The organism is Allobosea sp. CCNWLY174 (assembly GCF_037120455.1).
Lineage (GTDB): Bacteria > Pseudomonadota > Alphaproteobacteria > Rhizobiales > Beijerinckiaceae > Allobosea > Allobosea lupini.
Genome location: NZ_JBBBBQ010000014.1, coordinates 1 through 56,409, shown reverse-complemented (window position 1 = coordinate 56,409; position 56,409 = coordinate 1). Strand labels below are relative to the sequence as shown.

General features: G+C 67.8%; 51 protein-coding genes (1 of these 51 only partly in view). 22 read left to right on the top strand and 29 right to left on the bottom strand.

The window, feature by feature from the left end:
• From V7S63_RS27040 to V7S63_RS26960, 17 genes are all read right to left on the bottom strand, one after another.
• A protein-coding gene (locus V7S63_RS27040; RefSeq protein ID WP_336532592.1) for a catechol 2,3-dioxygenase crosses the window boundary here: on the bottom strand, positions 1–195 show its beginning. Its footprint begins 762 nt before the window's first position; only the first 195 of its 957 coding nucleotides appear in the window; the start codon lies at positions 193–195; the stop codon falls past the left edge of the window.
• Positions 192–1,301 (bottom strand): 5-methyltetrahydropteroyltriglutamate--homocysteine S-methyltransferase, encoded by a 1,110-nt coding sequence (locus tag V7S63_RS27035; protein ID WP_336532591.1) that lies wholly within the window; start codon positions 1,299–1,301, stop codon positions 192–194. Before V7S63_RS27035 ends, V7S63_RS27040 begins: the two co-directional genes overlap by 4 nt.
• A 31-nt stretch (positions 1,302–1,332) precedes the next feature.
• Positions 1,333–2,040, bottom strand: coding sequence for an ABC transporter ATP-binding protein (locus tag V7S63_RS27030; RefSeq protein ID WP_336532590.1), 708 nt, complete (start codon positions 2,038–2,040; stop codon positions 1,333–1,335).
• Positions 2,033–2,785 carry an ABC transporter ATP-binding protein gene (locus V7S63_RS27025; RefSeq protein WP_091836664.1) on the bottom strand — a complete coding sequence of 251 codons (753 nt, stop codon included), beginning with the start codon at positions 2,783–2,785 and terminating at the stop codon, positions 2,033–2,035. Before V7S63_RS27025 ends, V7S63_RS27030 begins: the two co-directional genes overlap by 8 nt.
• Positions 2,782–3,789, bottom strand: coding sequence for a branched-chain amino acid ABC transporter permease (locus V7S63_RS27020; RefSeq protein WP_336532589.1), 1,008 nt, complete (start codon positions 3,787–3,789; stop codon positions 2,782–2,784). Before V7S63_RS27020 ends, V7S63_RS27025 begins: the two co-directional genes overlap by 4 nt.
• Complete coding sequence (locus tag V7S63_RS27015) at positions 3,786–4,643, bottom strand: branched-chain amino acid ABC transporter permease (RefSeq protein ID WP_336532588.1); 858 nt, start codon at positions 4,641–4,643, stop codon at positions 3,786–3,788. The genes V7S63_RS27020 and V7S63_RS27015 overlap by 4 nt, the downstream gene beginning before the upstream one ends.
• Before the next feature lie 21 nt (positions 4,644–4,664).
• Positions 4,665–5,837, bottom strand: a complete 1,173-nt coding sequence (locus V7S63_RS27010; RefSeq protein ID WP_336532587.1) for an ABC transporter substrate-binding protein — start codon at positions 5,835–5,837, stop codon at positions 4,665–4,667.
• Between the two features lie 51 nt (positions 5,838–5,888).
• Entirely contained in the window at positions 5,889–6,578 is a 690-nt protein-coding gene (locus tag V7S63_RS27005) for a 4-carboxy-4-hydroxy-2-oxoadipate aldolase/oxaloacetate decarboxylase (RefSeq protein ID WP_336532586.1), read from the bottom strand.
• Complete coding sequence (locus V7S63_RS27000) at positions 6,575–7,297, bottom strand: PIG-L deacetylase family protein (RefSeq protein ID WP_091836674.1); 723 nt, start codon at positions 7,295–7,297, stop codon at positions 6,575–6,577. Before V7S63_RS27000 ends, V7S63_RS27005 begins: the two co-directional genes overlap by 4 nt.
• The gene (locus V7S63_RS26995; RefSeq protein ID WP_336532585.1) at positions 7,294–8,394 is read right to left on the bottom strand and encodes a 4-oxalomesaconate tautomerase; all 1,101 of its coding nucleotides are present in this window, start codon (positions 8,392–8,394) and stop codon (positions 7,294–7,296) included. Before V7S63_RS26995 ends, V7S63_RS27000 begins: the two co-directional genes overlap by 4 nt.
• Positions 8,395–8,397: 3 nt before the next feature.
• Complete coding sequence (locus V7S63_RS26990; RefSeq protein ID WP_336532584.1) at positions 8,398–9,384, bottom strand: Bug family tripartite tricarboxylate transporter substrate binding protein; 987 nt, start codon at positions 9,382–9,384, stop codon at positions 8,398–8,400.
• Positions 9,381–10,214, bottom strand: coding sequence for a DUF1932 domain-containing protein (locus V7S63_RS26985; RefSeq protein ID WP_336532583.1), 834 nt, complete (start codon positions 10,212–10,214; stop codon positions 9,381–9,383). Before V7S63_RS26985 ends, V7S63_RS26990 begins: the two co-directional genes overlap by 4 nt.
• Before the next feature lie 86 nt (positions 10,215–10,300).
• Complete coding sequence (locus tag V7S63_RS26980; protein ID WP_336532582.1) at positions 10,301–11,221, bottom strand: LysR family transcriptional regulator; 921 nt, start codon at positions 11,219–11,221, stop codon at positions 10,301–10,303.
• A complete protein-coding gene (locus V7S63_RS26975) occupies positions 11,218–11,844 on the bottom strand; it encodes a response regulator transcription factor (RefSeq protein WP_336532581.1) in 627 nt (208 codons plus the stop codon). Before V7S63_RS26975 ends, V7S63_RS26980 begins: the two co-directional genes overlap by 4 nt.
• A complete protein-coding gene (locus V7S63_RS26970) occupies positions 11,837–12,913 on the bottom strand; it encodes a sensor histidine kinase (protein ID WP_336532580.1) in 1,077 nt (358 codons plus the stop codon). The genes V7S63_RS26975 and V7S63_RS26970 overlap by 8 nt, the downstream gene beginning before the upstream one ends.
• 79 nt (positions 12,914–12,992) lie before the next feature.
• Positions 12,993–14,324 carry an ABC transporter ATP-binding protein gene (locus tag V7S63_RS26965; RefSeq protein ID WP_336532579.1) on the bottom strand — a complete coding sequence of 444 codons (1,332 nt, stop codon included), beginning with the start codon at positions 14,322–14,324 and terminating at the stop codon, positions 12,993–12,995.
• Between the two features lie 24 nt (positions 14,325–14,348).
• Positions 14,349–16,100 carry an ABC transporter permease gene (locus tag V7S63_RS26960; protein WP_336532578.1) on the bottom strand — a complete coding sequence of 584 codons (1,752 nt, stop codon included), beginning with the start codon at positions 16,098–16,100 and terminating at the stop codon, positions 14,349–14,351.
• A 579-nt stretch (positions 16,101–16,679) separates the two neighbouring features.
• Here V7S63_RS26960 and V7S63_RS26955 point away from each other — a divergent pair.
• The 5 genes from V7S63_RS26955 (at position 16,680) to V7S63_RS26935 (ending at position 21,721) form a co-directional block, all read left to right on the top strand.
• On the top strand, positions 16,680–16,835 hold the full coding sequence (locus V7S63_RS26955; RefSeq protein WP_336532577.1) for a hypothetical protein: 156 nt from the start codon (positions 16,680–16,682) through the stop codon (positions 16,833–16,835).
• Positions 16,836–16,968: 133 nt separating this feature from the next.
• Positions 16,969–18,756 (top strand): peptide ABC transporter substrate-binding protein, encoded by a 1,788-nt coding sequence (locus V7S63_RS26950; RefSeq protein ID WP_336532576.1) that lies wholly within the window; start codon positions 16,969–16,971, stop codon positions 18,754–18,756.
• Between the two features lie 146 nt (positions 18,757–18,902).
• Entirely contained in the window at positions 18,903–19,862 is a 960-nt protein-coding gene (locus tag V7S63_RS26945; protein ID WP_091836719.1) for an ABC transporter permease, read from the top strand.
• Positions 19,828–20,772 carry an ABC transporter permease gene (locus tag V7S63_RS26940; RefSeq protein ID WP_091836721.1) on the top strand — a complete coding sequence of 315 codons (945 nt, stop codon included), beginning with the start codon at positions 19,828–19,830 and terminating at the stop codon, positions 20,770–20,772. The genes V7S63_RS26945 and V7S63_RS26940 overlap by 35 nt, the downstream gene beginning before the upstream one ends.
• 232 nt (positions 20,773–21,004) lie before the next feature.
• Positions 21,005–21,721, top strand: a complete 717-nt coding sequence (locus tag V7S63_RS26935; protein ID WP_100963740.1) for a response regulator — start codon at positions 21,005–21,007, stop codon at positions 21,719–21,721.
• Here V7S63_RS26935 and rpiB read toward each other — a convergent pair.
• The 3 genes from rpiB to V7S63_RS26920 form a co-directional block, all read right to left on the bottom strand.
• Positions 21,718–22,167 carry a ribose 5-phosphate isomerase B gene (gene rpiB / locus V7S63_RS26930; protein ID WP_100963742.1) on the bottom strand — a complete coding sequence of 150 codons (450 nt, stop codon included), beginning with the start codon at positions 22,165–22,167 and terminating at the stop codon, positions 21,718–21,720. The genes V7S63_RS26935 and rpiB overlap by 4 nt on opposite strands.
• Positions 22,168–22,313: 146 nt before the next feature.
• The gene (locus V7S63_RS26925; RefSeq protein ID WP_336532575.1) at positions 22,314–24,992 is read right to left on the bottom strand and encodes an ATP-binding protein; all 2,679 of its coding nucleotides are present in this window, start codon (positions 24,990–24,992) and stop codon (positions 22,314–22,316) included.
• Positions 24,989–25,894 (bottom strand): ABC transporter substrate-binding protein, encoded by a 906-nt coding sequence (locus V7S63_RS26920; protein ID WP_336532574.1) that lies wholly within the window; start codon positions 25,892–25,894, stop codon positions 24,989–24,991. Before V7S63_RS26920 ends, V7S63_RS26925 begins: the two co-directional genes overlap by 4 nt.
• Positions 25,895–26,228: 334 nt before the next feature.
• Between V7S63_RS26920 and hemC the strand changes: the two genes are divergently transcribed.
• Positions 26,229–27,173, top strand: coding sequence for a hydroxymethylbilane synthase (gene hemC, locus V7S63_RS26915; protein WP_091836732.1), 945 nt, complete (start codon positions 26,229–26,231; stop codon positions 27,171–27,173).
• Between the two features lie 34 nt (positions 27,174–27,207).
• Here hemC and V7S63_RS26910 read toward each other — a convergent pair whose 3' ends face one another.
• Complete coding sequence (locus V7S63_RS26910; RefSeq protein WP_336532573.1) at positions 27,208–28,512, bottom strand: aspartate aminotransferase family protein; 1,305 nt, start codon at positions 28,510–28,512, stop codon at positions 27,208–27,210.
• A 161-nt stretch (positions 28,513–28,673) separates the two neighbouring features.
• On the opposite strand from V7S63_RS26910, the gene V7S63_RS26905 reads away from it, so the two are divergent.
• Positions 28,674–29,486, top strand: coding sequence for a GntR family transcriptional regulator (locus tag V7S63_RS26905; protein ID WP_336532572.1), 813 nt, complete (start codon positions 28,674–28,676; stop codon positions 29,484–29,486).
• A 23-nt stretch (positions 29,487–29,509) separates the two neighbouring features.
• Here the strand turns inward: V7S63_RS26905 and V7S63_RS26900 are convergent, their stop codons facing one another.
• Complete coding sequence (locus tag V7S63_RS26900) at positions 29,510–31,060, bottom strand: aldehyde dehydrogenase (protein ID WP_336532571.1); 1,551 nt, start codon at positions 31,058–31,060, stop codon at positions 29,510–29,512.
• A 176-nt stretch (positions 31,061–31,236) separates the two neighbouring features.
• On the opposite strand from V7S63_RS26900, the gene V7S63_RS26895 reads away from it, so the two are divergent.
• From V7S63_RS26895 to V7S63_RS26870, 6 genes are all read left to right on the top strand, one after another.
• Entirely contained in the window at positions 31,237–32,274 is a 1,038-nt protein-coding gene (locus V7S63_RS26895; RefSeq protein WP_336532570.1) for an ABC transporter substrate-binding protein, read from the top strand.
• 27 nt (positions 32,275–32,301) lie between these two features.
• Positions 32,302–33,480 carry an ABC transporter permease gene (locus V7S63_RS26890; RefSeq protein ID WP_336532569.1) on the top strand — a complete coding sequence of 393 codons (1,179 nt, stop codon included), beginning with the start codon at positions 32,302–32,304 and terminating at the stop codon, positions 33,478–33,480.
• A 3-nt stretch (positions 33,481–33,483) separates the two neighbouring features.
• A complete protein-coding gene (locus V7S63_RS26885) occupies positions 33,484–34,329 on the top strand; it encodes an ABC transporter permease (RefSeq protein ID WP_336532568.1) in 846 nt (281 codons plus the stop codon).
• An 8-nt stretch (positions 34,330–34,337) separates the two neighbouring features.
• Complete coding sequence (locus tag V7S63_RS26880; RefSeq protein ID WP_336532567.1) at positions 34,338–35,426, top strand: ABC transporter ATP-binding protein; 1,089 nt, start codon at positions 34,338–34,340, stop codon at positions 35,424–35,426.
• Positions 35,427–35,519: 93 nt separating this feature from the next.
• Complete coding sequence (locus V7S63_RS26875) at positions 35,520–36,698, top strand: FAD-dependent oxidoreductase (RefSeq protein ID WP_336532566.1); 1,179 nt, start codon at positions 35,520–35,522, stop codon at positions 36,696–36,698.
• A gap of 8 nt (positions 36,699–36,706) precedes the next feature.
• The gene (locus tag V7S63_RS26870; RefSeq protein WP_336532565.1) at positions 36,707–37,444 is read left to right on the top strand and encodes a maleate cis-trans isomerase family protein; all 738 of its coding nucleotides are present in this window, start codon (positions 36,707–36,709) and stop codon (positions 37,442–37,444) included.
• A 12-nt stretch (positions 37,445–37,456) separates the two neighbouring features.
• Here the strand turns inward: V7S63_RS26870 and V7S63_RS26865 are convergent, their stop codons facing one another.
• From V7S63_RS26865 to acnA, 4 genes are read right to left on the bottom strand one after another with little or no spacing between them, the layout of a single operon-like run.
• Positions 37,457–37,855, bottom strand: coding sequence for a RidA family protein (locus V7S63_RS26865; RefSeq protein ID WP_336532564.1), 399 nt, complete (start codon positions 37,853–37,855; stop codon positions 37,457–37,459).
• A gap of 53 nt (positions 37,856–37,908) precedes the next feature.
• A complete protein-coding gene (locus V7S63_RS26860) occupies positions 37,909–38,640 on the bottom strand; it encodes an isochorismatase family protein (RefSeq protein WP_291680439.1) in 732 nt (243 codons plus the stop codon).
• Positions 38,641–38,660: 20 nt separating this feature from the next.
• A complete protein-coding gene (locus V7S63_RS26855) occupies positions 38,661–40,022 on the bottom strand; it encodes a dihydroorotase (protein WP_336532563.1) in 1,362 nt (453 codons plus the stop codon).
• The gene (acnA, locus tag V7S63_RS26850) at positions 40,019–42,727 is read right to left on the bottom strand and encodes an aconitate hydratase AcnA (protein WP_336532562.1); all 2,709 of its coding nucleotides are present in this window, start codon (positions 42,725–42,727) and stop codon (positions 40,019–40,021) included. Before acnA ends, V7S63_RS26855 begins: the two co-directional genes overlap by 4 nt.
• A 239-nt stretch (positions 42,728–42,966) precedes the next feature.
• Here acnA and V7S63_RS26845 point away from each other — a divergent pair, with 239 nt between their 5' ends.
• Genes V7S63_RS26845 through V7S63_RS26830 form a run of 4 tightly spaced genes read left to right on the top strand, consistent with a single transcriptional unit; the run spans position 42,967 to position 46,954 of the window.
• Positions 42,967–43,665: a GntR family transcriptional regulator gene (locus V7S63_RS26845; protein ID WP_100963773.1), complete on the top strand. Its 699-nt coding sequence runs from the start codon at positions 42,967–42,969 to the stop codon at positions 43,663–43,665.
• Positions 43,662–44,612, top strand: coding sequence for an isocitrate lyase/PEP mutase family protein (locus V7S63_RS26840; RefSeq protein ID WP_091836760.1), 951 nt, complete (start codon positions 43,662–43,664; stop codon positions 44,610–44,612). Before V7S63_RS26845 ends, V7S63_RS26840 begins: the two co-directional genes overlap by 4 nt.
• Before the next feature lie 13 nt (positions 44,613–44,625).
• Positions 44,626–46,011, top strand: a complete 1,386-nt coding sequence (locus V7S63_RS26835) for an FAD-dependent oxidoreductase (protein ID WP_336532561.1) — start codon at positions 44,626–44,628, stop codon at positions 46,009–46,011.
• A gap of 16 nt (positions 46,012–46,027) precedes the next feature.
• Positions 46,028–46,954, top strand: coding sequence for a LysR family transcriptional regulator (locus V7S63_RS26830; protein ID WP_336532560.1), 927 nt, complete (start codon positions 46,028–46,030; stop codon positions 46,952–46,954).
• Between the two features lie 7 nt (positions 46,955–46,961).
• Here V7S63_RS26830 and V7S63_RS26825 read toward each other — a convergent pair whose 3' ends face one another.
• From V7S63_RS26825 to V7S63_RS26815, 3 genes are read right to left on the bottom strand one after another with little or no spacing between them, the layout of a single operon-like run.
• A complete protein-coding gene (locus V7S63_RS26825; protein ID WP_336532559.1) occupies positions 46,962–47,681 on the bottom strand; it encodes an SDR family NAD(P)-dependent oxidoreductase in 720 nt (239 codons plus the stop codon).
• Entirely contained in the window at positions 47,674–48,735 is a 1,062-nt protein-coding gene (locus V7S63_RS26820; protein WP_336532558.1) for an LLM class flavin-dependent oxidoreductase, read from the bottom strand. Before V7S63_RS26820 ends, V7S63_RS26825 begins: the two co-directional genes overlap by 8 nt.
• Positions 48,732–49,358, bottom strand: a complete 627-nt coding sequence (locus tag V7S63_RS26815; RefSeq protein WP_336532557.1) for an NADPH-dependent FMN reductase — start codon at positions 49,356–49,358, stop codon at positions 48,732–48,734. Before V7S63_RS26815 ends, V7S63_RS26820 begins: the two co-directional genes overlap by 4 nt.
• 425 nt (positions 49,359–49,783) lie before the next feature.
• On the opposite strand from V7S63_RS26815, the gene V7S63_RS26810 reads away from it, so the two are divergent.
• The 5 genes from V7S63_RS26810 to V7S63_RS26790 all read left to right on the top strand — a co-directional run.
• On the top strand, positions 49,784–50,767 hold the full coding sequence (locus V7S63_RS26810) for a Bug family tripartite tricarboxylate transporter substrate binding protein (protein WP_336532556.1): 984 nt from the start codon (positions 49,784–49,786) through the stop codon (positions 50,765–50,767).
• A complete protein-coding gene (locus tag V7S63_RS26805) occupies positions 50,764–51,249 on the top strand; it encodes a tripartite tricarboxylate transporter TctB family protein (protein WP_336532555.1) in 486 nt (161 codons plus the stop codon). Before V7S63_RS26810 ends, V7S63_RS26805 begins: the two co-directional genes overlap by 4 nt.
• A complete protein-coding gene (locus tag V7S63_RS26800; RefSeq protein WP_336532554.1) occupies positions 51,249–52,748 on the top strand; it encodes a tripartite tricarboxylate transporter permease in 1,500 nt (499 codons plus the stop codon). Before V7S63_RS26805 ends, V7S63_RS26800 begins: the two co-directional genes overlap by 1 nt.
• Positions 52,738–53,178 (top strand): nuclear transport factor 2 family protein, encoded by a 441-nt coding sequence (locus V7S63_RS26795; RefSeq protein ID WP_336532553.1) that lies wholly within the window; start codon positions 52,738–52,740, stop codon positions 53,176–53,178. Before V7S63_RS26800 ends, V7S63_RS26795 begins: the two co-directional genes overlap by 11 nt.
• Before the next feature lie 217 nt (positions 53,179–53,395).
• Positions 53,396–56,409 (top strand): beta strand repeat-containing protein (locus V7S63_RS26790; RefSeq protein ID WP_336532552.1); only part of this gene is annotated, 3,014 nt, incomplete at its 3' end.

Sequence of the window (56,409 nt, the reverse complement as noted above, 5' to 3'; positions counted from 1 at the left end):
CGTCTTCGCCGCGGTGAGCTTCAGCGTGTGGAACTCGTAATCGTCCCAGGCACGCAGGTAGACGCTGTCGCCCTCGCGCCCGCTCTCCGTCAGCCCGAAGATCTCGACGAAGAAGTCGAGGCTCTCCTGCGGCTTGTTGGTGAAGAGCTCGACATGGCCGAGATGGGCGATGTCGAAGCAGGGCTCGCTGCTCATCCCCAGACTTCCTTGGCAACTTCCAGGATGCGCGAGAGCTTGGCCCATTGCTCGTCCTCGGCCAGGACATTGCCTTCCTCGGTCGAGGCGAAGCCGCATTGCGGCGACAGGCAGAGCTGCTCGAGCGGCGCGTATTTGGACGCCGCCTCGATCCGGCGCTTGAGATTGTCCTTGCTTTCAATCTCGCCGAACTTCGAGGTCACCAGGCCGAGCACGACCTGCTTGTCCCCCTTGGGCAGGAAGCGCAGCGGCTCGAAGCCACCCGAGCGGTCATCGTCCCACTCCATGAAATAGCCGTCGACATTGATCTCGTTGAAGACCATCTCGGCGACCGGCTCGTAGCCGCCCGAGGCGATGAAGGTCGACTTGAAATTGCCGCGGCAGGTATGGGTGGTGATCTGCATGTCGGCGGGCTTCGCCTTCAGCGCCGCGTTGAGAACGTCGCGATAGATGAAGACCAGCTGCTCCGGGTCGTCGCCGCGCTCGGCCAGCATCTTGCGCTGCTCCGGATCGCAGAAATAGGACAGGCTGGTATCGTCGAGCTGCAGATAGCGGCAGCCGGCATCGTAGAAGGCCTTGATCGCCTTGGCGTAGACCTTGCCGAGATCCTCGTAATAGTCCTCGATCCGCAGATAGGCACTCGGATCGATCGCCTTCCGGCCGCCGCGATAGTGCAGCATGGACGGGCTCGGGATCGTCATCTTCGGCACCCGGCTGGTCGTCGAGGCCAGGAACTTGAAATGGGCCAGATGCGGATGATCGTCCGGGAAGTCGAGCTTGCCGGTGACGCGGACGGCATGGCCCTTGGTGGTGACGCCCTTGAACTGGATGCCTGAATCGGTCTCGAAGCTGGTGACGCCGGAGAGGCCGTCGAGGAAGTCGAAATGCCAGAAGGCGCGGCGGAACTCGCCATCGGTCACAGCCTGCAGGCCGACCTCCTCCTGCTTGCGCACGAGCTTCCTGATTTCCTCGTCCTCGATCGCGGTCAATTCGGCCTGATCGATCTCACCGGCCGCAAGCTTGGCGCGGGCGTCCTTGACCGGCGCGCTGCGCAGCAGGCTGCCGACCATGTCGCCCCGGAACGGCGGCTTCTGTCTCTGGCTCATGGCGTTTCCTTTCACTGGTTCTGTCGTTGGTTCAGGCGGCTGCGAGGCCGAGATGGCGCTCCAGCCGTGACGGGTCGACGAGGAGCTCGGCGCTCCCCGCGGCGAGGACGACGCGGCCGCGCTCGAGCACGATCGCCTCGTCGGTGAGCTCGAGGATCTTGCGGGCGTGCTGCTCGATCACGATCGCCGAGAGCCCCTCATCGCGGACGAGCCGCTTCAGTGCGCGCAGCAATTCCTCGACGATGATCGGCGCCAGCCCCTCGGTCGGCTCGTCCAGGAGCAGCAGCTTCGGATTGAGCATCAATGCCCGGCCGATCGCCAGCATCTGCTGCTCGCCGCCGGAGAGCTGGTTGCCGAGATTTGCCTTGCGCTCGGCGAGGCGCGGGAACATCGAAAAGACGCGCTCGGTCGTCCAGGCGCCCGGCGTCGCGACGGCAGTCAGGTTCTCCAGCACGGTCAGCGACTTGAAGATGTTGCGCTCCTGCGGCACCCAGCCGATGCCGGCATGGGCACGCTGCTCGGGCGTCGCCGTGGTGAGATCGCGCCCTGCAAGCACAATCCGACCGCCGCGGCGGCGGGTGACGCCGATGATGCTGTTGACCAGGGTGGTCTTGCCGACGCCATTGCGGCCGAGCAGCGCCAGCGAGCGCCCCTCGGCGAGCGAAAGATCGATGTCGAACAGCACCTGGGCCTCGCCATAGCCGGCACTGAGGCGTTCGACTTCGAGGAGCTCAGCCATGGCTATGCTCCCCGAGATAGGCGGCGCGAACGGCCGGATCATTGGCGATCTCGCTCGGCGTGCCGTCGGCGAGCAGGCGGCCATTGACCAGCACCGTGATGCGCGTCGCGAAGCGGAAGACGAGGTCCATGTCGTGCTCGATCAGCAGGACCGAGACGTCCTCCGGCAGTCCGGCGACCATCGCCATCAGCTCGCGCCGCTCGGCCTCGGGCACGCCCGCCGCCGGTTCGTCGAGCAGCAGCACGCTCGGCCTCGCCGCGAAGGCAGCAGCGATCTCGATCTGCCTTTGCTTGCCATAGGGCAAGGTCGCGATCCGCTCGTCCATGATGTCGTCGAGCCTGAAGCGGGCGAGGATCTCGGCCGTCTCGGCGACGAGTTCCTTGTCCCTGTCGAGAGCACGCAGGGGCTGCCGGCCGCGGCCGAGCCGCTCCGAGGTCACCAGCGCGATCATCTCGACAGGCGTCATCGTTCCGAAGAGCTGGTTGATCTGGAAGGTGCGCGCCAGCCCGCGCCCGACCCGCGCCTCGCGGGGCAGCGTGGTGATGTCCTCGCCCATCAGCTCGACCCGGCCGGAACTCGGGCGCAGCACCCCGGTCAACTGGTTGACGAAGGTGGTCTTGCCGGCGCCGTTCGGACCGATCAGCGCGTGGCGCGCGCCCTTTGCCAGCGTGAAGTCGACATGGTCGGTCGCGGTGATGCCACCGAAGCTCTTGCAGAGATCGAAGGTCTGGAGCGCCACGCTCATGTCGACGCCCTCCGGCCGAGGCGCGCGACACGGCCGACAACCGCCTTGATCCCGCCATGGATCAGTTCGCGGCCGCCGAGGACGAAGAGGACAAGGAACAGCCCGATCCAGAACATCCAGTATTGCGGCGTGAAGCTCGCGATCACGTCCTGCAGCAGCTTGAAGGCAACCGCGCCGATCAGCCCGCCATAGAGATAGCCGGCGCCGCCGATGATCAGCACCAGCATCAGGTCGGCCGAGCGATGGAAGGCGAGCACGTCGAGCGAGACGAATTGCGTGGTCTGGGCGAGCAGCGCCCCCGCCGCCCCGGCATAGGCGGCCGCGAGCGTATAGACCGCGACGAGCCGCCAGTGCAGCGGCACGCCTGAGGCGGAAGCGCGCAGCGGGTTGTCGCGGATCGCCCGCAGCGAAAGGCCGAAGGGCGAGCCGACGATGCGGCGCGCCAGCACGAACAGCACGAACAGCACGGTGAGCGAATAGAGATAGGCGACGCTGCCGAAGATATCGAACTCGAACAGGCCGAGCACCGGCCCCATCATGATGCCCTGCAACCCGTCTGCGCCGCCTGTGAGCCAGCCGAGCGAGTTGGCCAGTTCCCCCAGGATCAGCGCGACGCCGAGCGTCACCATCAGGCGTGTCAGGTCGCTGCCGCGCAGGATCAGCGGGCTGCTGATCAGCCCGAGCAGCCCGGCTGCGCCCATGCCGACCGCGAGCCCCGCCAGCGGATCGGCGCTGGCATGCTTGGCGAAGAGCCCGGCCGCATAGGCGCCGAAGCCGAAGAAGGCGGCATGCCCCAGCGAGACGATGCCGGCATAGCCAAGGATCAGGTCGAGCGAGAGCGCGAACAGCCCGAGGATCGCGATCTCGTTGAGGATCAGGAGCTGGCGTGGCAGCAGGAAGAAAGCCGCCAGCGCCAGGACCCAGAACACGATCTCGGCCGGATGCCAGCGCCGTGCGCCATAGAGCGAGCGCCGGACGCGCGCCTCGATGCTGTCGGCCTTCATGCCCGGCTCCTCGCGAAGAGCCCGTGCGGCCTTGTGATCAGCAGGACGACCATCAGCGCGTAGATGATGAAGGCGCCGAGCTGCGGCACGAGATACTTGCCGCCGACATCGGCGACCCCCAGCAGCATCGCCGCGAAGAACGGGCCGGAGATGGTCGAGGTCCCGCCGACGGTCACGACGATCAGGAAGTAGATCATGAACTTCAGCGGGAAGGTCGGGTCGAGCCCCATCAGCTCGATCCCGAGCGCGCCGCCGAGACCAGCAAGGCCGGAACCGAAGGCGAAGGTCAGCGCGAACAGCCGGTTGACGGGGATGCCAAGCCCGCGTGCCACCCTGGCGTCGTCGACGGCGGCGCGCAGCCGGCTGCCGAAGCGTGTGCGGGTGAAGCCCCATTGCATGGCGAAGGCGAGCGCGCCGCAGAGCAGGATGATGAAGAGCCGGTAGCGGCCGACGCCGATGCCGGCGAGATCGAAGCGCCCGCTCAGCCAGGCCGGCAACTGCACGAATTGCTGGCTCGAGCCCATCAGGTAGTCGGCACCGGCGACGGCCATGAACACCAGCCCGATCGAGAACATCACCTGGTCGAGATGGCTCTTGGCGTACATCGGCCGGTAGACCAGCCGCTCCAACAGCAAGCCCGCGAGCGCAGCGGCGAGGAAGGCCGCCGGCAGCGCCCACAGGAACGGCAGGCCGAGCCGCTGCATCGCCAGCACGGTGACATAGCCGCCGAACATGGCAAAGGCGCCGTGGGCGAGGTTGACGAAGTTCATCAACCCCATGGTCACGGACAGCCCGCAGGCCAGCACGAACAGGATCATGCCGTAGGCGACGCCGTCGAACAGGATGGTGAGCACGTCGGGTCCGCCCTGCCAGGCTTACTTCTTCGCCTTGGTCGGATCCTTGACGTTGGGGATCGTCTCGAACTCCTGATTGTAGAGCTCGCCGTTCACGCGCTCGACCTTGCGGATGTAGACGTTCTGGATGATGTCGCGGGTCTCGGGATCGATCGAGATCGGCCCGCGCGGGCTCGTCCAGCTCATCCCCTTCATCGCGTCGACCAGCGCCTGCCCGCCCTCGCCCTTGGTCTTCTTCAGTCCCTCATAGAGCGCGTGCATGCCGTCATAGCCGCCGACCGCCATGAAGTTCGGGCGCAGGCCCGGATTGGCCTTCTTGAAGCCCTCGACAAAGGCCTTGTTCTCGGGGCTGTCATGCGAGGCGGAATAGTGCTGGGCGGTGATGACGCCGAGCGCGACATCGCCCATGCCGTTGAGAATGTCGTCATCGGTCAGATCGCCGGTGCCGATCAGCTTGATGCCGCTCTTGTCGAGGCCGCGCTCGACGAACTGCTTCATGAACTGGGCACCGACGCCGGATGGCACGAAGACCAGCAGCGCTTCGGGCTTGGCGTCGGCGACGCGCTGCAGGAAGGGCGAGAAATCGGGGTTCTGCAGGGGCACGCGGATGTTCTCGACCTGGCCGCCGCCGGCCTTGAACGCCTCCGAGAACGAGCTCTCGACGTCATGGCCCGGGCCGAAGTCGGAGACGATGGTGATGACGCGCTTGGTGCCCTGCTTGGCGATCCAGGTCCCGAACGGCGCGGCGATCTGCGGCACGACCTGGCTGGTGCGCACGATGAAGGGCGAGCGCTCGGTGATGATCGCGGTCGCCGCCGCCATCACCACCATCGGCGTCTTCGCCTGCGTCGCCAGCGGCGCGGTCGCGAGCGCCAGCGGCGTCAGGCCGAAGCCGGCTATCGCGGTGACCTTGTCGTTGACGATCAGCTCCTGCGCGATGCGGCGGGTGACGTCGGCCGTGCCGGTGTCGTCCTTGACGATGAGCTCGACCTTTTTGCCGGCGACGGTCGCGCCCTTCTCCTGGATATAGAGATTGGCCGCCGCGGCAATCTGCCGCCCGGTCGAGGCGAAGGGTCCGGTCATCGGCAGGATCAGGCCGATCTTGACCGCGTCCTGCGCCAGAGCCGCGCCGCTGACCGAGGTGGCCAGAGCCAGGCCGAGCATTCCTTTAAGAACCGTCCTGCGAATGGTCATGTCGTTCCTCCCGAGTGTTTGGCCAATCCCCTTGCCGGGGCTTTCGTTGGATTATTCGCCGTCATCGTCGCGATAGACGAGGCCCGCTTTGGCGAGGCCGTCGCGCATAGCGTACATGTCCAGGCCGAGTTCGCCAGCAGCCAGGCGTCTACGCTTTTCGTCTTCATTGGCCTCGCGCTTGCGGCCGGCGGCGGCAACCGCCTCGGCATCGCGCCTGGGCACGATAACAACCCCGTCGTCATCTGCGACGATTACGTCGCCGGGATGGATCAGCGCCCCGGCGCAGACCACCGGAACGTTGACGCTCCCCAGCGTCGCCTTGACCGTCCCCTTGGCCGAAATCGCTCGCGACCAGACCGGAAAGCCCATCTCGGTCAGCATCCGAACATCGCGGACGCCGGCATCGATGACGAGGCCGACGCCGCCCCGCGCCTTCAGCGATGTCGCCAGCAGGTCGCCAAACATCCCGTCGGTATTGTCGGTCGTGCAGGCGACGACGAGCACGTCGCCCGGCTGCACCTGCTCGATCGCGACATGGATCATCCAGTTGTCGCCCGGCTGGGCCAGCACCGTCACCGCCCCACCAGCGATCTGCGCGCCGGCATAGATCGGCCGCATATAGGGCTTCAGCAGCCCGCTCCGGCCCATCGCCTCATGGGTGGTGGAGACGCCGAGCGCGGCGAGATCGGCGATCGCCGCGGCGGGCGCACGCTTGCTGGTGCGGATGACGACGGGATTCATGCCAGCGTCTCCAGCGCTTCCGGGAAGAGGCGCTGATAGGCCTCGCCATAGGTCATCGCCTTGCCGGAGTTGCGCCCGCCCTGCATGCCGCGGTTGAGCGCGACGCGGGTGTAGTACTCCCAGAGGTGCTTCTGCGCCGCGAGGATCTCGAACGCCTTGCGTTTCTGCTCCCAGACCTCGTCGATGTTGAGGATGACGTTCGGCTTGAAATTGCACTGCTCGGGCTGGTGCGGCTCGAACAGGAAGACCGGCGGCGCGGCATAGGTGCGATTGGGATCGGGCTTGTGGCCGGCGGCCTGGGCGATGATGCGCGCCTCCTGCGCGAAGCGCGTCGCCTCGGGATGGTCGACATTATAGGGGTCTTCGAGCGCATGGGTCAGCACGAAGCTCGGATTGAGTTCGTGGAAGATGTCGATCGCTCGGTCGAGCATCTCCGGTGTTGTCCGCAGCGGATAATCGCCGGCATCCATGAACTCGATCTCGGCGCCGAGCGCTGCCGCAGCAGCTTCCGCCTCTTCGCGGCGCTGCGCCTTGACCTCCGCCATCTGCACGCCCGCCTTCTTCCAGGCAAACTGGCTCTCGCCGCGCTCGCCATAGGACAGACAGAGGATCTTGACGCGCATGCCGCGCCCGGCGTGCAGCGCGATAGCTCCGCCGGCGCGCCAGACGAAATCGCCGGGATGGGCTGTTATCACCAGGCCTGTCTTCTGGGCGCTCATGGCATGCGCTCCTCTTGCACTCTATCGGCCGGCACGAAGGCCTGCCCTGCCATCAGGATGCGGGCGGTGCGCAGCAGCCCGGCCCGCTCGACGACCGGCTGCTCTGCGGTTCCACCGACCGTCAGCGTCACCGTGAACTCGCCGGTCGGATGCTCGACCGAAAGCGCCCGCTCGCGTCCCTCCGGCATCACGACGACCGAAGCCGCAGGCGAGCCCGGCAAGACGGCGGCGGTGGCGACCGTCACGGCTGCGAAGACGCCGATCGAGGCATGGCATTCATGCGGGATGAAACTGCGGGTCGAGATCGCCCCGCCGGCCTGCGGCGGCGCGACCAGCGCGATCTTCGGCACGACCTTCCTGGCGACGTCGCCGAGATTCATCAGCGGCCCGGCAGCGAGGCGGATGGCCTCGATCCGGGCATTGAGCTCGGCATCCTCGTTGAGCTGGTCGCGCGGCTCGTAGCCGGTGCGCCCGACATCGGCCGCCCGCATCACGATTACCGGCATGCCGTTGTCGATCAGGGTGCAGGGCACGCCCTCGATCACGTCGACGACATTGCCGGTCGGCAAGAGCGCGCCGCAGACCGAGCCCTCGGCATCGAGAAAGCCGATATCGATCGGCGCCGAGGTTCCCGGCACGCCGTCGATGCGCGCTGCACCCTCGGCGCTCGCCTGCCCGTCCGGCGTATCCATGGTCAGGTCGGCGATCGTGCCGGTGTTGATCGTCCGGACCCGGACGGTGGTTCGCGGGCCGCTCGCCTTGACCAGTCCGCGTGCCAGTGCGAACGGCCCGATCCCGGCGAGGATATTGCCGCAGTTCGGGGTGGTATCGACCGAAGCCGTCTCGATACCGACCTGCGCGAACAGGAAGTCGATGTCGCATCCCGGCTCGTCCGAGGGCGAGACGATCGCGACCTTACTGGTCAGGGGATGGGCGCCGCCGAGCCCGTCGACCTGGCGCTTGTCGGGCGAGCCCATCACCGCAAGGAGGACAGCGTCGCGTGCGGCGATATCGGCCGGCAGATCATCGCGCAGGAAATAGGCGCCCTTGGAGGTGCCGCCGCGGATCAGCATGCAGGGGACGGCGAGCTGGCCCATCGCTCACTCCGCCGCCTTGATGCCGGAGCGGGTGATGACCTCGCGCCAGAGCTCGAGCTCCGAGCCGATCAGCTTGCCGAAGCCTTCCGGCGTCTCAGGCCGGGCGATGGCACCGTCCTTGGCCAGCGCCGCGGCGAAATCCGGCTGGCCGAGCAGCGTATTGATCTCGCGATTGAGCCGCTCGACGACGGGATGTGGCGTGCGCGCCGGCGCCACGATCCCGTACCATTGCACCGCCTCGAAACCCGGCAGGCCGCTCTCGGACAGCGTCGGCAGGTCCGGTGCGAAGCCCACGCGCTCGCGCGCGGCGACGCCGAGCACCCTGAGCTGACCACCTTCCGCCAAGGGTAGAACCGCCGGCCCGCCCGTCAGCGTGAACTGGATGTTGCCGGCGACGAGATCGTTCACCGAAGGCGCCGTGCCGCGATAGGGCACATGCGTCGCCTCGATGCCGGCGCGATGGCAGAAATAGGCGGTGGCGATATGGGCGGCGCTGCCCTGCCCGCCCGACGAGTAGTTCAGCTTGCCGGGGTTCGCCTTGGCATAGGCGATGAACTCGGCGAGGGTCTTGGCCGGCAGTTTCGGGTTGATTGCCAGGATGTTCGGCAGCATGGCGACGAGCGCGACCGGCTGGAAATCCTTGACCGGGTCATAGGGCACGTTCGGGTAGAGCGAGGGCGCGAAGGCGAGCGTGCCGATATGGCCCATCATCAGCGTGTGCCCATCGGGATCGGATTTGGCGACCTGCCCCGAGGCCGTCATGCCGCCGGCGCCCGGCCGGTTCTCGATCACAAAGCCCTTGCCGGGAATGCTGCGCTCGAGATTGCTGGCGATCAGTCGCGCCAGCACGTCGGTGCTGCCGCCGGGCGTGAACGGCACGACGATCCGGATCAGCTGGCTCGGCCACTCCGGCTGGGCGCGCACCGACGTAAGCCCGGCGAAGCCAGTGAGCCCTATGCCGGCAAGGACGGAGCGACGATCCAGCATCATCGCATCCCCTCCTTTCGCCGAGCCCCGCGCAGCTGCGCGTCGGCGACCGCCTGGGCGACGCCGGGATGCAGCCCCGCCGCCGCCAGCATCTCGGCCGCCTCGCGCATCTCGGCCGAGCGGCGCACGCCATGGGTGGCGACGCGCTCGCGCATGTCGGCGGCGAGCGCATGGAAGTCGATCGAGGGGAAGGTCGCGTTGAGGCTGGCGAAGACCGGGTCCTTGACGTCCCAGGCCTCGCAGGCGGCGGCGCAGTCGACCATCAGCGCCTCCAGCCCCTTGATCACGATCGAGCGGCAGAGCTTCATCGCCGAGGCCCGACCATAGACCTCCGACACCGGCGTCAGGTTCATGCCGAGCCCGTTGAGCGCCTCGGACGCAGCCTGCGCCTGCGGCCCTCCGGAGAGGATCGCCACCTTGAGGCCAGGCTTCAGCACCGGCGCCATCACCGCGGCCTCGAGATAGTCGGCACCACTTGCGGTCACCGCCTGCGCCGCCCGCTGCTTGGTCGAGGGCGCGGCCGAATTGACATCGACGAAGACCTGGCCCGGTTTCAGCCAGGCCGCAGCTTCGGTAGCCACCGCCTCGGCGCGGTCGGCAGTGACGGCCGAGAAGACGAAGGTTGCGTTTGAGCAGGCCTCCTGCGCCGAGGGTGCGCGGACGACGCCGAGTTCCTGCGCCGCCGCTTCAAGACGGGCGCCGGCGTCGCTACCGAAGAGCAGGTCATAGGCGCGGATGGCGACGCCGTCATTGGCCAGCAGGCCGCGCGAGAAGGTCTGGCCGACCTCGCCGAAGCCGATGAAGGCGATCGCCGTCGTGTTGGCGCCTGCCATTGCTGGCTTCTCCTCGCGCGTTTCATCCCGCCGCGAGGGTCGGCCAAAGCCATTCTGCCATCAAATGATAAGAATGCAGCGATTGATTACTTTTCTTCATCTCGCCGCGGCACGACGCTGCGTTTGAGCGCCTGGCTCAAGATCGTGATCAGGTCACGCGTCACCGGGCGCAGCGGCACCGATTTGCGCGTGATGATGCCGAGCGTGCGGGTCACAGCCGGGGAGCGCAGCGGGATCGCGACGAGCTCGCCGGCATCGACGATATCGAGCGAAAGCTGCGGCACCACCGCGTAGCCGATGCGCGAGCGTACCAAGCTGACCGCGGTGACGACGCGCTGGACCTCGTAGCGCCAGGTCAGGCTCTCGCGCCTGGCGCCGAGCGCATCGTCGATCAGGATGCGGTTGCCGGTCTCGGCGCTGATCCGCACCAGCGGCTCGTCCTGCAATTGCGCCCAGGTCAGCGACGCCTCCTGCGCCAGCGGCATCGAGCGATGGCTGACCAGCACGAACGGCTCCTTGACGACCGGCTTCAACTCGAGGTCCCAGCGATTGGCGGCGACGATGGTGACGCCGAACTCGGCCTCGCCCGACTGGACCTTGTCGGCGATCTCGGACGCCGAGTTGTCGTGGATGCGGACGCCGACACCGGGATGGCGCGCGGCGAAAGCAGCGATCACTGCCGGCATGCAATGGGCCGCCACCGTCGGCAGGCAGCCGAGCGAGACCTGCTCGTCGCCCTCGCGCAGGTCGACCCTGACCTCGTTGATGGCGAAGCCCAGATCCTCGAAGATACGCCGCGCCCGCGGCAGCAGCGTCGTGCCCGCCGCGGTCAGCGAGACCTGCCGCGTCGTGCGCAGGAAGAGCGGCGTTCCCAGCGATTCCTCGAGCTTGCGGATGCGGTGGCTGAGCGCCGTCTGCGACAGGTTGAGATGCGAGGCGGCGGCGCGGAAGCTGCCGCGCTCTGCGATGCTGACGAAGGCCTGCAGCCCGAGAACGTCCACCCTCATCGGATCGCCCGCTCCTGTCCGGCGATGAGATCGGCAAGCCGGACCAACTCGGCCAGCGTCGCGGCGCCCATCTTCCGCATCACCTGGCCGCGATGCACCTTCACGGTCACCTCGCTCAGGCCGAGATCGGCGGCAATCTGCTTGTTGAGGCGCCCCTGCGCGACGAAGGCGAGAACCTCCTTCTCCCGCATCGTCAGCGTCGCGAAGCGCTCTTTCAGCTCGGCGAGTGCCGCCTCGTCCTTGCGCCTCGCCTCGTCCTTCCCGATCGCCACACGCACCGCATCCAGCAGGTCCTGCTCGCGGAACGGCTTCAGCAGGAACTCGACTGCCCCAAGCTTGATCGCCCGCACCGCCATCGGCACGTCGCCATGGCCAGTAAGGAAAACGATCGGGATCGGATCGTTCAGGGCGGAAAGCTCCGCCTGGAAGTCCATGCCGCTCGGGCCTGGCATCCGGACGTCGAGGACGAGACAGGACGGCGTGTCGGGACGCCGGACCAGCGCGAACTCCCGCACCGATGCGAAAACCGAGACCGCATAGCCGACCGAGCGGAGCAGGCTGTCGAGCCCCTCGCGGACCGAGACATCGTCGTCGACGACGAAGACGGTGGCCGGCTTATCCATGGCGTTCGTCCGATTCTGTGCCCGCCACGGGCAAGGTGAAGCCGAAGACCATGCCACGGGGATGATTGACGGCGGCGTAGACCGTCCCGCCATGCGCCTCGACGATCGAGCGGCTGATCGCGAGGCCCATGCCCATCCCGCCCGGCTTGGTCGAGTGGAAGGCCTCGAACACCTGCTCGATCGCCGCCGGCGCCAGGCTGACGCCGGTGTCGCGGACGCTCACCGTGATCGCGCGGCCGTCGCTGGCAGCGCCGACCAGCAGGTCGCGCGGCCCGGTCTCCAGGCCGCCCATCGCCTCGGCCGCGTTGATCACCAGGTTGAGCACGACCTGCTGGAGCTGAACCTTGTCGCCAAGCGGCTGCGGCAGGTCATCGGCCAGATCGGTCTGGAGCATCACGCGGTGCCTGCGCAATTCGCCGCGGGTCAGGGCCAGAACCTCCTCGATCAACGCGACCATATCGAGCCGGTCACGCGAAGGCGGAGCCTTGGCCACGAGGTTGCGTACGCGCCCGATCACCTCGCCGGCGCGATCGGCATCGGCGACGACGCGCTGCAGGGCCCGCTTGGCCTCGCTGGTATCGGGCGGTGTCGCCGCGAGCCAGCGCAGGGCGGCATGGCCGCTGGCGGCGATCCCGGCCAGTGGCTGGCTGACCTCATGCGCGATCGAGGCGGCCAGTTCGCCCATGGTGGTGACGCGCGCCATATGGGCCAGCTCGGCCTGGGTCTGGCGGATGCGCGCCTCCGCCTCCCCGATCCGCAAGGCCAGATAGGTGGTCGCGCCGATGGCGATCAAGCTCAGGGCTCCGTTCGCCAGGCCGGTCTCCTGGATTCCGCGCGGCGTCAGCAGATAGCTCAGCACCGTCAAAACGGCGCTGCCGGCGCCGAACGAGACGACGACCGCCGGCCGGTCGAACCTGACCGAGATCAGGATCACCGCGACATAGAGGACGGCGACCGCAATCTCCAGGCTGGTGAAGGTGTCGGCCAAGAAGATCGCGGCCATCGCCGCGATCAGGCCGAGCCAGAGCCATGGTCTTTCGATGCGCATGCGCTCGCGATCGCTCCTCATGCCCTGCCCTTCGCCACCGGCCTACCCAGTCAAGCTATCGGACAAGACAGATGGCCGAGCGCTCTGTCCAGCCCGTGCATCAGCTCGGATTGTCCAGCGTGAACAGGTCGGCATCCTCGTCATAGGCGAAGTACTCGCCATAGCGGGCCCAGTTCGTCACCGCCTTCAGCGTCGTCGCGGCATAGTCCTCCGACATGTGGTCTTCGAGCTCGTCGCGGAAGCGTGGCGCCGGTGCCTTGTGGCTGGAGCGCTCGTCGAGCACCCGCCGGATATGGGCGGCGAGCGGCACATAGGCCGCGAGCTGCTGGGCGAAGAGGCGCTTGCGTCCGTCGACATCGGCGTCGGCGAAGCGCAAGCCCGCGGCGGTCAGCCTGATGTCGCCGCCTTCGAGATCGGCGAAACGCAGCAGCTGCAGCGTCTCGGCCACCGGGAAGAGATCGTCGATCTCCAGGTGCAGTTCGGCCGCGAGCGGCGGCAGGTCGGCCTCCCCCCTGTAGGCCGCGCCCGCGATCGTCTCGATCAGCCCGGCCATCAGATTGGTCGAAACCCGCGGCAGCGCCATGGCGATGCCGGTGCCGGGAAAGAAGCCGTCCCGTGCCGGCGCGCCGGCCTTCGCGGTCATGCGGGCATAGATGTCCTCGACCAAGGTGCGGAAGGCGGGATCGAGACGGTCGCGCGGCTGCGGCAGCTCGACCTTCAGCTCGGCGATGACGCGGCCCGGATTGGAGCCGAAGATCAGGATGCGGTCGCACATCAGCACGCCCTCCTCGATATTGTGCGTCACCATCAGGATCGCCTCGATCGGCATCCGTCCCTCGCACCAGAGATCGAGCAGATCGGTGCGCAGCGTCTCGGCGGTGAGGACGTCGAGCGCCGAGAACGGCTCGTCCATCAGCAGAACCTTGGGGTGCACGACCAAAGCGCGGGCGAGCCCGACACGCTGGCGCATGCCGCCGGAGAGCTCTTTTGGATAGGCGCTCTCGAAGCCGTCGAGGCCGATCAGGTCGATGGCGGCGAGCGCGCGCTTGCGCCGTTCGGCCGGCGCGACGCCCTGCGCCTCCAGGCCGAGCTCGACATTCTCCAGCACGCTCAGCCAGGGGAACAGTGCAAAGCTCTGGAACACCACGGCGACGCCCGAGCTCGGCCCGGTCACGGCCCGCCCCTCGAAGGTGACGGTGCCGCCGCTCGGCTGGATCAGCCCGGCGATCGCCCGCAGCAGCGTCGACTTGCCCGAGCCCGAGCGGCCGAGCAGGCCGACGATCTCGCCAGGCCGAAGCTCGACATCGACCTTGTCGAGCACGACCAGCGAGCCGGCCGCGCCTTTGTCGTAGCTCTGGCAGACCTCTTTGGCGCTGACGAGCGGAGTGGCATTCCCGGCCTTGAAATCGCGGGTCGCGCTGATCTCGTTCATAGCGGCATCCTCCTGCGGAAAGGTTCAGTCTAGGCGCATCCGGCGTTCCGCCATCACATAGAGCGGGCGCCAGAGCAGGCGGTTGAAGAGCGTGACGAAGAGCGACATGACGGCGATGCCGAGCACGACACGCGGGAAGTCGCCGGCCTCTGTCGCGTTGGCGATGTAGGCGCCGAGGCCATAGGCCTCGAGCTTGGTGTCGCCCCAGCTCGCGACTTCGGCGACGATGCTGGCGTTCCAGGAGCCGCCGGACGCGGTCAGCGCCCCGGTGACGTAAAAGGGGAAGATCCCCGGCAGCATGACGCGCCGCCACCACGTCCACGAGCGCAACTGGTAGACGCTCGCCGCCTCGCGCAGATCGGTGGGGAAGGCGCTCGCGCCGGCGATGACGTTGAACAGGATGTACCACTGCGTGCCGAGCACCATCAGCGGCGAGAGCCAGATGTCGGGGCTGGCGCCGGTCGCGACGATGGCGACGACGGCGAAGGGGAACAGCACATTCGCCGGGAAGGCCGCGAGGAACTGCGCCACCGGCTGGACGCGCTCGGCAATTCCCGGGCGCAGGCCGATCCAGACGCCGACCGGGATCCAGATCACGCTGGCGACGGCGATCAGCAGGGTGACGCGCAGCAAGGTGACGAGGCCGCGCGCCAGCGGATCCCAGGCATCTGACCAGGACAGGCTCTGCCCGAGATAAGCGATGGCGGTCCACATCGCCCAGGCACCGATGGCGAGAATCAGGACGAGCCAGGCCCGGTCGAGCGTCTTGCTGGTCCCCGCGCTGACCTCATGGCGCAGCGGCGGCGCACTGCGGAACCGCACCAGCAGCAGCCGGCCGCCCAGCCAGGCGAGCGGAGCTGTCAGGCGCTTGAGCAGGCGGGTGCGCCGGGCGAGGCCATGCACCCAGGAGCGCGGCTTCTGCTGGCCGGCGGTCTGCTCGAAACGGAACTTGTCGGCCCAGGCGACGATCGGCCGGAACAGCAGCTGGTCGTAGAGGCCGATCACGATCGCCATCGCCAGCACGGCCCAGGCCACGGCTGCGAAGTTCTGCTCCTTGATCGCGAGCGCCAGCCAGGAGCCCAAGCCCGGCAACTGCACGGTGGTATCGCCCACGGTAATCGCCTCGGAGGCGACGACGAAGAACCAGCCGCCGGACATCGACATCATCGTGTTCCAGACCAGGCCCGGCATGGCGAAGGGCGCCTCCAGCCGCCAGAAGCGCTGCCAGGACGACAGGCCGAAGCTGCGGCTGACCTCGTCGAGATCGCGGGGGACCGTGCGCAGCGACTGGTAGAACGAAAAGGCCATGTTCCAGGCCTGGCTGGTGAAGATCGCGAAGATCGAGGCGCATTCGGCGCCGAGCTGGCTGCCCGGGAACAGCCCCATGAAGAAGGTGACGGTGAAAGTCAGGAAGCCGAGCACCGGCACCGATTGCAGGATGTCGAGCGCCGGGATGATCACCATCTCGGCGCGCCGGCTCTTGGCCGCCAGCGTCGCGATGGTGAAGGTGAAGGCGAGCGAGGCGATGATCGCGGCGAACATCCGCATCGTCGTGCGCAGCGCATAGTCCGGCAGCAGCGCCGGATCGAGCACGACCGGCTCGGTGGCGAGGCCGGATAGTGGCGCGCGCATCGCCGCTGCGCCATGCAGCGCCAGCACAGCTAATGCAGCGAGCAGCGCGAACGCCGCCAGATCATAGAGGTTGGGCAGGACACGATTGCGCGTCAGCGCGGCGAGCGCACTGGACCTCGTATCGCGGTTCGACAGAAACGCCATGGGAACCTCGGCGGGATGGAAGTGACTGCGGCCGGTGGCCGGCCTTGCGGGCTGGGCGACTTGGTCAGGCGGCGCGCCTGCACCCTGAGCGGCAACTGCCGTCATCGTCGCGCTGCTCCCCGCCCTCGCTGCGCCAGCGGCACTCCAGGCGCCCGTCAGCTGCATTGATGCGCCATTCGGCAACCAGCCCTGATCGCTTCTGTGCAGCCCTGCGCAGGAGAGTGCCGTTGCTCGGGCGCAAGTTCGGCCAGGCCAGCGCTCGCGAGATTACAGAGTGCCGAAACGCGACGACGTTGTTCATGGCCCACCTCTTCGGTCCCGGTGGGGCGGTCCGACGCGCGAACGGGCGCACACGACGACCCACGCCGCAGCGATGGCTGCATGCGATCGGTCGGCATGGCCATGTCCCTGCGACGGAAAGCCGGTAGTTGCGACAGCGCCTCGCGGTCCGCGCCGCGAAGTCATCGCCTCTCTGCGCCCCAAGGCGATGGCGATCAATCGGACGATGGGATCGCGGCCGATACCTTGGTATAGCGCCGCCAGCGCCGCATCCGGCGGGCCTGGCTCGGTCGGCGCGAGATGATCCACCTCTCCGGCGAGAAGCTGGCGCTGCGCGTGCTCGAAGCCGATCCGCCGAACCCTTCGCACAATCTTTGCGCTATGTGGTGGAACAACGAATCCGCCGACGAGTGCGGTTATCTCGCCAATCTCGCTCGCGAAATCGCGACCGCCTGACGCTGGGACATGCCCCTTATCCAGGCGGAATGCCGGATTTGCGGCCAAAACAGGGCATAGCCCCCGAGCCGAGCATGCATTAGGCTGCCCTCCAGGCCATCTCATAATAGGCCGGCTAGAACAGGGGAATATGATGGACGAGCGTACGCTGAGCAGCTTGATCGAGAACGTGAAGGACGGCGCGATCTCCCGCCGCTCCTTCATTCGCAGACTGGCTGCCGTCGGCATCACGGCGCCGATCGCTTCGCAGATCCTGGCCTGGAACGACGTCGCCATGGCGCAGGCGTCGCTGCAGTACAAGCCGACCAAGGCCGGCGGCGGCGGGCCGCTGAAGATCCTGCTCTGGCAGGCGCCGACGCTGCTCAACCCGCACTTCGCCAGCGGCACCAAGGACCAGATCGCCGGGCGCATCTTCTTCGAGCCGCTCGCCGGCTGGGACAAGGACGGCAACCTCACCCCGCAGCTCGCCGCCGAAGTGCCGAGCCGGGCCAATGGCGGCCTCTCCGAAGACGGCAAGGTCGTGACCTGGAAGCTGAAGCAGGGCGTCAAATGGCATGACGGCAAGCCGTTCACCGCCGACGACGTCGTCTTCACCTGGGAATATGCCGCCGATCCGGCGACAGCCGCCTACACCACCGGCTCCTACACCAACATCAAGGTCGAAAAGGTCGACGACCACACCGTCCAGGTCATCTTCAAGGAGCCGACGCCGTTCTGGGCCGATCCCTTCGTCGGCGTCGTCGGCCAGATCCTGCCGAAGCACCATTTCGGCGACTACAAGGGTGCCAAATCGCGCGAGGCCCCGGCCAATCTCAAGCCGGTCGGCACCGGTCCGTACAAGTTCGTCGACTTCAAGCCGGGCGATATCCTGACCGGCGCGCGCAACGAGGATTACCACGTCAAGAACCAGCCGCATTTCGACACGATCGAAGTCAAGGGCGGCGGCGATGCGGTCTCGGCGGCGCGGGCCGTCCTGCAGACCGGCGAGTTCGACTACGCCTGGAACCTGCAGGTCGAGGACGAGGTGCTGAAGAAGATGGAGACCGGCGGCCGCGGCAAGGTCAGCGCGGTCGCCTCGGGCGACATCGAGTTCATCATCCTCAACACCACCGATCCGTGGACCGAGGTCGACGGCGAGCGCTCCAGCGTCAAGACCAAGCACCCGACCCTGTCGGATCCGAAGGTGCGCGAGGCGATCAATCTGCTGATCGACCGCGATTCGATCCAGAAGTTCATCTACGGCCGCGGCGGCACCGCAACGGCGAGCTTCGTCAACGAGCCCAAGCAGTTCAAGTCGCAGAAGCTGAAATACGAGTTTAACGTCGAGAAGGCCAACAAGATCCTCGACGACGCCGGCTACAAGAAGGGCTCGGACGGCATCCGCGAGAAGGACGGCAAGAAGCTCAAATACGTCTACCAGACCTCGATCAACGCCCCGCGCCAGAAGACGCAGGCGATCATCAAGCAGGCGTGCCAGAAGGTCGGCATCGACCTGGAGCTGAAGTCGGTGACGGCATCGGTGTTCTTCTCCTCCGACGTCGCCAATCCCGACACCTACACCAAGCTCTATGTCGACATGGAGATGTATACGACGACGCAGCCGCAGCCCGATCCGGAGCGTTTCCTCAACCAGTTCGTCTCGTGGGAGATCGCCAACAAGGAGAACAAGTGGCTGGGCCGGAACGTCTCGCGCTATTCGGATCCTGCAGCCGACGAGGCCTACAAGGCCGCCCAGAAGGAGCTCGATCCGGCCAAGCGCGCCGCGCTCCTGATCAAGGTCAATGAGATCTTCTGTGAAGCCAATGTGATCCTGCCGCTGCTTTCGCGCACCCGCGTCGCCGCCTCGGTGACCAATCTGATGCACGACCACAGCGGCTGGGACGTCGACACCTGGAACGTCGCTGCCTGGTATCGCAGCTGAGGCTGGATAAGCCGCTCGCGGACGACCGATACCGTCCGCGAGCGGCCCTTGCCGCTTCCGCGCGAGCCGCCCCGGCCCGGTGACGTCTCGTTGCCATCAGCCCGTGCGGCTCGCTTTAGCGACACCCCGCTTCACGGGAATCCTTGATGGCGACCTATCTTCTGCGGCGATTGCTGATCGCCATACCGAGCCTGCTCGGCATCAGCCTGATCCTGTTCACGGTCCTGGCGCTGGCGCCGGGCGACCCGTTCTCGGAGATGGCGACCAACCCCAACGTCCCGCCCGAGGTCCGTGAGGCGCTGCGCGCCAGCTTCGGCCTGAACGACCCGATCATGGTGCGCTATCTGCGCTGGCTTTCGGCCATGGCGCAGGGCGACTGGGGCTTCTCCTTCGCCAGCCGCATCGATGTCGACACCCTGATCATGCAGCGCGTGCCGACCACGCTCTTCGTCGTCGGCACCTCGCAGATCCTGGCGCTGTGCATCGCGCTGCCGGTTGGGATCTACGCGGCGACGCGGCCCTATTCGGTCTTCGACCAGATCGCCAACACGCTCGCCTTCGTCGGCTTCTCGCTGCCGACCTTCTTCACCGGCCTGCTCCTGATCCTGCTGTTCTCGATCAAGCTCGACTGGTTCCCCTTCGTCTATCGCTCCGACATCGCTGCCAGCGGCTGGCGCTGGTATTGGGAGATGTTCCGTCAGGCGATCATGCCGATCACGGTACTCGGCCTGTTCCAGGCTGCGTCGTATACCCGCTATGTCCGCTCGGCCGTGCTTGACGTGATCCGGCTCGACTATGTCACGACGGCCCGCGCCAAGGGCCTGAGCGAGAAGCGGGTCACGCTGCGGCACATCACCCGCAACGCGCTGATTCCGGTCGTGACGCTCGTCGCCCTGCAGATGCCGGCGGTCTTCGGCGGCGCCATCGTCACCGAGCAGATCTTCCGGATCCCCGGCATCGGCTCGCTGCTGATCGACGCGATCCTCGCCAACGACACCCCCGTGATCATGGCCGTGACCTTCGTCTTCGCCTGCCTGGTCGTCCTCTTCAACCTCATTGCGGACCTGCTCTATGGCTGGCTCGACCCTCGCATCTCCTTCGGCTGACCCGGCCGTGGCCGCAGTGGCCGCCGCGACCGTATCGGTCTCGCCCGGCCGCGAAACCTGGCGGCGTTTCCGCCGCCACAAGCTCGCCATGGCGAGCACTCTCATCCTGGCGCTGCTGATCCTCGGCGTGGTCGTCGGTCCCTGGGTGTGGACCATCCCGATCAACGACATCGACTTTTCGGCGACGTTGCAGGGCCCGTCGCTGGCGCATCCCTTCGGCACCGACGATCTTGGCCAGGATATCCTGGCGCGGATGATGTATGGCGGCCGGATCTCCCTCGCCGTCGGCCTCGCCGCCATGGTGGTCGCGACCACCGTCGGCGTCGTGATCGGCGCTCTGGCCGGCATGTCGCGCAAGATCGCCGACCCCGTGCTGATGTGGGTGACGGACCTGTTCCTGTCGCTGCCGCAGCTGCCGCTGCTGCTGCTGGTGATCTACCTGTTCCGCGAGCAGCTCAAGGCGGTGTTCGGCGTCGAAGGCGGCGTCTTCATCCTGATCGTCGTCGTCATCGGCGGCCTGCGCTGGATGCCGGTCGCCCGGCTGGTCCGTGCGCAGTTCCTCTCGCTGCGCGAAAAGGAGTTCGTCGAGGCCGCCAAGGCCCAGGGGGCCACCAAGCTCCGGCAGATGACGCGCCACATCCTGCCCAACGCGCTCGGGCCCGTCATTGTCGCGTCGACGATTGAGGTCTCCTCTGCGATCATCGCGGAGTCCACGCTCTCCTTCCTCGGCCTCGGCTTTCCGCCGGATATCCCGACCTGGGGGCGCCTGCTCTTCGATGCCAAGGACCATCTCGACACCGCCCCGCACTGGGCGTTGTTCCCGGGCGCGGCGATCTTCCTGACCGTGCTGTCGATCAACTTCATCGGCGATGGCCTGCGCGACGCGCTCGACCCGCGCCGCGTGATCTGAACGCGCTATACGACAACGCCAGGCCGGCAGCCCGGCCTGGCAGCATATGACCTCATCTCCTCGGCAGCTCGCTGATGGAACTGACGGTGGATAGCCGGTCGGCCTTTGACCGCGCGGTGAACAGCCGTCAACATCCGCAGGCTCGACCGCTTGCGGGGTACCCGTCCCTGTAGAATCGTCCGCTCGGCCGAATCGTGCCGGAATCGGAGCGCCGACAGGCGAAGCAGAGCTGATGGATGCGACCTTCCGCGACCGGCTCGTCATCGTCGAGGACGACCCCGTCACCCGCACGGTCATCGCCGGCTATTTCACCGATCAGGGCTTCCGGGTCGAGGAAGCCGAGACCATCGCCCAGGCCAGGCAGGCGGTGCGGCGCTTCAGGCCGGACCTGGTCTTCATCGATGTCGTCCTGCCGGACGGCGACGGCCTGGAGCTCGCCCGGGAACTCCAATCGGCCTCCGATGCCGGCATCATTTTCGTGACAAGGCGCGACGCCGATGTCGATCGCATCGTCGGGCTCGAGCTCGCCGGCGATCACTATGTCAGCAAGCCGGTCGACTTGCGCGACTTGCTTGCCAGGGCCCGTTCCCTGCTGCGCCGCCGCCGGACCGAGCGCGACACGGCGCGCCGCAACACCGTGGCGCTCTTTGGACCCTTCACGATCGACCTGCTGCGCCGCGAGCTCGCGATGAACAACGGCGAGCCCATGCGCCTGACGCGCGGCGAGTTCGATCTCTTGGCCGCGCTCATCGAGAGCAATGGCCATCCTCTCAGTCGCGACTATCTGATCGAGGTCATCAGCAACCGCTTCACCGATGTCGACGCACGCAGCGTCGATGCCCTGGTCGCACGCCTACGCAAGAAGCTCGGGGACACCGACAAGTCGGGGATCATCGCGACCGTCAGCGGCAAGGGCTACAAGATCGGCGTCCCCGTCGAGCGCATTTAGCCCTCGAGCGCCCCGATCATCTCCACCCGCGTCGCATGCCGGCCACCCTCGAACCCGGCGCTCAGGAACGCATCGACGATGTCGAGCGCCAGCCCTTCACCGACAACCCGCGCACCGATCGACAGCATGTTGGCGTCGTTGTGCTGACGGATCATGCGGGCTGAGAACGTGTCGGCGCAGACTCCGCAGCGAATGCCCTTGACCTTGTTCGCCGCCATCATGATGCCCTGCCCGGTGCCGCACAGGATGATGCCGAGCCGGCAGTCGCCGGAGGCGACGAGCCGTGCCGCAGCTTCGCCATGCTTGGGATAAGGCGTGCTCTCCGGCGTCGTCGGCCCGATATCGACCACCGCCCAGCCCTGCGCCGCGACATGGGCGGCGATGGCCTGGCGGAGCGGAATGGCGGCATGGTCACTGGAGAGGACGATGCGGTTGCTGGCTGTCATGGCGAAGTCGTCCCTTTTCCCGAGGCCGCCCGGCGGCCGCGCCAGGTTGGATCAGGCGCGTCTTGTCTCGCCCGCATCTTGTCTCGTCAATGCCTTGGACCTTCGCGGACCGGCCAGATCGTAAAAGCACCCGAGGCTATCTGGCCTCACACCGCGTCGGCGGTCGCCGGTGCCTCCTCCAATCCGGCCAAGGCATCCAGGGCGTCGCTGCGGGCCAGCCCGAGCGCTTCGACCGCAGCCGCGAGCGCTCCCCGGTCGGCTCTCGCCGCATCGCGTTCGAGCGCGCTTGCGAGCGCAAGGACCTGCCCGAGCCCGACCGCCCCGGCCGAGCTCCCCAATTGATGGGCCAGCCGCTTCAACTCGCTGCGGTCCAACATCGGCAGGGCGGCCTGCATCTGGGTCAGGATCGTCCCGGACACTGTCGCGAACAGCAGTACGAGCTGCCGCGTGCGCTCATGGCCGATCAGGCGGCGCTGCGTCCCGAAGAAGGCCGCATCGACAGGCTGGTCCGCCGAAAGCGCCACGACCTTGCTCCGGCCACCGCGGCTGCTGCCGCGCCCGATCACCTGCAGCAAAGCGGCGGAGGTGATCGGCTTCGACAGGATCGTGGTCAATCCCGCCGCACGCATGCGCCGCATCGTCTCCGGCGAGACATCGGCCGTCAGCGCGACAATGCGCGGCTGCGCGATGCCGGTGATCTCGCGGATCGCCAGTGTGGTCTCGATGCCATCGATCCCGGTCATGTGCATGTCGAGCAGCACGAGATCGAAGGACCGCCGGCGCAGCGTCTTCAGCGCGGCCTCGCCGGAAGCCGCGGCCTGCACCTTGTGGCCGGCCTTGCCGACCATGAGCCGCGCGACCTCCCGCGTGACCGGATCGTCGTCGACCACGAGAATCGTCTGCAGCTGCCCCGTCGCCGCCTCGCCTGGCCGGGCGGCAGCCTTGGCCGCCGTTACCGGCAGCCTGACGGAGAAGGTGCTGCCCTGACCTCTGGCGCTGACGACGGAGATCGAGCCGCCCATCAGCTCGGCCAGCTTGCTGCAAATCGCCAGGCCGAGACCGACGCCACCATTGCGCCGCCCGGTTTCCGGATCGACCTGCACGAAATCCTGGAAGATCTGCGGTTGCATGACCGGATCGATGCCGATGCCGGTATCGCGAACCGTCAAGGTCAGCTCGAGGCCTTTCCCCGCCGAGGCGCGCTGCAAGTCGGCCCCGAGCTCCACCTTGCCCGCTTCAGTGAAGCTGATCGCATTGCGCAGCAGGTTGACCAGGATCCGGTGGATCTTGCCTGCATCGCCGTGCAGGCGCAGCCCTTCGGGCGGCGAGCGCAGCGTCAGGACAAGACCCTTCTGCTCGGCGGGCGGGCGCATCAGTGCCACTGCTGCGCCAAGGAGGGGGCCGAGGTCGAAGTCACGCCGATCCAGCCCTTCGGTCCCGGCCTCCAGCCGCGACAGGTCGAGCGTCGCATTGGCAAGGTCGACCAGCGCCTCGCCCGAGGTCGCGGCCATGGCGACGAGGCGGCGGTCGCGCTGGCTCATGCGGCGGCGGTCGATCAGTTCGAGAACGCCGAGCACGCCGGCGAGCGGCGTGCGGATATCATGCCCGACCACCGCCAGGAACCGGGACTTGGCCCGCGTCGCCTCCTCCGCCGCCTTCTGCCCGGCGGAGGCTAGCCGCAGCGCCTGCTCCAGGGCCGCAGTGCGCTCGGCGACCTTGTCCTCCAATACGGCACGGCTTTCCGCCAGCTGCCCCGCCATCACGTTGAACTGCTCGCCCAGTTCCTGCAGTTCGTCGCCCGTGCGGATCGCAATCCGCCCCTCGAGCTCGCCGCGGCCAATGCGTGCGGCCCCCTCTCCGAGCGCCTTGATCGGCGCGACCAGCCTGCGGCTGAGCATGATGCCGGCCAGCACCGCGACCAGCAGGGCGACCAGCAGCACCGTGAGCGAGCGCAGGATCGACGCATGGATCGGCGCGAAGGCTTCGCTCTCCGGCAGGTCGATCACCACGTTCCAGTCGAGGGCCGGAACCGGCGCCATCACCGACAGGACACGCCGGCCCTCGATATCCGTCACCGAAAGCCCGGCTCTGGCCGCGCCGGCTGCCTCATGCGCGCTCACGAGCGCGGCGAGATTCGTGTTACGCAGCACGAAACGCAGGTCGGGATGAGCGATCAGGCGCCCTGAGCGGGTGACGATATAGGCGCGGCCGGCCTCGCCGACCTTGAGGCGGGAGACCAGCTCCCGGATGAACACGAGATTGACGGTGGCTCGCGCAACCCAGTGCGGAGGCGACGACGCCCGCTTGAGCAGCACCATGTGCGGTTCCGAGCCGCGCCGGAATTCGACCTCGCTGTAAAAGCTGCCCTGTGCCATCGCAAGCTGGAAGCCGGGATCGGCCGACCAGTCGGTGCCGCCATCTGCCCGGTCGCGCGCATAGCGCGACAACAGGAGCTGCTCGCGCCCGACCGGGTCGATCTGGCGCAGCTCGAGCACGGCAGGCACCTGCCGCATCAACCGCAGGCCGTCGAGCCGGCGCTCCTCCGGCGAATTGCTGCTGGCGCCGCTTTGGGAGGCCCAGTCGAGATGCCCCATGATGTCGGCGACGAAAGCGCCGATCCTCTGGGCCGCCGCCCTGGCCTGCTCCTCCTGGACCCGGACCAGCAGGGCCCGCTGGTCCGAGAAGGCGAAGAAGGTCGCGATCGCCGTGTTGAGCCCGAGGGCAAGGCAGATCGCAAGGCCGACGAACAGCGCATATTTGCGGGCGAGCTCGCCGCGCCGGCGTGGCGTACCGTGCTGCCCCGCCGAACGATCCTGCTGCGTCACGACAAGATCCGTTGCGCCCGGATCCGCAGCGAGGCCGGCAGGCTCAAGCCCAGGGCCGCCGCGGCTTTCTCGTTGATGACGAGCTCGAAACTGCGCGAGAACTGCACCGGAAGTTCGGCGACGTCGGCTCCGCGCAGGATGAGGTCGACATAGGAGGCGATCATCTCGGACGTCTCTTCGCGCGCGCCGGCATAGGACATCAACCCGCCCTGCTGGGTGAAGGCGTCGAACGGATAAACGGCGGGCAGGGCGAGGCGCGCGGCAGCGGCGGCACAGATCGCGGCATTGCGGAACGTGAAGCTGTCCGGCAGGAAGACCAGGCCGCCGCCGGCTCCCTTGCCGGCAAAGCCCGCGATCTGCCTGTCGATCCCGGACGGTTCGGTCACGTTGACCGTCTCGAAGACTGGCCCGCCCGCCGGCGTCGTCGCCTGCAGGCGGGCGAGATAGGTCGCGCCGGCCGCCGGCGTCGAGTGAGGATTGAAGACCACCCCGATGCGCCGCGTCGCCGGCGCGATCTCGGTCAGGAGCTCGACCCACTTCTCCGACATGGCGGGGTCGTTGTTGCTGAAGCCCGTCGCGTTTCCGTCGGGGCGTTCGAGCGAGCGCACGAAGCCGCTGCCGACCGGATCGGAGGCTGTGGAGAACAGCACCGGGATCCGCCGTGTCTTCGCCAGCACGGCGGCAGTCTCGGTGCTGGAGCCGACGATGATGATGTCCGGATTGCCGGCGACCACTTCGGCCGCGGCGCGGGCAAGGTCTGCCTCGCTCGCCCCTGAGACCTTGCTGCTGACCTGCAGATTCTTGCCGTCGATCCAGCCTCGCTCGGCCAGCATCCGATAGAGCTCGGCCATGCGCGCGCTCACGACGGGATGGTCGAGCGGCAGCCCGATCAGCAGGGCCACCCTCTTAGGTGGCTCCGCCGGGCGCGCCGAGACGGCAAGACCGCATGATGCCAGGGCAACCAGGAAGGAGCGGCGACGCATGCGGCGAACCAGGTGAAGGAAGGAGCCGGCCGCTCCCTGAGGGATAATTTGCATGCTGCGCCCGTTCGCGTCGAGGGGAGATGCGGCGGAGGGATGGGAGCGGCCTTTCCCGGCATTTTCAGCGCGCGCGGCATCGGAAAAGCGCCTTGCGAGCGCTCCCGAGCCGGCGAATCTGCCGCACTTTCACTCCGGGATCGCACCTGCTAGACGGTGCGCGATCGCGCGTGCACGGCGCAAACAGGTTACTCGAATTATGCTTCTTCGCGTTGGCACCCGCCGCAGTCCCCTTGCCATGACGCAAACCAACTTTGTAATTGGTTCAATTCGGGCATTGTATCCGCATATCGAGTTCGAGATCTGCCCGATTTCGACCGTCGCCGATCGCGACAGGGTCTCCGAGTTCCATCAGTTCGGCATGATCGGCGTCTTCACCACCGAGCATGAGGAGCAGTTGCTCCGCAAGGAAGTCGATTTCGTCGTCCACTCCCTCAAGGATCTGCCGACCCTCCTTCGCGACGGACTCGTTCTGGCGTCGGTGCCCAAGCGCGAGGATCCGCGCGATGTCCTGTGCGGCTCGGTGCTCGAAGAGCTGCCGGAAGGCGCGCGGGTCGGAACCGGCTCGCTGCGCCGCCGCGCGCAGATCCTGAGCCTGCGGCCCGACGTCACCGTCGTCCCCATCCGCGGCAATATCGGCCCGCGCCTCGCCAAGATCGAGGGGGACGATGCGCTCGATGCCGTCATCCTGGCCCATGCCGGGCTGGAGCGCCTCGGCCTCGGTGCCCGCTCTTCGGAATTCCTCGATCCGGTCGCATTTCCCTATGCCGTCGGCCAGGGGGCGCTGGGCATCGAGGCGCGCGGCGAAGATACCGAGCTGGTCGAGATCCTGCGCTCGATCGAGTGCCGCAAGACCAGGGCCGAGGTCGATGCCGAGCGCGAGATGATGCATGCGCTCGGGGCCGGCTGCAGCCTGCCCGTCGGCGCCGTCTGCAACTGGCAGGACGAGCGGCTGAGCCTGCAGGCACAGATCACCTCGCTCGACGGCCATGAGCGGGTCGTCGCGACGCAGGACGAGCCGGGAGAGCAGGCGAAGGAACTCGGCCTCGCCGTCGCCGAGACGCTGAAGATCCGCGGCGGCGAGAAGATCCTGCAGTCGAGCTACCGGGAATACTGCAGCCACTTCAAGATGCTGCAGTCCTGAGGCGGCGGCGGCGCCCGGCCGAACACGCTGTGCTTCACGCCGCCGTCGATCGCGCCATCGTCTCAGTCGCCACCGCGATCGCCGCTTCGGTCGCCTCGATATCGGCGAGGCTGTGGGCGGATGACAGGTAGCAGAGACCGCGCGGCAGGGTCATCACCCCCTGTCTGAGCAGGGCACCGGTGAAGACCAGCGTCTTGTCCTTGTCGACCTTCGCCGTGTCGCGCAGCGTCTCGACCGGCCCGTTGGCGGCAAATATCTGAAAGGCCGCCCCGGCCTGGCGCGCCCGGATCGGAACGCCGCGACGTATGGCCTGATCGTTCAGGAACCCGCATAGCTGCGCCGCGAACCCCTCCATGCGCGGATAGATTTCCCCGCGCTCGGCCTGCAGCACCTTGAGGCAGGCGATCGCCGCCGCCACCGAGAGCGGATTGCCGTTGAAGGTGCCGCGATGCATCAGCCGGCCGCTCGACAGGATCTCCATCGCTGCGCGGCTGCCCGAGACCGCGCTGATCGGCAGGCCGGCGCCGAGCGCCTTGCCCAGCACGCTGAGATCCGGCGTCACGCCATAGCGTTCCTGCGCGCCGCCGAGGGCGAGGCGGAAGCCGGTGATCACCTCGTCGAAGATCAGCAGCGCACCGCAGCGCTGCGTCGCCGTCCGCAGGCGCTCCAGGAAGCCGGCAGGCGGCTCGAAGCAGCCGCCATTGATCGCGGCAGGCTCGACGATGACGGCAGCGAAACTGGCATCGAGCACCGCCTCGACCTGCCCGGCATCGCCCCAATCCACCAGCGTCACGCTCTGCGCCGCCTGCGGATCCTGGCCAAGCGCCGAGGCGCCGTCCTGCCCGATCGCATTGCCGACATGGATGCCGTCGGCCCAGCCATGATAGTTGGCCCGGAACTTGATGATCTTGACTCGGCCCGTCGCGGCGCGCGCGACACGCAGGGCGAGCTGGATCGCCTCGGTGCCGGTGCTGACGAAGCTCGTCTGTTCGGCCGAAGGTACGCAAGCCGCGATCAGCTCGGCCAGCTCCGCCTCGCCGCGATGTACGCTCGCCGTCCGCAGGCCGCGGCCGAGCTCGTTCTGGATGGCTGCGAGCACCGAAGGCGGCGTGTGGCCAAGGATCAGCGGGCCGTAGCCGAGCGCGTAGTCGGTGAAGCGATTGCCGTCGACGTCGACGACATGGGCGCCCTCGCCGCGCTCGACCGCAATCGCCACCGGGTTCTGCGTCGCGCGCGGAGTCGAGGAGACGCCATACGCGAGATGGGACAGCGCGCTCTTGCGATGCGCATAGGAGCCGGCGAAGCGCTGGCGGTCTGCGGCGTCGAGGCTGTCACTCATCGCATCTCTCATAGGCGTCGATTGGGCGTGGGCGTCAAAACTTGAAAATAAGTATCAATGATATAAACATAATACAACATACTTCCGCGGGCAGCGGCCCGATTGGTATTCCAGACCATACATGCTAGCGATTCCCCACGACGAATCCGGGAAGGCAATCCATGGCGAGACCGCAGACGGGTACGGCGGCTGAGCGGCCTTCGTCGGAACGGGACGTCATCCCGCTCTATCACCGCGTCTACGTCATGCTGCTCCAGAAGATCATGGACGGATCCTACCCGCAGGGCTCCCCGATCCCGAGCGAGGACGACCTCGCCGAGACCTTCAGCGTGTCGCGGGTCACCATCCGCAAGGCGATGGAGAGGCTGGAGCGCGAGGGCCGCGTCCTGCGCCAGCGCGGTCGCGGCACCTTTCCGCTGACGCCGGCGAACGAGCTGGGCGAGCCCGCGAGCCAGTTGCTGAACAACCAGATATCGCTCGCCCGCAAGACGAAGGTCGCCTTGCTGGCCTATGATTTCGTCCGACCCTCGCCGTTGCTTGCCCAGACCTTCGAGATCGCCGACGGCACGGAGCTGTTGCGGATCGAGCGCGTCCGCGGCGACGAGCGCTCGCCGATCTCGCACACGCTCTGCTATCTCCCCGCCGACCTTGCCCCGCTGGTGCCGCGCACCGCGATCTCGTCGCTGCCGGTCTCCGCCACGCTCGCCGCCGCGGGCGTCAAGCTTGCCCGGTTCGAGGAGAAGATCACGGCCGTGCTCGCCGATTCCGATGTGGCGCCGCATCTCGACGTCGCGATCGGCACGCCACTGGTGGCGATGACCCGCCATGTCCGCGACGAGAACGCGCGCCTGATCGAATTGCTGCAGGCGCTCTACCGGCCAGACCGCTACGAATACCGCGTGCAGTACTCGATCGACGGCCAGAACCTGGGCACGCCCTGGAAGGCGATGATCACCGACAGCGGCGTCGCTTAGGACGCCGCTCCCGTGCTGGCGCTTCAGCGCCGGATGAACGGGTTCGGGATGTCCGTCGCCGTCGAGATCCAGACGCTCTTGGTCTCCATGTACTCGCGGATACCGGCGATGCCGCCCTCGCGCCCGACGCCGCTCATCTTGAAGCCGCCGAAAGGCGAGGTCGTGCTGGTCGAGCGGTAGTTGTTGACCCAGACCGTGCCGGCGCGGACCCGGTTCGCCATGGTCAGCGCCCGGCGCATCGACTGCGTCCAGATGCCTGCAGCCAAGCCGAACTGCGTGTCGTTGGCGATGCGGACCGCCTCGTCCTCGTCCTTGAAGCGGATCACCGACAGCACCGGGCCGAATACCTCCTCCTGGGCGATGCGCATGCTGTTCTTCACGTCGACGAAGATGGTCGGCTTGAAGAACAGCCCCTTCGGATAACCGGGCACCGACGCCGGCTCGCCGCCGGCGACGAGGCGGGCGCCCTCGGACTTGGCGATCTCGACATAGGACTTGATCTTCTCGAGCTGCGGCCTGGTCGAGATCGGCGCGACCTGCGTTGCCGGATCGGAGGGATGGCCGAACCTGACATCGGCGATGAAGGCTTTCAGCCGCTCGACGAAGGCGTCGTGGATCGTGTCCTGCACCAGCAGGCGCGAGCCGGCGACGCAGGTCTGGCCCGAGGCCGCAAAGATGCCGGCGACCGCGCCCTTGATCGCCTGGTCGAGTTCGGCGTCGTCGAAGACGATGTTCGGCGACTTGCCGCCGAGCTCCAGCGTCACTCGCTTCATATGGCGGGCGGCCTTCTCGTTGATCATCCGCCCGGCCTCGGGCCCGCCGGTGAAGGCGATGCGCTCGACCAGCTTGTGGCTGATCAGCGCGTCGCCGACCTCGGCGCCATAGCCGGTGATGACGTTGACGACGCCCTTGGGGAAGCCGGCCGCCTCGACCAGCTTGACGAATTCGAGCAGCGAGGCCGAGGTGAACTCCGACGGCTTCAGCACGACGGTGCAGCCGGCCGCCAGGGCCGGCGCCAGTTTGAGGCTGGTCAGCGGCAGCGGCGAGTTCCACGGCATGATGCAGGCGACGACGCCGATCGGCTCCGGCCTGGTGTAGTTGAACACGCCGGGCTTGTCGGTCGGGATCACCGTGCCTTCGATCTTATCGGCCAGCCCGCCATAGTAGTAATAATAGTTCGCCATATAGCGCATCTGCATCGAGAGCTCGGCGAAGAGCTTGCCGTTGTCCCGCATCTCGACCCGCGCCAGCCAATCGGCGTTCTCGGTGATGAGGTCGCCGAGCCTGCGCAGCAGCGCGCCGCGCCCCGAAGCCGATAGCGCCGGCCAGGCTCCTTCCGAGAAGGCGCGATGCGCCGCAGTGACCGCCCGCTCGACATCGGCGGCATCGCCGCGCGCCACCCAGGCCCAGTCCTCGCCTGTCACAGGGTCCGATGTCTCCAGCCACGCATTGCTCGCCGGATCGATGAAAGCCCCGTCGATATAGTGCTGATAGCGATAGCGCTGGTCCGAATCCTGCTGGGTCGGGCGGATCGCCGGCGAGATCGGATCGAGCGAGAGCGTGGCTGCGGTCATCGGAGGTCCCTGGAGAGCACGGCGTCGGGTAGCCGTTGACAGATATGTATCATCATCATATCAAAAATACCAATACGCTTGTCACGTGGGTGGCGGGCGGCTTGACGCGGCAGCAGGACTACCGTCGATGGCCGTCGAAACCCGGGCTTGATATCCATAAGAACGAGGGGATGAGCATGAAGACGACGAGATTTGCCTGCGCGGGGCTGTTCGCGCTCGGACTGGCCTCGGCAGCGGCTCCTGCCCAGGCACGCGACCTGATGGTCGTCGGCTTCGGGGGCGGTTTTCAGGACAATGCCCGCAAGCACCTGTTCCAGGGCTATGCGACGGAAAAGGGCGTCAAGGTCGCCGACGACGTCTACAATGGCGAGATGGCCAAGATCTATTCGATGGTGAAGTCGAACGACGTCACCTACGACGTGATCATGGTCGAGGCGCCCGAGCTCGCCCGCGGCTGCGAGGACGGCGTCTTCGAGAAGCTCGACTGGAGCGTCATCGACCAGAAGAAGTTCATCCGCGGCGGCACCACCGCCTGCGGTGCCGGCGCCGTCGGCTGGGGCGTCAGCCTGTTCTACGACCAGGCCCGGAATCCCACCGGCCCGGCGAACTATGCCGAGCTCTGGGACGTCCGGAAGTTCCCCGGCAAGCGCTCGCTCCGTTCCGGCGCCAAGATGACGCTCGAGATCGCCCTGATCGCCGACGGCGTGCCGGCCGCGGATGTCTACAAGGTGCTGGCCACGCCGGACGGGCAGAAGCGCGCCTTCGCCAAGCTCGACCAGATCAAGCCGCATGTCGTCTGGTGGAAGTCGGGCACGCAGCCGCTCCAGCTGGTCGGCTCGGGCGAGGCGGCCTATGCCGTCGGCTATGTCGGGCGCACGATCCGCGCCAATGAGGGCGGCGCCAAGTACCCGGTGCAATGGAACACGCTGCTGTTCTCGTTCGACTATTGGACGGTGGTGCGCAACTCGCCGAACAAGGCCGAGGGCATGAAGCTGATCAGCTACATGACCGACGAGAAGCCGCTGACCAACCTGGCGCAGGACTGGGCGGTGTCGCCGGCCAACGCCGCCGTCGCCAACAACCCCGAGATCATCAAGAAGAACCCCGGCATGGTCGCCAACCACGCCAAGGAAGGGCTCTTCATCAACACCGAGTTCTGGGTCGAGCACGGTGAGGACCTCGAGGCCCGCTTCAACGCCTGGCTGGCGAAGTAAGCCGGCGCGCGGGCACGGGGACTCGGCATGTCACGACGGAACCTGCTGGCGGCGGCGCTGATCGCGCCCCTCCTGCTCCTGGTCACGCTGAGTTTCCTCGTCCCGCTCGGGGCGACGCTCTATCGGGCGGTCGACGATTCCGAGTTCTCGACCGCCCTGCCCCGCACCGCGGCGCTCCTACGCGCCTGGGACGGCAAGGACCTGCCGCCCGACGAGGCCTTCGCCGCCATCGTCGAGGAACTGCGCGCCGCGCAGCAGAACCAGGAGGCCGGAGCGGTCCTCAGCCGCCTGAACTTCGAGGAGACCGGCCTTCGCAGCTTGTTGCTGCAGGCTGCCCGCGCCTCCGCACGATTGGCTCCTCCGATCAAGGATGGCCTGATCGCGCTCAATCCGCGCTGGGGCGAACCTGAGCTCTGGCGCATGTTCAAGCGCGCCACCGGCCCCTGGACCTCGCTCTATCTGCTGCGTTCGCTCGATATGCGCCCGACCGACAAGGGCATCGTCCATGCCGGCGCGGAGGATGCAGTCTTCCTGCCGCTGTTCTGGCGCACCTTCGAGATCAGCCTGATCGTCACGGTGATCTGCGCGCTGCTGGCCTATCCCGTCGCCTACACGCTCTCGATCCTGCCGCAGGGCTGGGCCAATGCCGGGATGATGCTGGTGCTGATCCCGTTCTGGACCTCGATCCTGGTGCGGACCACCGCCTGGTTCATCATCCTGCAGCGCGAGGGGCCGATCAACGCGCTGCTGATGGCGTTCGACATCGTCAACCAGCCACTGACGATGATCTTCACCCGCTTTGCCGTCTATCTCGCCATGGTCCATGTGCTGCTGCCCTTCGCCATCCTGCCGCTCTACGGCGTGATGAAGGGCATCAAGCCCGACTATATGCGCGCCGCCGCTTCGCTCGGCGCGCCGGGCTGGCGCCGCTTCCTGCGGATCTACCTGCCGCTGACCATGCCGGGCGTCGCTGCGGGATCGCTGATGGTGTTCATGCTCTCGGTCGGCTTCTACATTACGCCGGCCCTGGTCGGCGGTTCCGGCGACCAGATGGTCAGCTACTTCATCGCCTTCTTCACCAACACCTCGGTGAACTGGGGCATGGCCGCCGCGCTGGCGACGCTGCTGATGGCGATGACCGCCCTGCTCGTCATCGTCGCGCGGCTGATCGTGCCCGGCTTCCGCTCCGGCAATGTGAAGGTCTGAGCGATGGCAGGCACCGCTCCCTCCTCCCCTGCGCGCAAGCTCTCGATCGGACGCCTCGCACTGGCGCTCGCCACGGCCCTGATCCTGCTCTTCCTGGTCGCGCCGATCGTCGTCGTCTTCCCGCTCTCGCTCTCCTCGGGCGAGTTGCTGGTGCTGCCGACGCCGGGCTACTCGCTGCGCTGGTACGAGGACTTCTTCACGTCGAGCCGCTGGCTCGGCGCCACCTGGAACAGCTTCGTCGTCGGCATCGCCACCATGGTCCTGGCGACCCTGCTCGGCACACTCGCCGCCTTCGGCATCTTCCTCGGCCGCTTCCCCGGCAAGGCGCTGCTGCTCGCCATCCTGTCGCTGCCGATGGTGACGCCGGTCATCGTCACCGCGATCGCCATGTATTTCTCGCTGTCGCTCGTCGGCCTCGGCTCGACGCTGACCGGGCTGATCCTCGCCCACACCGTGCTGTCGGTGCCCTTCGTGCTGCTGACGGTGCTGGCCTCGCTGCAGACCTTCGACCAGAACCTGCTGCGCGCCGCCGCCAGCCTCGGCGCCAATCCGGCGATCGCCTTCCGCCGCGTCGTGCTGCCGCTGATCGCGCCGGGCGTAGCGACCGGCGCGCTCTTCGCCTTCGCCACATCCTTCGACGAACTGATCGTGGCACTGTTCATCGCCAGCCCCGGCCAGTTCACCCTGCCGCGCCAGATGTATGCCGGCCTGCGCGAATTCCTGAGCCCGACCATCGCCGCCGCCGCCGTGCTGCTGATCCTCTTCTCGGTGCTGCTGCTGGCCCTCAACGAATTCATCCGGAAGCGCGCGCAGGCACGCGGGGCCTCCCCCTCCGGCCCGACCGCATGAGTACTGGCATGAGCGACCCCATCATCGTCTTCGACAAGGTCACCAAGAGCTATGACGGCACGACGCAGGTCGTGAAGTCGCTCGACTTCGCCGTCGAGCGCGGCGAGTTCGTCACGCTGCTCGGCCCCTCCGGCTCGGGCAAGACCACGACGCTGATGATGCTGGCCGGCTTCGAGGACCCCTCCGGCGGCACCATCACTTTCGACGGCCGCCCGCTGAACAATGTCCCGGCCCATCGGCGCGGCATCGGCGTGGTCTTCCAGAACTATGCGCTGTTCCCGCATATGAGTGTCGCCGCCAACCTCTCCTTCCCGATGGAGATGCAAAGCGTCAGCCGGGCGGAGCGCGAGGAGCGGGTGCGGGGCGCGCTCGACATGGTCAAGCTCGGCCATCTCGCCGACCGGCGCCCGACGCAGCTCTCCGGGGGCCAGCAGCAGCGCGTCGCGCTCGCCCGGGCCCTCGTCTTCCGGCCCAAGCTCGTGCTGATGGACGAGCCGCTCGGCGCGCTCGACAAGCAGTTGCGCGAGCACATGCAGCTCGAGATCAAGCACATCCACGAGCAGCTCGGCGTCACCGTGGTCTACGTTACCCATGACCAGGGCGAGGCGCTGACCATGTCGAACCGCGTCGCCGTCTTCCATCATGGCCGCATCCAGCAACTGGCGCCACCGAACGAGATCTACGAGAAGCCGGCCAACGCCTTCGTCGCCTCCTTCATCGGCGAGAACAACAGGCTCGACGGGAGCATTGTCGCCCGCGATGGCGCCCAGTGTCGCCTGCGCCTCTCCGATGGCAGCGAGGTCCGCGCCATGGCCGGCACCGACCTGCCGGTCGGCGCACAAGCCGTATTGGCGCTTCGCCCCGAAAAGGTCCTGATCGGCCCCGCCGCCGCCGGCGAGAACCGCTTCGACGCCGTGATCGAGGAACTCATCTATTACGGAGACCACACCCGCCTGCGCCTGCGCGTCGGCGGCTCCGAAAGCTTCACCGCCCGCCTGACCTTTCGCGACGGCCTGCCCGCTCTGCAGCGCGGCGAGCGCATCCCGGTCGGCTGGGCAACGGCGAACTGCCTCGCGCTCGGCCCGGAAGAGACCTGAGGGCCGCTCCCGGCCGCTCTTGCCAAAACATATTAAGTAGCATACTTAATACAAATTAATGCGCGACGCATGGCGCCGCTGCGGAGGATGCTCATGACTGCCAGCCTGACAACGCAAGTGATCGTAGCCGGCGCCGGGCCGGTCGGCCTCGTCGCCGCCCTGATCCTTGCCAGAGCGGGCGTCGACGTCGTCGTGCTCGAAAAGCGCGCCGCCCTCACCGCCGCCTCCAAGGCCTCGACCTTCCACCCAGCGACGCTGGAGATCCTCGATGAGCTCGGCGTGCTCCAGCCGATGCTGGCCGAGGGCGAGATCGTCAAGCGCATCCAGTACCGCACGCCGGACGGCCCCTTCGCCGAGTTCATCCTGGCCGACCTCGCCGAGCGCACCCCCTTCCCCTTCCGGCTGCATCTGGAGCAGGCCCGCCTGACGCCGCTGCTGCTGGCGCAGATCGAAGCGCTTCCCAATACACGCGTACTGTTCGGCGCCGGTTTCGAGGCGCTGACGCAGGACGAGAATGGCGTCACCGTCACTGCCGACCGCGATGGCGCGCCGCTAACCATCAGAGCCGACTACCTGCTCGGCACCGACGGCGCCCGCAGTGCCATGCGCGAGGCGCTCGGCATCGCCTTCGACGGCATGGTCTATCCGCACAAGGTCCTGCGCGTGATGACCTCGGACGATCTCGACACCGTGCTGCCGGGGATCGCGCCGATCACCTATCTGCACAATGGCTCGAAGTCCCTGAGCTTCCTCAAGATGCCGGATTGCTGGCGCATCATCATCCGCGTGCCCGGCGACGTGCCGGACGAGACCGCGCTGCAGGACGGCTGGTTCGCCGACCGCATCCGCGAGGTCATGCCGAGCTGGACTAAGCCGCCGACCGTTCTGGGACGCGACGTCTACGGCGCCAGCCGCCGGGTCGCCTCGCACTACCATGTCGGCCACGCCTTCCTCGCCGGCGACAGCGCCCACGTCACCAACACCCGCGGCGGCATGAACATGAATTGCGGCATCCACGACGCGAAGGCGCTGGCCGAGGCGATGATCCGCGCCTTGCGCGAGCACCGGCCGGAGCTCGTCGTTGCGGCCGCAACCGAGCGCAAGCGCATCGCCGAGGAGATGCTGATCCCGCGCACCGACCGCAATGTCGCCGGCGGCGCGGACTGGCTGCAGAAGGTGCGCGATCTCGCCGCCTCGCGCAGCAGCGCCATCGACTATCTCGCCACCGCCGCGATGCTCGACATGCTCGAACGCCCGGCCCGCGCCGCCTGAGGGACGCCATGGATCTGTCTCAACTCGCCACGCAGCCGGCGCTCGGTGTCCTCGTCCCGCCGGCCAACCCGACCGTCGAGCCGGAGATGAACCGGCTGATCTCCTCGGGCGCGCGGGTCTACGCCACGCGCCTGCCGGTGATGCCGGACACGACGCTGGAGCAGCGCAACCGCGCCTATATCGCCTCCTACCAGCCGGCGCTGAAGAGCTTCGGCAGCCTGAAGCTCGATGCCGCGACAGTCGCGCTGACCGGGCCGAGCTACCGGCTCGGCGCCAGCGCCGACGATGCCCTGGCCGCATGCCTCTCCGAGGCAGCGGGCTTTCCCGTAGAGACCGCAAGCGGCGCGATCCGCCATGCGCTGAAGGCGATCGGCGCGAAGCGCATCTGCCTGTTTTCGCCCTATCCGGCCTGGCTGACCGAGGAGGCTACGAGCTACTGGGCCGGCGCCGGTTTCACCGTCGCGCAGGTCGTCAAGGTCTCCGAGACCTTCCGCGCCTATGAACTGACCACGGAAGAGGTCGAGGACGCCTTGCGCCAGGTCGAGACCGCCGGCATCGACGCCATCGTCATGAGCGGTACCGGCATGATCACTCTGCCGGCCATGCTGGGACGCGCCGAGGGCTCGGCCCCGCCGCTGCTCTCGTCCAATCTCTGCTGTGCCTGGTGGATGATGAAGCAGGCTGGCGTGAAGCCCGCCGCGCTGTTCACGCGGGCCTGTTCCAAATTGAGTGCGACGCTGGGCTGAGCCAGGCCCGTCTCAGCACCCGGGCCGATGGGCGACGCATTTGATCTCGACCAGCAGGCCGGGATGGGCCAGCTCGGAGACACCGATCCGGGTCCAGGCATAGCCTTCGCGCGGGACGAGGCGGTTCTTGACCTCGCGGAACACGTCCATGTGGCGCGCCATCCCGACATGATAGGTGGTGACGTCGACCATGTCGGCGAAGCTGCAGCCGGCTGCCTCCAGCACGATCCGGACATTCTCCCAGGCGGCGGCGAACTGCTCCGCCGGGTCCTCGATCACTTGGAGATCAGGCGTGCGACCGACCTGGCCAACGACATAGACGATCTCGCCGACGCGCACCGCCGGCGCATAGCCGGCCCGCTCGACGATGGCGCGCATCGATTCCGGGACGATGATCTCGCGATCGGCCATGGCTGCGGTCCCCTTCTAGCGATCGACTTATGTTTTAGGTCATCGAGGAAGCTTCAGCCCTGCACACCGGTCGGCAGGTCGTCGCGGACGGCGAGGCCGCCGAGATAGTCCTTGACCTCGGCCGACGGGATCACGTCGGCATATTTGCAGTTGAGGTCGAACAGGTTGATCGCGTGGCTCGCCTGGAAGCGGTCGAACGCCGTCTCCTCCGGGATCACCACCTTGAAGTTATAGGAATAGGCGTCGACCGCGGTCGCGCGCAGACAACCCGAGGTGGTGCAGCCGGTCAGGATCAGCGTGTCGACGTCGAAGAAGTTGAGATGGCTCATGAAGATGGTGCCGAAGAAGCAGGACGGCTTGCGCTTGCCGATGCGGATGTCCTGCGGGCGCGGCGCCAGCGGCGCGACGGTCTGGGTCGCATGCGTGCCCTCGGTCGAGGTCTTCTCGGTGCCGCGATGGTTCTTGCCGACCTGCACGCCGGAATCAATCATGTCCGGCCGGCGGGCGCTCTCGGTGTAGAAGACAGGGATGTTCTTCTCGCGTGCCAGCTCCAGCAGCGGCACGATGTGCTCGACCGCCGCCCAGGCCTCGGGACCGCAATGGGTGCGGTACTGCTTCAGACCTTCCAGGATGTCCTCAGGCTTGTCGCCGCAGAAATTGTACTGGACGTCGATGATGAACAGGGCCGGACGCTTGCCGAAGCCGCCGCGCTTGCCATAGCCGGCCTGCGCATAGACCTGCTTGTCGCGCTCGGTCAGGAAATCGTCCCAGATTCGCTTGGTCATCGTGTTTGAGCCTTTGGTCGTCAGGAGCGGTGCAGGTAGCGGCCGGCCGGCGTCGCGCGGGCATCGGGATCGACGGCGCCGTCGCTGGCGATGATCCGGCCGCGCAGGATGGTGCGTACCGGCGCGCCCTTGAAGCGCATGCCCTCATAGGGCGAGTAGTCGGAGTGCGATTCCTGCGTCGCCGGATCGACCAGTACTTCTCTGTCGGGATCCACGACGACGAGGTCGGCATCCATGCCGACGGCGATGTGGCCCTTGTTCGGGATCGAATAGAGCTTCGCGACATTGGCGCTGGTCGCGGCGGCGATCTGCTCGATCGGCAGCCCGCGCCTGTGCACGCCCTCATGGATCAGTATCGGCAGCAGCGTGCCGAGGCCGGGGAAGCCGGCGCTGGCCTTCCAGATGTCCGGCCCCTTGGTCTCGCGCTTGCGCGGCACATGGTCGGAGCCGATGGTCGAGATCGTGCCGTCGCGCACGCCCTCCCACAGCGCCTCGACATCGTTCCCAGACCGCAGCGGCGGATTGACCTTGCCGAGGAAGCCGATCGGCGACTGGCTGGTCAGCGAAAGGTAATGGCTGCAGGTCTCGACATGGATCGGCGCCCGGCCCGGCCGCTTCGCCCGGCGCACGATCTCCAGGCTCTCGGCGCTCGACATGTGCACGATATTGACCGGGCACTGCGCCTTCTCGCCGAAATAGATCACGCGGAACACGTTCTCGGCCTCGAGGAAGCCCGGGCTCTGCTCGTCCCAGACTGGCAGGTCGTTGCGGCCGGCTGCCTTCAGCGGCTCGCGGAAGACCGGGATGACCTCGACATTCTCACAATGCACGCCGACGACGCCGCCCTTGATGCGCGCCCCCTGCAGCAGCGCCCGGTAGAGCAGGCCGTCATCGATCTCGGTAAAACCCTTCGCCGCGCCCGAGGCGCCCTTGTACATCAGGTAGACCTTGATCGAGGTCACGCCGAAGCGCTCGGCGCATTCCGGCAGCGTGTCGATATGCAGCTTGCTGGTGACGCCGAAATGGAAGCCGAAATCGATCAGCGACTGGCTCTCGCCGCGCTCCTTCCACGGCCCGGTCGACTGGCGCAGATCGTTGGACCGGTGGAAGGTCATCATCCCGGTGACGCCGCCGATGGCGGCCGAGCGCGATTCCGTCTCGAAATCGGTCTCGTTCGAACCGAAGCCGATATGGGTATGCGGGTCGATCAGCCCCGGCATCACCCATTTGCCGCGGCAATCGATCACCTCCCTGGCGCTCGCCTGCTCGCCCGGCGCCAGCAGCGCGGCGATGCGGCCGTCCTTGACCGCGACCGAGCCGGTGCGGACCCCGACGCCCGGGAAGACGACCTCGCCCCCCGTCAGCAAGAGATCGAAACTCATGGATGCTCCGTCGTGACCAGAGCCGGCGCCTCGCGCCGGGTGAAGAAGGCGAGGACCTCGGCCATGATGCCGCCCGCCCTCAGGCAAGCGCGCTCGCTCCGGGTCGAGACATCGGCCGTGACCGAAAAGCGGATCGACCCGGCGGCGCCGGTGGCGGTGACCGTGGCCGAGCCGGTGCCGTCGATCGCGGCGACCATGCCCTCGATGTCGAAGGCCTCGCTACCGTCGAGGCCGAGCTGGCGCCAGCCTTCGCCGTCGGCGAAGCGCAGCGGCACCACGCCCATGCCGATCAGGTTGGAGCGATGGATGCGCTCATAGCTTTCGGCGATGACGGCGCGCACGCCGAGCAGGGCCGAGCCCTTGGCGGCCCAGTCGCGGCTGGAGCCCATGCCGTAATCCTTAGCCCCGAGCACGATCAGCGGCACGCCGCGCTCGCCATAGGCGGTCGCGGCCTCGTGGACGGAGACGACCTCGCCCTCCGGCTGGAGCTGCGTCCAGCCGCCCTCGCGGCCGGGCACCATCTGGTTCTTGATGCGCAGGTTGGCGAAGGTCGCGCGCGCCATCACCTCGTGATTGCAGCGCCGGCCGACATAGGTGTTGAACGCCTTCGGCTCGATGCCGAGCCCGATCAGATAGCGCCCCGCAGGGCTGTCGACCGGGATCTCGCCGCTCGGCGAGATGTGGTCGGTGGTCAGCGAGTCGCCATAGGCGCCGAGCACGCGTGCCCCGCGCAGGGCATCCGGCACGCCCTCGCGCGCCCGCTCGCGGGCGAGATCGAGGAAGGGCGGCTCGACCAGATAGCTCGATTGCGGATTCCAGCCGAAGCGCAGCCCGCTCGGCGCCGCGAGCTCGTCCCAGAGCAGGCCGGAGGGCGTATCGCCATAGACCTCGCGGAACAGGCGTGCATCGCCGGCACGCGCCGCCAGCGTGGCGATCTCAGTCTCGTCCGGCCAGAGATCAGCGAGCCGGACCGGCTTCTCGGCATCCGGCCCGTTGAGCGGCCCGTTTTCGAGATCGATGTCGATCCGCCCGGCCAGCGCGAAGGCGACGACCAGCGGCGGCGACATGATGTAGTTGGCCCGTACCTGACGATGGATGCGGCCCTCAAAATTGCGGTTGCCCGAGAGCGCAGCGGCGGCGACCAGCCCGCCGGCATCGATCGCCTGCGCCATCACCGGCAGCAGCGGGCCGGACTTGCCGCCGCAGGTGGTGCAGCCATAGCCGACGACGCCGAAGCCGAGCCGCTCCAGCGGCGCCAGCACGCCGAGTTCGTCGAGATAGCGCGTCACCACGCGCGAGCCCGGCGCCAGCGAGGTCTTGACCCAATCCGGCACCTTCAGCCCGGCCGCGACCGCATTGCGCGCCAGCAGCCCGGCGGCGATCATCACCGCCGGGTTGGAGGTGTTGGTGCAGGCGGTGATCGCCGCAATCGCCAGCGCGCCGTGCCGCAATTCGGCCCGGCCAGCAGGCGTCGAGACCGGAACGGCCGCAGCAGGGTCGGCGGCAAAACCGCCGTCCGCAAGCGGCTGCGGCAGCCGGCCTACAAAATCCGTCGCGACGGCGGCAAGGTCGAGCCGATCCTGCGGACGGCGCGGCCCGGCGACGCTGCGGCCAACCTTGCCGAGGTCGATCTCGATCACGCGGGAATAGTCCGGGTCGGGCTGTCCCGGCTCGCGGAACATGGCGTTGGCCCGCGCATAGGCCTCGACGAAGGCGGCCTGCTCCGGCGAGCGCGTGCGGGAAAGATAGCGAAGCGTCTGCGCATCAATCGGGAAGAAGCCGGCGGTCGCGCCGTATTCCGGCGCCATATTGGCGAGCGTCGCCCGGGACGGGACCGACAAAGTCGCCGCGCCCGGCCCGAAATATTCGATCACGGTCGCAACGACGCGCTCGCGCCGCAGCCGCTCGGTGACGGTGAGGACGAGGTCGGTGGCGGTCGCGCCCGGCGGCAATGCCCCGACGAGCCTGACACCGACGAATTCCGGCACCGGGAAGACATAAGGTTGCCCGAGCATCGCGGCCTGCGCCTCGATGCCGCCCACGCCCCAGCCGAGCACGCCGATGCCGTTGATCATCGGTGTATGGGAATCGCCGCCGATGACGAAGTCCGGGCAGGCGATCTCGCCGAACGATGTCGACACCCGCGTGATCACCGGAGCGATGTGCTCCAGATTGACCTGATGGATGATGCCGGTACCCGGCGGATAGACACGGACGGAGCGGAAGGCCTGCTGCGCCCATTTCAGGAAGCTGTAGCGCTCGCCATTGCGCTCGAACTCGCGCGCCATGTTGCGCGCCATCGCGTCGGGCGTGGCCGAGACGTCGACCTGCAGCGAATGGTCGACGATGACGTCGACGGGAATGCGCGGCTCGACGCTGGCCGGATCGCAGCCGGCTTCGGCGACGGCATCGCGCAACGAGGCGAGATCGAGCAGCACCGGCAGGCCGCTGGAATCCGGCAGGATGACGCGGCCGACGGTCAGCGGCACGCCGACGCCGTATTTGTCGCGCCAGTGCAGCATCGCCGCGACGGCGTCCGCACCGATATTGGGATCGCAGAGCCGGCCGCGTTGGAGATTCTCGACGAAGACGCGGCAGGCATAGGGCAGCGTGGCAAGGCCGATACCGGCATGCTCGGCCGCATGGGCGACCGAGACATAAGCTCCCGCCGCGGCATCGATCTTCAGGCTGTCATCGGACGTCATGAAGTCGGCCATTTTGCCGTTCGCATCGCTCTCACTCGCCGAAAATGAAAGCCCGCCCTGTAAATGTCAACACTTTCAAAAAAGTATTTTCCTACAGACGTTTTGGTTCCGAGCAGCCAGCTATCGGGTTAAGGCCGCGATGCATATGAAGTTGGCCGCGCGACTTCCTGTGTGCTGACTTTCAACGGGCATCCGTCAAAACTGTTGACACATTTTCAACCCGCTTCTAGCATTCGCCCATGGACCTGCAGGAAGCGGAAACCGGCGAACGGCGCCCCGAGACGCTCGGCGAAGAGGTCTTCGGCCGCATTCTCGAGCTTATCTACAGCACCGAACTCGCGCCCGGCATGGTCGTCAACGAATCCGTGCTGGCGACGCGCTTCGGCGTCAGCCGCGGGCCGGTGCGCGAAGCGATCCGCCGCCTCCAGGGCATCCAGCTCGTCTCGCGCGAGCCGTTCCTACGGGCGCGCGTCGTCTCCCTGTCCGCCCAGGCGATCCTCGAGCTCTTCCAGATGCGCGAAGCGCTCGAAGGCTATGCCTGCCGCCTCGCCGCCCAGCGGATGAGCGAGGCCGAGATCGATGCGTTGATCGCCGATCTCGAAGCAGCCCATTCCGGGCGCCAGCCCGAAGGCGCGCGCTTCGACTTCCACGTGCGGATCGTCCGCGCAAGCGGCAACAATCGCATCATCGACAGCCTCTGCGGCGATCTCTACCACCTGCTGCGCATCTACCGGCGCATCTCCGGGGCCGTGCCGGAGCGCAAGGAGCTCGCCTTCACCGAGCACTGGCAGATCCTGCGCGCCATCAAGATGCGCGACGGCGCACTCGCCGAATCCCTGATGCGCTCGCATGTCGAGCGCGCCGGCCGCCATGTGCTGGCCCAGGTTCCCGAAACTCCATCCCCTGCCGCCACCGATGCGGAGAAACGAGCATCATGATCGCCAGACGCGAGATTTCGGCTCCGGCCGCCTTCCGGGCCCTGCTCAACTCCGGCGAGTTCCTGGTGTCGCCCGGCGTCTATGACGGCTACAGCGCCCGCCTGGTCGAGGCCGCCGGCTTCAAGAGCGCCTGCACCAGCGGCGCCGCCATCGCCAATGCGATCCTCGGCGTCGAGGATCTCGGCATGATGGGGCTGAACGAGAACGTCAATCACTGCCGCCAGCTCGCCCGCTCGATCGCTATCCCGCTGACCTGCGATGCCGACAACGGCTACGGCAACCCGATGAACGTGCATTACACCGTGCAGATGTTCGAGGAGGCCGGCGTCGCCGGCGTCAACCTGGAGGACCAGGTCAGCCCGAAGCGCTGCGGCCACATGCCCGGCAAGGAAGTCGTCTCAAGGGAGGAGATGGTCAAGAAGATCGAGGCCGCCTGCCTCGCCCGCCGCGACGACGACTTCGTCATCATCGCCCGTACCGACGCCCTCGCGGTCGAGGGCATCGACGCGACGCTTGAGCGCATCCGCGCCTACGTCGCCGCCGGCGCCGACGCGATCTTCCCCGACGCCGTCAAGACCGAGGATCAGATCGCCCGCGTCGTCGAGGCCGCCGGCGGCAAGCCGGTCTCGATCAACATGGGCTTCGGCATCCGCCCGCGCCCGACCACGCCGCTGATCCCGCTGCCGCGCCTGAAAGAACTCGGCGTGCGCCGCATCAGCCTGCCGCGCATGCTGCCGGCTGCCGCGATCAAGGCGATGCAGGAAGCGCTCTTCGTGATGCGCGGCGTGATGGAGACCGGCATCCCGGCGGATCGATCCGATCTCCTGGTCGGCATCGACGAGATTTGGGACCTGATGGGCTTCCCCGCCATGCAGGCGCTGGAAAAGCAGCTCCTCACCACCGACCATTACGAGACCAAGTACAAGGCGACAGCGAAAGCCCACTGAGGCGGAGCGGACCATGACGTCCGCCGAGCCCGACCTCGAGGTCGACGTCGTAGTGATCGGCGCAGGCGGCTGCGGTCTCGTCGCGGCGCTCGCCGCGCATGAGGCAGGAGCCGAGGTCGCGGTCGTCGAAAAACTGCCGCGCCTCGCCGGCAACACCATGCTGTCGAGCGGCTCGATCCCCGCTGCCGGCACCCGCTTCCAGGCCGCGGCCGGCATCACCGACGATCCCGCCCGCTTCGCCGCAGATCTGCGCCGAACCGCCGGCCCCCACGAGGCCGAGGCACTGGTCGATCGCCTCGCCGACATCTCGGCACCGATGGTCGAATGGCTCGCCGATACCATCGGCCTGCCGATCGAATTGATCGGCGCCTACCGCCATGTCGGGCACAGCGTCAACCGTCTCCACGCCGTGCCCTCGCGCCGCGGTGCTGACCTGATGCAGGGGCTCTGGCAAGCGGCCGAGGAGCGCGGCATCCCGGTGGCGCTAGCGACCCCCGCGACCGCGTTGGTCGTCGAAGTCGGCGCCGTCCGCGGCGCGCGGGTCCGGACGCAAGGCAGCGAGGAGAGCCTGATCGCGGCCAAGGCCGTGATCCTCGCCTGCAACGGTTTTGGCCATGACCGGGAACTGCTCGCCCGCCACGCCCCCGACATCGCCGGGGCCGAGTATTTCGGCGCGCTCGGCAGCGATGGCGAGGCGGTGCGCTGGGGCGAGGCACTCGGTGCCCGCTTCGCCAATATGGGCGCCTACCAGGCCCATTCCGCCATCGCCCAGCCGCATGGCGAGCTCGTCACCTGGACCGTCGTCGAGAAGGGCGGCGTCATCGTCGACGAGACCGGCCGGCGCTTCGCCGACGAGACCCTCGGCTATTCCGCTTTTGCCGCGCCGGCGCTGGCACGCGGCGGTCGCCTGTTCGCCATCTATGACAGCCGCATCCGCGAGGCGACCGCCGCCGGCCAGCCGGATTTCGGCGTGCTCGTCGCCCATGGTGGCGCGCCCGATTTCGCCGATGCCACCGCGCTCGCCACAGCGTGCCGCCTGCCGCCGGATGTGCTCGGAGAGACGCTCGCGCTAACGGCTGGTGCAGCCCAGGGCGATCGGCCGGACGTCCTCGGCCGGAAGGCCTGGGGCATGGGGCCCCTGCAGGCGCCGTTCGTCGCGACACGGATCGCTCCGGCGCTGTTCCACACCCAGGGCGGCCTGCTGGTCGACGAGGAGGCGCGCGTGTTGCGCTCGGATGGCGGCGTCGTTCCGGGCCTCTATGCCGGCGGCGGCGCCGCGGCCGGCATCAGCGGGCAGGCCGGCGGCGCCGGCTATGCCTCCGGCAACGGCCTGCTCGCAGCGCTCGGCCTTGGCTTCATCGCCGGGCGGGCGGCGGCTCGCCTGACGCGAACCGCCTAGAGGGAGGGCGCAGCCGATGGATCTCCGGGCGCTGCGCTATTTCCGGACCGTCGCCGAATGCGGCAGCTTCAGCCGCGCCTCGGAGATGCTCCGCATTTCCCAGCCGGCGGTCAGCCGCACCATCCGCGAGTTGGAAGGCGAGCTCGGCAAGGAGCTGCTCGAACGCGGCCGCGACGGCGCCCGCCTCACCGAGGCCGGCCGCATCCTGTTCGAGCACTCCGCCCAACTGCTGCGCCAGGTCGAGCAGGCCGCCAGTGACGTTCGCCGCGGCGCCACCGCACTGACCGGCCGCCTCACCATCGGCATGCCGCCAGGCGTCGGCCATCTGCTGGCGCCGCCTCTGCTCGCCCGCTTCAGCGCCGCGCACCAACAGGTCGAGATCAAGCTCGTCGGCGGGTTCTCCAGCCAGCTCCGCGACCTGCTCGCCCGCCGCCAGCTCGATCTCGCCTTCGCCCATGATCCGCTGCCGCAGCGCGGTCTCAAGGTCACGCCGCTGCTGCGCGAGGAGGTCTTCGTCGTCGGGCTCCCCGGCAGCCTCGGCGGCGGCACCGGTGGATTGCCCTCGGCCGAGATCGTCAAATTGCCGCTGATCCTGCCGAGCCGGCCGAACGCCTCGCGCCGCCTGCTCGACGCCTGGGCCGCGCGCGAGGGCCTGTGGATCGACGCGCGCTACGAGGTCGACGACCACGTCATCACCAGCGGGCTGGTCCGGCGCGGCCTCGGCGTCAGCCTGATGACCCGTGCCACACTCGCCGCCGGCATGCTCGCCGGGGCGGTCGACATCCGCCCGATCGCGCCGCGCGCCTATTGGCCGCTGGCGCTAGTCGAACTCGATCTGCCCTCGCCCTCGACCATCGCGGCGGAGTTCGCCCGGATCGCGCTCGGGATCGTCCGCGAGATGACCGAGCAGGGCGGCTGGCCGGGCGCGATCGGCCCGGAGTGAACCGGTCTCAACTCGGCGCGACCAGCGAGGCCCCGCCGCAGACATAGAGCGTCTGGCCGGTGATCGCCCCGGCCTCCGGCGCCAGCAGGCACTGCACGAGATAGGCGACCTCGTCCGGCGCGATCAGCCGGCCGAGCGGCAGCGAGACGGCAGGCGCCTCGCCGCGACCGGGATCGCGCAGCATCGGCGTGTCCGTCGCAGCCGGCGCCACGACATTGACTGTGATGCCGTGCGGCGCCAGCTCGAGCGCGAGGCTCCGGGCAAGGCCCTGCAGCGCCGCCTTGCTCGCGGCATAGGCGCCCCTCCCCGGCCGGCCGAGCGCGCCGCGGCTCGACAGCAGCACGATACGCCCGCGGATATCAGGCAGGATCGGCACGAGCTCGCGCAGGATGGCGATGGCGGCGCCGACATGCAGTCGCCAGAGCGTTTCCATATCCTCGTCGCGGATCTCGGCGATGCGCCCCGTCCGCATCAGCCCGGCGCAATGCACGAAGGCGTCCGGCCGCTCCGCCAGGATGTCCGGCAAGGCACTCGCCAGCGCAGCGGCATCGAGCAGATCGAGCGGCACTGTGCGCAGGCCGGCAGCCTCCGCCTCGGTCGGTGCCGCCTGGCGGTCGATGCCGGTTACGCGCCAGCCAGCTGCCAGCAGGCGCTGCGCCAGCGCAAGGCCGATCCCGGACGAGCTGCCGGTAATCAGGGCGTGGCGGGAGAATACCGCCTCAGCCATCGGCCGGCTCCGGCTCCGGCTTTATCGCCGCACCATCGATCACCAATCGCTCGCGCAGCAGCGGAACGACCCCCTCGGCGAAATTGGCAAGTCCCTCCGCCATCGGGTGGAAGCGCAGCATCAGGCAATCTACGCCGATGCGTGAGTACGTCTCGATCCGCTGCGCCAACAATTCCGGCGTGCCGACTAGCCCGGCCCCAAGCCCGCGCGCAGCCACGGCGGCGATGCGGCTGCGCTTGCCGTAGTCCAGCATCTCCTCGGCCTGGGCGTGAGCGTCGTCCTGCGTATCGGCGCAGATCACATGCGCGCTGAGCCCGATGCCGAGTTCGCGCTCGTGGCCGGCGGCGAGCGCCTTCATCTCGGCGATCTCCTGCGTCATCACCGCCAGGTTGTCGTCATAGAGGCGGTAATCGGGCACGTAGTCGGCGAACCAGACATCGCAGCTTTCCGCCACCAGCGCCTTGCCCTCGGGCGAGCGGCTGGCGGCGTAGATCGGCGGCGGCGAGCGGCGCGCCTTCAAGGGCAGGCTCGCCTTGTCGACCGTGTAGAAGCGGCCGCTGAACGAGAACGCCTCCTGCGTCCACAGCCCGCGCAGCACCCGGACGAATTCGCCGAGGCGCGCGGCGCGGTCGGCGCTGCTCTCCAGCCAGCCGCCATTGCCGAACAGATTGAGCTCGTCGGGCCACCAGCCATTGACCAGGTTGATCGCGAAGCGCCCGCCGCTGATCCGGTCGAGCGAGGCGCCCATCTTGGCCACGGCCTGCGGCGTGACGATGCCGGGATGGGCGGCGACCATCAGCTCCATGCGCTGCGTCCGCTGCGACAGTGCCGAGGCCATCACCCAGGATTCGAGATCCGGCCCAAGCCAGCGCTCGGCGATCAGGGAGATCGAGAACCCCGCTTCTTCCGCCTGCTGCAGGATGCGAGCGGCAAATTCGAAGGAGGTGTCGGCCGCATCCCCGGTGCCCGCCGTGCCGAGCTCGGCGATCGCACGCTCCATCTCGGGTTCGGCGCGGATGGTGTGGGGCAGCGGCGCCCAGATTCCCAGCCTCATGACGCAGTCCCGGCCGAGGTGAAGGTCGCGGCGCGCTGTACTGATGCCAGCCCGACGAGCGCCGATCCCTGCGAATGGACGAAGGCAAGCACCTGCTCGCCGACGCGGCGGAGATCGGCGGCGACTGCAGGATCGCTGCAAACTCCCCCGGCGAACAGGCCGGGCGCCGTGCGGATCGTTGCGCCGTACGGCGTCGGCCAGCCGCGCAGCGCATGTGCGATCGTCCGCAGTGTCGCGAGCGTCTGGCCCGCCGCCTGCCAGCCGGCGGCACAGGCGATCAGCCCGATCGGAATACCGTCGAGATAGGGCCGCGCCTCCCCTGCCAGCTCCTCGGCATAGTCGAGCGCGTTCTTGATCAGGCCCGAGACGGTGCCGTGATAGGCCGGGCTCGCGATGATGAGCCCGTCGCAATGCATCAGCGCCGAAACCAGCGCTGCAGCACCCGCATCCTGGCGCGCGATGCCCGGCTGATAGAGCGGCAGCAGGAGGTCGCGCCCGGCGAAGATGCGGATCTCGGCCTCATCCGCGATCGCCTCGCAGGCCTGGCGCAAGGCGAGTTCGCTCGAGGACTGCTCACGTGGCGTGCCACCGATGCCGACGATGAGCGGCTTGACGGCGGGCATTCTCGCGGGAGGGGACGTGGCCAGCATGGGCTCCGGCTCGGACAGGACAGGGCGCCTCACAAGACCGGGCTCACGACCCGGCGTCCAAGGCCGTTTCGTCATCGCCCCATAAGCGGATTGCATGCAGATCTCGCACATACTGTTGACACTATCGACGATGGACTCTGCGCCATCTCCAAAGTGCACCGCGCCCCTGCAACACCAGCCTCATTGAGGGGGGACCATGAGGCGCTGCTGATGCAGGACTTCAACTCATAATGCCCGCCTGACCGCCCGCTTTCGAGACACGTGCCGAAATATGCGTCAGCCAGCGCCGCAAGAAGTGTTGACATTTTATTGCATACAGCAAAGGCTCAGGCATCGCGCGTCTGGTCCGGCTCCTTGCCACTAGGCCCCGATCAGGCCGGAACGAGGGAAGACGAACGATGAGCGGGATGGACGAAGCGGGAATCGGGAGGCGCGCCCTCCTCGGCGGGTTGGCCGCTACGGCCGGGCTCGGCCTGGCGAGCCGGGCGGCCTTCGCCTTTCCGACGCAACCGATCACCTTCGTCGTGCCCTATGCGCCGGGCTCGACCGATCAGTTCGCCCGCGCCTTCGGCACCGAGATGGAGAAGATTCTCGGAAAGAACGTGCTGGTCGAGACCCGTCCCGGCGCCGGCGGCACGATCGGCGCGAACTACGTCGCCAAATCGGCCAAGCCCGACGGCCACACCCTGCTGTTCTCGACCTCGGCGCCGCTCTCGGTCGCGCCGCACCAGAACCAGTTGCCCTATGCGGTGTCCGATCTGCGGCCGGTCGCCCGCGTCGGGCTCGGCCCCAACGTCATGGGCGCCCGCGTCGGAGCCCCCTTCAACGACGTGAAGAGCCTCGTCGCCTATGCCAAGGCCAATCCGGAGAAGGTCACATTCGGCAGCGCCGGCACCGGCGGCGGCACGCATCTCTCCGGCGAGGCCTTCGCGCTGGCCGCCGACATCAAGCTGACCCATGTGCCCTTCCCTGGCGCGACGCCCGCGGTGGCGGCGACCGTCGGCGGCACCATCGACCTCGCGCTCGGCTTCGCCCAGTCGATCGTGCCGCAGGCCAAGGGTGGGCGCATGGTCGCGATCGCGCAGTTCGGCAAGACGCGCGCCAAGATCCTGCCGGACGTACCGACCTTCGCCGAATCCGGCGTCGACCTCGCTTTGTCGCCGCTGGTCGGCATCTGGGCGCCGAAGGCGACGCCCGACGCGGTGGTGCAGCAGCTCGCCGCCGTGATCGAGAAGGCCGCCGCCGGCCCGGCCGTCATCGCCTTCGCGCAGAGCACGATGACCGAGGTCGAGTTCGCCGGCCCGGACGTCTTCGGCCGCGAGATCGCCGAGGAGAGCGCGATGATGAAGCCGCTGCTCGTCAAGCTCGGCCTGGCCAAGTGACCGGAGAGACGAGCAGCCTGGCCGCGACCCTGCGGCCGCGCCTCGGCGCGATCGCAGGCATCGTCTGCGGCCTGATCGGGACCTTCGCCTCGCTGCAGCTGCCGCTCGGCACGAGCCGGCTGCTCGGCCCCGGGGCGGTCCCGCTGCTGCTCTCGCTGGCGATGACCGGCCTGAGCCTCGCGCTGCTCGTCAAGCCGGGTTCGGACGAGGCCGAAGCGGATGAGGAGGATGGCGGCCTGCATGGCGCGGCCATGGTCGCGCTCGTCACGCTGATGATCGGCGCCTTTGCGTTGCTGCTGACCTGGCTCGGCTTCATCGTCGCCGGCACCGCGCTGATGTACGGCCTCTATGCGATCGGCGAGGAGAAACTGGTCTCGGCCAAAGCCCTCCTCCGGGCCGTGCTGACCGCGCTCGCCGCCTATCTGCTCTTTGTCGTCGCGCTCTCGGTCAACATGCCGGCCGGCACGCTCTGGGGTTACTGATGGAAGGCTTGCTCGGAGGGTTCATCGTCGCCCTGAAGCCGATGAACCTGGTCTTCTGCTTTGCCGGCGCGTCGATCGGCACGCTGATCGGCGTCCTGCCGGGGCTGGGCCCCACGGCTGCCATTGCGATGCTGTTGCCGCTGACCATCGGGCTCGACCCGGTCTCGGCAATCATCATGATCGCCGGCATCTATTACGGCGCCAGCTATGGCGGCTCGACCACCGCCATCCTCGTCAAGATTCCAGGCGAGGCCCAGAGCGTCGTCACCTGCCTCGATGGCTACAAGATGGCGCAGCAGGGCCGCGCCGGCGCCGCCATCGCCATCGCCGCGATCGGCTCCTTCGTCGCCGGTACGGTCGGCGCGGTCGCCATCGGCCTGATCAGCATGCCGCTGGTCGAGTTCGCCATCCGCTTCGGCCCGGCCGAGAACCTGTCTCTGCTGCTGCTCGGCTTCATCGTCATCCTGGTCCTGGCCAAAGGCAACGTCGTCAAGTCGCTGATCATGATCGCCGCCGGCCTGCTGCTCAGCATGGTCGGACAGGACGTCATCACCGGCCAGCCGCGCTTCACCCTCGGCATTCCCGAGCTCACCGACGGCTTCGGCGTCGTCGTGGTCGCGATGGGCATCTTCGGCCTCGGCGAGGTCTTCGAGAACGTCGAGAAATTCCGCACCCGTTCGATGCAGGCGGTTCCCGTCGGCAGCCTGATGCCGACCAAAGACGACTGGAAGCGCTCGGCGATGCCGATCGCACGCGGCTCGGTGCTCGGCTTCCTGATCGGCCTGCTGCCGGGCGGCGGCGCGACGCTCGCCTCCTTCATCTCCTATGGCGTCGAGAAGAAGTTCACCAAGCATCCGGAGGAGTTCGGCAACGGCGCCGTCGAGGGCGTCGCCGGGCCGGAGGCCGCCAACAATGCCGGCGCGGCCGGCTCCTTCATCCCGCTGCTGGCGCTCGGGCTGCCCGGCAACCCCGTGACCGCCCTGCTGCTGGGAGCGCTGATCGTCCACAACGTCACGCCGGGCCCGCTGATGATCCAGGAGCGGCCGGAGATCTTCTGGGGCGTGATCGCCTCGATGTATGTCGGCAACGTCATGCTGGTGCTGCTCAATCTGCCGCTGATCGGCATCTGGGTGCAGCTGCTGAAGGTGCCCTATCGCGCGCTCTATGCCGCGCTGATCCTGTTCATGATCATCGGCGCCTATTCGCTCAACAACAACCCAGTCGAGATTCTGCTCCTCCTGCTGTTCGGCGTGCTCGGCTACGGCCTGCGCAAATTGCGCTTCGACACGGCGCCGCTGATCCTCGCCTTCGTGCTGGGCGGGCCGATCGAGTTCAACCTGCGCCAGACCATGATGCTGGCGCGCGATCCGCTCGACTATCTGATGGGCCGGCCGATCGCCCTGACCATCCTGGCCTTCGGCCTGCTGCTGATCGTGCTGCCGATGTTCTCGAAAGTCCGTCAGAAGCTGATGCTGGCGCGGGCGGTCAATGAGCTCTGAGGCGATCCTCTCTCCAGCCCTGGCGGCCGAGCGCCATGACGGGCCAAAGGCGCTCGCTTTGCGCTATCTCGCGGCGATGGAGCGGCGTGACCTCGATGCCGCCCGCAGCTTCATCACCGCGGATGCCGCGTTCGTCTTCCCTGGCGGCGTTAGGCGGAGCGATCTGGCCGCGATCGTCGCCGGCTCGTCCGCCCGCTATCGCAGCATCGCCAAGCATATCGAGCGCTGCGACTGCTGCGAGCAGAGAGACGGCACCGCCATCGTCTATGTCCTCGGCAGCCTCTATGGCCGATGGCCTGATGGCACCGCCTTCTCCGATATCCGCTTCGTCGACCGCTTCGAGATCGCCGGCGGATCGATCCGGCGCCAAGACGTCTGGAACGACAGCGGCGAGGCCCGATTGGCCGCACAAATCTCGGATCCGGGCTGAGGCCGTCTCATTCACTCCCGAGCCGGCTGCCGCAAGCGCGTCGTTGAGCAGACGCGGATGATGCCTTCCGTCGGCCGAGGCTGCCGGATGGCAGGCTGAGCCCGAGGAACTGCGGCAGAACTGCAACAATTTATTTTATCTCGAGATGTGAACGGCTGTTCATTGCCTCCTGCCCTTACCCGCCTAAGCCTGTGGCGCGGTTGGGTTGGGCATTCTCATGATATCGGTCACCAGTCCTGCGCTCGGCGGGACATCTCGCACGCGGCTCGCATCGCACCTGCTCGCGGGCACGGCGCTCGTGCTGCTCCTGTCCGCCGGGCAGGCGCTCGCCAATGGCGGGCGCGGTGGCGACCGAAGCAGCGCGCAACCGGGCTCCGGCGGCGCGGGCGGCATCGACAACCCGACGGGTGCCGGTGGTGCGGGCGCCAGAGGTCAAATAGCGCCAGGAGGCAATGCGGGCGGCGGCGGCGGCGGCGCCGGCGCTGTTACCGGCGGGACTGGCGGGCTGGCCGGCGACGGCAACCCCAACGAGGGCCGAGGCGGCGATGGCGGCGTGCATGGCGCCGTCGGCGCGGTCCTGCCGGTCGGTGCCAGTACCGGCAGCAATGGCGGCGACGGCACCTCCGGCTATTTCTACTCGGGCGGCGGCGGTGGCGCGGGCGGCTTTGGTGGCGTGGTCACGGGCGCGGGTGCGACGGGAGCGATCGCCGGCACGCTCACCGGCGGCAATGGCGGCCATGGCGGTGGTAGCTTTTATGGTTTCGGCGGCGGAGGCGGTTCCGGCGGCATCGGCCTGCTCTTCACCGATGGCAGCGCTGCCCAGGACCTGACCATCGACGGCACGATCCAGGGCGGAAACGGCGGAAACGGCGGCTCCTATGTATCGGACGGCACTGGCGCCGCCGGCGCGGCCGGCGTTGGCGGCGCCGGCCTGGTCTTCACCAATGGCGGCGCGACGACGACGCTGACCGTCAACGGCACGATCCGTGGTGGCGTTGGCGGGCGCGGCGGCTCGAATTTGCCGACGTCCTTCGGCCGCCCCCCCAACCCAGGCGAAGAGGCGAACGGCGTAGGCGCAGCCGGCGGCGAGGCCATCATCGGCGCCGACCTGATCATCACCAATAACGGCACGATCGAGGGCGGCTTGTCGGGTGACGGCACGACGCGGGCCGCGGCGATCCATTTCACCGGCGGCAGCAACAGGCTGACCATCGGCAACGCCTCGGCGACTATCAATGGCGGCATCGTCGTCGACACCGGCACGCTGACCTTCGACCAGACGATCGCCGCGACGATCGGCAGCGTGGTCAGCGGCGCTGGCGGCGTGGCCAAGGAGGGCTCGGGCACGCTGACGCTGACCGGCGAAAACACCTATAACGGCGGGACGGCGCTCAATCAGGGCACGCTCTCGATCTCGCAGGATACCAATCTCGGCGATGTGTCGGGTGGACTGACCTTCAATGGCGGCACCCTGCAGGCGACCGCGAGCTTCTCGACGGCGCGAGCGGTGACGCTCAACGCCAACGGCACGGTCGAAGTGACCGCCGACCAGACTTTCACCATGGATGGCACGATCACTGGCACCGGTGGCATCGCCAAGACGGGAACCGGCACGCTAGTCCTGACGGGCACGAATTTCTACACCGGCGGCACGACGATCTCGGCGGGGACGCTCTCCGTCTCGTCCGATGCCAATCTCGGCAATACCGCCACCGGCATCACCCTTTCCAACACGACGATCGTCGGCGGGGCCGGCACTGGGGCTGACGCTGTCCTGCGCACCACGTCGACCTTCTCGAGCGGTCGGAGCATCGCCTTCACCACGGGCGGTGGGCGGATCGAGACCGATGCAGGCACGACGCTGACGCTCACCGGTTCGATCACCACCGGCGGCAGCGCCAGCTTCATCAAGCAGGGCGCCGGCACGCTGGTTCTGACCGGCAACAGCTCCGGCGACTACAATGGCCGGACCTGGGTCAACGAGGGCACGTTGCGGATCGAGGCCGGTGGCAAGCTCGGCAGCTCCGTCGCTGGCGGGCAGGCCTATATCAGCAATGGAGCCACCGCGATCGTCACCGGGACCGGCTCGAGCTGGGAGACCTTCGGCCAGATGCGGGTCGGCGAGATCGGCTCGGGCACATTGCTGATCGAGGCTGGCGGCTCGGTGAAGACCGGCAGCGGCACCGGCACGGTCGGCATCGTCGGCGGCGGCGGCGACAGTTCGGTCACCATTACCGGGGCGGGCTCGCAATGGGTCGGTAACGGCACGCAGCTCTATGTCGGCCATGCCAATACCGGCACACTGACGCTGTCCGAGGGCGGAACGCTGCAGCTGACCGGAGGTGGAGGCGGCAGCGAGGGCGGGGGCGGCAGCAGTACGCTCGATCTCGGCCTCGTCGGCGGCAGCGCCGGCGGCACAGTCAATATCGGCGCGGCCGAGGGCAGCGCCGCCACGGCGGCTGGCAATCTCATCGTCAGCACCGTCGCCTTGAACACCAGCGCCAGCAAGCTGGTCTTCAACCACACCGAGGCCAGCTATACTTTCTCGCCGTCGATCACCGGCACCGGCTCGGTGCGCCAACTCGCCGGAACGACGAACCTGATGAGCGCGAACAGCTATTCGGGCACGACGACCGTGTCCGGCGGCACCTTGCGGGCTGGCGTCGCCGGCGCGTTCTCGTCGAACTCGGCCTTCACGGTTGGTGCCGGCGCGACGCTCGATCTCGCCGGCTTCGACCAGAGCATCGCCTCGCTGGCCGGCGCCGGCACGGTCACGCTCGGCTCGGGCACGCTGAGGGCCGGTTCGGATAACTCGTCGACGACCTTCTCGGGCACGATCACCGGCACGGGCGGGGTGACCAAGGCGGGAACCGGCACGCTGACGCTGACGGGAGCCAACACCTATACCGGCACGACCAAGGTCTCGTCCGGCAAGCTCGTCGTCAACGGCTCGCTGGCGAGCGCTGTCACGCTCGACGGCGGTACGCTCGGTGGCTCCGGCACGATCGCCGGTGTGAGCGTCGCCAGCGGCGCGACGGTCGCGCCGGGCAATTCGATCGGGACGCTGACCGTCTCGGGCAATGTCTCCTTCGCCTCGGGCTCGACCTATCAGGTCGAGATCAACGCCGCCGGCCAGGGCGACAGGATCGTCGCTTCGGGCTCGGCGACGCTCTCGGGCGGTACGGTGCAGGTCCTGGCCGAGAGCGGCAACTACGCGGCGTCGACGAGCTA

Bases quoted from the DNA above. Each gene is read 5' to 3' on its own strand.
- V7S63_RS27010 (WP_336532587.1), bottom strand. From the start codon at position 5,837: ATGACCATTCGCAGGACGGTTCTTAAAGGAATGCTCGGCCTGGCTCTG.
- rpiB (WP_100963742.1), bottom strand. From the start codon at position 22,167: ATGACAGCCAGCAACCGCATCGTCCTCTCCAGTGACCATGCCGCCATT.
- V7S63_RS26875 (WP_336532566.1), top strand. From the start codon at position 35,520: ATGACTGCCAGCCTGACAACGCAAGTGATCGTAGCCGGCGCCGGGCCG.
- V7S63_RS26825 (WP_336532559.1), bottom strand. From the start codon at position 47,681: ATGGCTGAGGCGGTATTCTCCCGCCACGCCCTGATTACCGGCAGCTCG.
- V7S63_RS26885 (WP_336532568.1), top strand. From the start codon at position 33,484: ATGGCAGGCACCGCTCCCTCCTCCCCTGCGCGCAAGCTCTCGATCGGA.
- V7S63_RS26815 (WP_336532557.1), bottom strand. From the start codon at position 49,358: ATGCCCGCCGTCAAGCCGCTCATCGTCGGCATCGGTGGCACGCCACGT.
- V7S63_RS26945 (WP_091836719.1), top strand. From the start codon at position 18,903: ATGGCGACCTATCTTCTGCGGCGATTGCTGATCGCCATACCGAGCCTG.
- V7S63_RS26955 (WP_336532577.1), top strand. From the start codon at position 16,680: ATGATCCACCTCTCCGGCGAGAAGCTGGCGCTGCGCGTGCTCGAAGCC.
- V7S63_RS27025 (WP_091836664.1), bottom strand. From the start codon at position 2,785: ATGAGCGTGGCGCTCCAGACCTTCGATCTCTGCAAGAGCTTCGGTGGC.
- V7S63_RS26965 (WP_336532579.1), bottom strand. From the start codon at position 14,324: ATGAACGAGATCAGCGCGACCCGCGATTTCAAGGCCGGGAATGCCACT.
- V7S63_RS26820 (WP_336532558.1), bottom strand. From the start codon at position 48,735: ATGAGGCTGGGAATCTGGGCGCCGCTGCCCCACACCATCCGCGCCGAA.
- V7S63_RS26865 (WP_336532564.1), bottom strand. From the start codon at position 37,855: ATGGCCGATCGCGAGATCATCGTCCCGGAATCGATGCGCGCCATCGTC.
- V7S63_RS26940 (WP_091836721.1), top strand. From the start codon at position 19,828: ATGGCTGGCTCGACCCTCGCATCTCCTTCGGCTGACCCGGCCGTGGCC.
- V7S63_RS26960 (WP_336532578.1), bottom strand. From the start codon at position 16,100: ATGGCGTTTCTGTCGAACCGCGATACGAGGTCCAGTGCGCTCGCCGCG.
- V7S63_RS26935 (WP_100963740.1), top strand. From the start codon at position 21,005: ATGGATGCGACCTTCCGCGACCGGCTCGTCATCGTCGAGGACGACCCC.
- V7S63_RS26810 (WP_336532556.1), top strand. From the start codon at position 49,784: ATGAGCGGGATGGACGAAGCGGGAATCGGGAGGCGCGCCCTCCTCGGC.
- V7S63_RS26835 (WP_336532561.1), top strand. From the start codon at position 44,626: ATGACGTCCGCCGAGCCCGACCTCGAGGTCGACGTCGTAGTGATCGGC.
- V7S63_RS26840 (WP_091836760.1), top strand. From the start codon at position 43,662: ATGATCGCCAGACGCGAGATTTCGGCTCCGGCCGCCTTCCGGGCCCTG.
- V7S63_RS26795 (WP_336532553.1), top strand. From the start codon at position 52,738: ATGAGCTCTGAGGCGATCCTCTCTCCAGCCCTGGCGGCCGAGCGCCAT.
- V7S63_RS26995 (WP_336532585.1), bottom strand. From the start codon at position 8,394: ATGGGCCAGCTCGCCGTCCCCTGCATGCTGATCCGCGGCGGCACCTCC.
- V7S63_RS27030 (WP_336532590.1), bottom strand. From the start codon at position 2,040: ATGGCTGAGCTCCTCGAAGTCGAACGCCTCAGTGCCGGCTATGGCGAG.
- V7S63_RS26990 (WP_336532584.1), bottom strand. From the start codon at position 9,384: ATGATGCTGGATCGTCGCTCCGTCCTTGCCGGCATAGGGCTCACTGGC.
- V7S63_RS26895 (WP_336532570.1), top strand. From the start codon at position 31,237: ATGAAGACGACGAGATTTGCCTGCGCGGGGCTGTTCGCGCTCGGACTG.
- V7S63_RS26950 (WP_336532576.1), top strand. From the start codon at position 16,969: ATGGACGAGCGTACGCTGAGCAGCTTGATCGAGAACGTGAAGGACGGC.
- hemC (WP_091836732.1), top strand. From the start codon at position 26,229: ATGCTTCTTCGCGTTGGCACCCGCCGCAGTCCCCTTGCCATGACGCAA.
- V7S63_RS27005 (WP_336532586.1), bottom strand. From the start codon at position 6,578: ATGAATCCCGTCGTCATCCGCACCAGCAAGCGTGCGCCCGCCGCGGCG.
- V7S63_RS27035 (WP_336532591.1), bottom strand. From the start codon at position 1,301: ATGAGCCAGAGACAGAAGCCGCCGTTCCGGGGCGACATGGTCGGCAGC.
- V7S63_RS26800 (WP_336532554.1), top strand. From the start codon at position 51,249: ATGGAAGGCTTGCTCGGAGGGTTCATCGTCGCCCTGAAGCCGATGAAC.
- V7S63_RS26880 (WP_336532567.1), top strand. From the start codon at position 34,338: ATGAGCGACCCCATCATCGTCTTCGACAAGGTCACCAAGAGCTATGAC.
- V7S63_RS26985 (WP_336532583.1), bottom strand. From the start codon at position 10,214: ATGGCAGGCGCCAACACGACGGCGATCGCCTTCATCGGCTTCGGCGAG.
- V7S63_RS26855 (WP_336532563.1), bottom strand. From the start codon at position 40,022: ATGAGTTTCGATCTCTTGCTGACGGGGGGCGAGGTCGTCTTCCCGGGC.
- V7S63_RS26830 (WP_336532560.1), top strand. From the start codon at position 46,028: ATGGATCTCCGGGCGCTGCGCTATTTCCGGACCGTCGCCGAATGCGGC.
- V7S63_RS26975 (WP_336532581.1), bottom strand. From the start codon at position 11,844: ATGGATAAGCCGGCCACCGTCTTCGTCGTCGACGACGATGTCTCGGTC.
- V7S63_RS27000 (WP_091836674.1), bottom strand. From the start codon at position 7,297: ATGAGCGCCCAGAAGACAGGCCTGGTGATAACAGCCCATCCCGGCGAT.
- acnA (WP_336532562.1), bottom strand. From the start codon at position 42,727: ATGACGTCCGATGACAGCCTGAAGATCGATGCCGCGGCGGGAGCTTAT.
- V7S63_RS26900 (WP_336532571.1), bottom strand. From the start codon at position 31,060: ATGACCGCAGCCACGCTCTCGCTCGATCCGATCTCGCCGGCGATCCGC.
- V7S63_RS26980 (WP_336532582.1), bottom strand. From the start codon at position 11,221: ATGAGGGTGGACGTTCTCGGGCTGCAGGCCTTCGTCAGCATCGCAGAG.
- V7S63_RS26890 (WP_336532569.1), top strand. From the start codon at position 32,302: ATGTCACGACGGAACCTGCTGGCGGCGGCGCTGATCGCGCCCCTCCTG.
- V7S63_RS26860 (WP_291680439.1), bottom strand. From the start codon at position 38,640: ATGACCAAGCGAATCTGGGACGATTTCCTGACCGAGCGCGACAAGCAG.
- V7S63_RS26905 (WP_336532572.1), top strand. From the start codon at position 28,674: ATGGCGAGACCGCAGACGGGTACGGCGGCTGAGCGGCCTTCGTCGGAA.
- V7S63_RS26870 (WP_336532565.1), top strand. From the start codon at position 36,707: ATGGATCTGTCTCAACTCGCCACGCAGCCGGCGCTCGGTGTCCTCGTC.
- V7S63_RS26845 (WP_100963773.1), top strand. From the start codon at position 42,967: ATGGACCTGCAGGAAGCGGAAACCGGCGAACGGCGCCCCGAGACGCTC.
- V7S63_RS26970 (WP_336532580.1), bottom strand. From the start codon at position 12,913: ATGAGGAGCGATCGCGAGCGCATGCGCATCGAAAGACCATGGCTCTGG.
- V7S63_RS26910 (WP_336532573.1), bottom strand. From the start codon at position 28,512: ATGAGTGACAGCCTCGACGCCGCAGACCGCCAGCGCTTCGCCGGCTCC.
- V7S63_RS27020 (WP_336532589.1), bottom strand. From the start codon at position 3,789: ATGAAGGCCGACAGCATCGAGGCGCGCGTCCGGCGCTCGCTCTATGGC.